The sequence below is a fragment of the Vibrio sp. ECSMB14106 genome (assembly GCF_000972265.1).
GTDB classification, from domain to species: Bacteria; Pseudomonadota; Gammaproteobacteria; order Enterobacterales; family Vibrionaceae; genus Vibrio; species Vibrio kanaloae.
In genome coordinates, this window is sequence record NZ_LAUM01000035.1 from 1 (window position 1) to 57,399 (window position 57,399).

Genomic DNA, 57,399 nt, shown 5'->3' on the forward strand with positions numbered 1-57,399 from the left:
AATTCCGCCACGACCGCAGCAAAGCTTTCCTCTCAACTAAGCAAAGAGCCTAGCGAAGAGTATAGTTATATCGATATTGGTGATTCAATATAACGTTGTGTGTTCTTCTTTCATAAAGAAAGAATGGTGGCTACTGCGGGATTTGAACCTGCGACCCCATCATTATGAGTGATGTGCTCTAACCAACTGAGCTAAGTAGCCATCTGAGAGCGAAGTAATATAATATAATCTCGCTTCCAATGCCATTATCTTTTTAAAGATAATTACACTTTAAATTGTGGCTGGGCTACCTGGATTCGAACCAGGGAATGCTGGCATCAAAAGCCAGTGCCTTACCGCTTGGCGATAGCCCAACAGGATATCACTTAAGATATCTCAATATGGTGCGGTCGGAGAGACTTGAACTCTCACACCTCTCGGCGCCAGAACCTAAATCTGGTGCGTCTACCAATTCCGCCACGACCGCTTTACTTTCCTAAAAACTCTTGTCGTTAATAAACATGTGTTTAATAACAAACAGAGTGCTTAGGAAATGGTGGCTACTGCGGGATTTGAACCTGCGACCCCATCATTATGAGTGATGTGCTCTAACCAACTGAGCTAAGTAGCCATTTCCAATTTTTTGTTCATTTTGATACGTTACCGCTTCGCTGTGAACGGGGCGCATTATGCGGAGTTGAGTGAAACCCGTCAACTTTTTTTTTGAATAAATCACGAATAAACATCTGTTCGGTTTCTTTTTAGTCAAAGAGGCGTATTTGTCGGCAAAAAACAGGTCAAAAAGCCGATATATATAGGAAGTTAGGTTTCAGATACAGGGCTATTTCGTCAGAGGAAAAACAAAAAAGGCCAGTGAACTCACTGGCCTTTATCTGATGTAAAATCAGTAATTATACGTTGAAACGGAAGTGAACAACGTCACCATCTTTAACTATGTATTCTTTGCCTTCAAGACGCCATTTACCTGCATCTTTTGCACCGCTCTCACCGTTAAATTCGATAAAGTGATCAAAACCAACAACTTCAGCTCTGATGAAGCCTTTTTCGAAGTCAGTGTGGATTTTACCAGCAGCCTGTGGCGCCGTTGCGCCAATAGGAATCGTCCAAGCTCGAACTTCTTTTACACCAGCAGTAAAGTAAGTTTGAAGAGTTAGTAGTTCGTAACCAGAGCGGATCACTCGGTTAAGGCCTGGTTCTTCGATTCCCATATCTGCCAGGAATTCTTCGCGATCTTCGTCGTCAAGTTCAGAAAGTTCAGATTCGATAGCTGCACAAACAGCAACAACTACGTTGTTTTCGTTTTCTGCGTATTCACGAACCGCGTCTAGGTAAGGATTGTTTTCGAAACCATCTTCCGCAACGTTTGCGATGTACATAGTTGGCTTAAGCGTTAGGAAGTTTAGGTAGCCGATAGCCGCCGCTTCTTCTTTTCCTAGTTCAACTGTACGTGCCATTCCACCTTCAGTAAGAACTGGTAGTAGTTTTTCTAGTACAGTGATCTCGAATTTAGCGTCCTTGTCACCGCCTTTTGCTTTCTTAGCGTTACGTTGAATTGCACGCTCACAGCTGTCTAAGTCAGCCAGCGCAAGTTCAAGGTTGATCACTTCAATATCTTCGATAGGAGATACTTTGCCAGAAACGTGAACGATGTTTTCGTTTTCAAAGCAGCGAACAACGTGACCGATAGCGTCAGTTTCGCGGATGTTTGCAAGGAATTTGTTACCAAGGCCTTCACCTTTAGACGCGCCAGCAACTAAGCCAGCGATATCTACGAATTCCATTGTTGTTGGAAGGATCTTCTGTGGATTAACAATCTTTGCTAATGCATCTAAGCGCAGATCTGGGACCGGAACGATACCTGTGTTTGGTTCGATCGTACAAAATGGAAAGTTTGCTGCTTCGATGCCTGCTTTAGTCAGTGCGTTAAACAGAGTTGACTTACCAACGTTTGGTAGACCAACGATGCCACATTTAAAACCCATGATATAAACCTTATTCTGCTTTGAACGTATGTAAGCGATTTTGTGCTTTTGGTAGGCCATCTTTTAATAAGATGTCTAGGCTGCGAACCGATTCGTCAACGACGGCCTCGATACACTCTTGCTCTTTTTGTGGAGCTTTGCCTAATACATAACCTGCAACTTTATCTTTGTGTCCAGGATGGCCAATGCCTAATCTAAGACGATAGAATTCTTTATTGTTACCCTGTTTGCTGATGATGTCTTTCAGACCGTTGTGTCCGCCGTGACCACCACCTTTTTTAAACTTTCCAATGCCAGGAGGGAGATCTAACTCATCATGAGCCACCATGATCTCTTCTGGTTTAATTTGGTAGAACTTTGCCAGAGCCGCAACTGCTTTGCCTGATAAGTTCATAAAAGTCGTTGGGATCAGCAAACGAAGATCTTCACCATGAACCATGATACGACCCGTAAGGCCAAAGAACTTTGATTCGTTCTTTAGTGTCACGTTGTGTACTCGTGCTAATTCTTCAACTACCCAAGCACCCGCATTGTGGCGAGTTTTGGCGTATTCTGGACCTGGATTAGCCAGTCCAACGAGAAGTTTTATTTGTTGGCTCAAGGTATGGATCTCTCTTGGGATTTCAAAAAGCGCCGTATGATATCACAGTTTATGAAAAAGGTGCGAGCTAGCTGACAGCAACACGATTATTCCTGATTGTGATAAATAGTCGTGCGATATAACTCAGACATAAAAAAAGCACTTCATTTAATGAAGTGCTTAATGTCTTTCTCTAACGTGTTTCTAAACCAAAGCTATTGTAAAAAACTATGAGGCTCTAATTAGTTGAACATCGCTGAGATTGATTCTTCGTTGCTGATGCGACGAATTGCTTCAGCAAGCATGCGAGAAAGGCTTAGCTCAGTAACTTTGCCTGTCGCTGCCATTTCTGGAGAAAGCTTAATTGAATCAGTAACAATAACTTGGTCTAGTACTGAGTTGCGGATGTTTTCTGCAGCAGTACCAGAGAATACCGCGTGAGTTGCGTAAGCGAATACACGCTTAGCACCGCGCTCTTTAAGCGCTTCAGCGGCTTTACATAAAGTACCACCAGTATCGATCATGTCATCAACGATCACACAGTCGCGACCTTCAACATCACCGATTAGGTTCATTACTTCAGAAACGTTAGCGCGTGGGCGACGCTTATCAACGATAGCGATGTCAACATCACCTAGCGCTTTAGCTGTAGCACGAGCACGCACAACACCACCAAGGTCTGGAGAAACCACAACTGGGTTTTCTAGGCCACGGTTCGCCATGTCTTCTAAAAGAACTGGAGTGCCGAAGATGTTATCAACTGGTACATCGAAGAAACCTTGAATTTGCTCTGCGTGTAGGTCAATAGTAAGAACGCGGTCAACGCCAACGTTAGAAAGGAAATCTGCAACAACTTTTGCAGTAATAGGTACACGAGCAGAACGTACACGACGATCTTGACGAGCATAACCGAAGTAAGGGATTACAGCAGTAATACGGCCAGCAGAAGCACGGCGCATTGCGTCAATCATTACCACCAACTCCATAAGGTTGTCATTGGTTGGTGCACAAGTTGATTGAATCAGGAATACATCGCTACCACGAACGTTTTCATTGATTTGTACAGCGACTTCGCCATCAGAAAAACGGTCTACAGTAGCATCTCCAAGAGAGATGTATAGACGATCAGCAATACGTTGGGCTAGTTCAGGTGTTGCGTTACCAGCAAATAGCTTCATATCAGGCACGGTGGAAACCTCGGGTTGCGTCCAGTTTTAAATAGATTGTGGGTGGGCTGATTGATACTCAGCCAAAGTCTCTTTTAAAGGCGAAATGTTTCGTCCTTTCGCCACGAAAGCGGAAACCATGTCAGGCAGTTTTTCTAATACCAACTCGGCTTCTTTTTTGCTGTTAAATTCAGCAAAAACACACGAGCCAGTACCAGTCAGTCTCGACGGCGCGTATTGTAGCAGCCATGAAAGTTGCTTATCAACCTCTGGGTACAGCATTCGCACAATTTTTTCGCAATCGTTTACGTATTCTTGCTCTAGAAGCGTTGATAGCACTCGCTTTGGGGTGTTTCGAGTTAATTCTGAATGTGTGAATATGTCTACAGTAGCTATGCTCACTTGAGGTTTAACAACGAGGTACCATTTTTCATCCGGGTGAGCGGGTTGCAGTTGTTCTCCAACTCCTTCAGCAAAGGCTGCGTGGCCTCTAACGAACACAGGAACATCAGCACCCAGCTTCAATCCGATCTCTGCAAGCTCATCATCAGACAGATTTAGCTGCCATAGATAATTAAGCGCGACCAACACGGTTGCGGCATTTGAAGAGCCTCCACCAATGCCCCCTCCCATAGGAAGCACCTTCTTTAGCACAATATCTGCACCGAAAGAGGTCGATGTATATTGTTGAAGGGCGGTAGCCGCTTTCCAAATCAGGTTGTCTTCGGTCGCAACGTCTGGGATGTCTGGTGTGATGGTAATCGAGCTCGTGTTCTCATTGGCGGTAACCGTCAGTTCATCGCCAAAATCGACGAATTGAAACAAGGTTTGAAGTTCGTGATAGCCATTGTCACGTCGACCAGTGATATAAAGAAATAAATTCAGTTTAGCCGGAGAAGGCCAGTGCGTTGGCGTTGTTATCATTTTTTCAGTGTCCACTTCGAAACTACAATGTTGATTTTGTTACCGTCTTGCTTGAACGATAATCGGGTAGGGAGGGGGATGGTCTCTACATTTGCGTTGTCTTCATCCGACAATTGTTTACTCGGCATTTCTGTATTTCGGTAATGATCAAAATTTAACGTCCATAGCTGGTTGCGGACTTGTTTCGACAGAGACTCAAGTGTGTTTGTGCTATTGAGTTGGTAGCTATCGGCTTGATCTGGAATGCCAAGGAGCCATTGGGGCAGGTGATCTATCGGGATCTGCAAACCTGTCAGTTGCTCAACTAATACAGACGCACTTGCGTGAGTAAATACTTGGTCGTTATAGGTCACGACTTTAGCCCCCGACGGATCTATGGTCAGGTTCAATACGGTTTGACCGAGGAACGTTGTGAGTCTTAATTGACTTTGATTTTGTGAATGTTTCCAAATGAAGTTTAAGCTTTGGCGCTGCTCTGGAGATATGTAGGCGAGCTTGCCCGAGGCTTGGTAGCTTTTTATCTGTAGAAGTCGGTTTTGGTGGGTTTGCCATTCAACGCTGGTCGGCTGTTCGGGCATAGACGAGCAACCCACCATAATTATGGTCATAAAAAGAAGAGACGTGATTTTACGAAGCTTGCTCATATTTGCTCACAACTTGTTCAAATTTATCTAAAAAACGCTTCAACTATAGCATTGAATTCACGAACTCAGGAAAACAAATCCCGCTTGCTCTTTAAATAGAGCCATGCATCAAGTAAAATTCGGCTCTTGTTTCCATTCCCTGATCGAGAACTTCTGATACATGTCTTTGCTTGCCGTAGGTATCAATCACAACACTGCGTCGGTTGAATTGCGCGAAAAAGTCGCTTTTGGTCCAGATAAATTATCTGAGGCACTTAAGCAACTCAACGCAAATGCACACGTAAATGGAAGTGTCATACTTTCTACCTGTAATCGAACTGAAGTGTATTGTGACGTTAAAGGCGTAGCAAAAAACAAGTTGATCGATTGGTTATCAGTGTTCCATCAAGTGAGCCCTGAAGAGTTAAAGCCAAGCCTGTATATCCATGAAGAGCAAGCTGCAATAAAACATTTAATGCGTGTGGCCTGTGGTTTGGACTCTTTGGTGTTAGGTGAACCGCAGATCTTAGGTCAGGTGAAACAAGCTTATACAGATTCAAGAGAGAACCAATCTGTTGATGCTTCAATGGAAAAGCTATTCCAGAAATCCTTCTCTGTTGCGAAACGAGTTCGAACGGAAACTGAAATTGGCGGTAGTGCAGTTTCAGTTGCTTACGCCGCCTGTACGTTAGCCAAACAGATTTTTGAATCAATTGCCGCATCAACGGTGTTATTGGTCGGTGCAGGGGAAACTATTGAACTGGTGGCGAAGCACCTGTCGGCGAATGGTTGTACCAAGATGATTGTGGCTAACCGAACTCGTGAGCGTGCTTTAGGTCTTGCAAAAGAGTTTGGCGCTGAAGTGATCAGCCTCAATGAGATTCCAGACCATCTGCATCGAGCGGATATTGTGATTAGCTCAACAGCAAGCCCATTGCCTATTATAGGTAAGGGAATGGTTGAAACTGCTTTGAAAACAAGAAAGCACCAACCAATGTTGTTGGTTGATATCGCCGTGCCTCGCGACGTTGAATCTCAGGTAGGCGAACTGAATGATGCGTATCTATATTCAGTGGATGATCTGCAGTCGATTGTTGATGGTAATATTGAGCAACGTAAAGTTGAAGCGATTCAAGCTGAAGCGATTGTCAGCGAAGAAAGTGCTGCATTTATGAGTTGGATGCGTTCATTGCAAGCAGTAGACAGTATTCGAGATTACCGTAAATCGGCCAACGAAATACGAGAAGAATTATTAAGTAAGAGTTTGCAATCACTTGCTGCTGGCGGTGACCCCGAGAAAGTTTTACTTGAGCTCAGTAATAAGCTCACAAACAAATTGATCCATGCTCCAACGCGAGCACTCCAAAGTGCAGCAGAGCAAGGAGAACCTGCAAAATTAACGGTCATTAGACAGAGTTTGGGCCTAGAAAACCCTCAATAATATTAGACCCCCAATAAGATAAGACATTATGAAAGCCTCGATTCTAGTAAAGCTTGAAACACTTGTTGAACGCTATGAAGAAGTTCAACATCTACTTGGTGATCCAGATGTAATCGGGAATCAAGACAAATTCCGTGCACTTTCAAGAGAGTATTCTCAACTTGAAGAAGTGACGGCTTGTTTCCAGTCATACCAGCAAGCTCAAGAAGATTTAGAAGCTGCTGAAGAGATGGCAAATGAAGATGACGCAGAAATGCGCGAAATGGCGCAAGAAGAAATCAAAGAGGCGAAAGCGAACATTGAACGTCTGACTGATGAGCTGCAAATTCTTCTTATTCCAAAAGACCCAAATGATGAGCGTAACTGTTTCCTAGAAATCCGCGCAGGTGCGGGGGGGGATGAAGCGGGTATCTTTGCGGGTAACCTTTTCCGTATGTACTCTAAATTTGCCGAGAAAAAAGGTTGGCGTGTCGAGGTGATGAGCAGCAATGTTTCAGAGCAGGGCGGCTTTAAAGAAATGATCGCCAAAATAAGTGGCGACAGTGTTTACGGTACCATGAAATTTGAGTCGGGTGGTCACCGTGTGCAGCGTGTTCCTGAAACGGAATCCCAAGGCCGTGTTCATACTTCTGCATGTACGGTCGCAGTGATGCCTGAGATCCCAGAAGCTGATCTTCCAGAAATCAAGGCTGGCGATCTTAAAATTGATACTTTCCGTGCTTCTGGTGCGGGTGGTCAACACGTTAACACCACGGATTCAGCAATCCGTATTACTCACTTACCAACCGGTACCGTAGTAGAGTGTCAAGACGAGCGCTCTCAGCATAAGAACAAGGCGAAAGCGATGGCTGTGCTTGCGGCTCGTATTGTTCAGGCAGAAGAAGAGCGCCGCGCGGCAGCAGTTTCAGACACACGTCGTAACCTGCTAGGTTCTGGTGACCGTAGTGATCGTATTCGTACGTACAACTACCCACAAGGTCGTGTTTCTGATCACCGCATCAATTTGACAATTTACCGTCTGAACGAAGTGCTTGAAGGCGATATGCAAAGCTTGCTTGATCCTGTTCTTCAAGAGCACCAAGCCGACCAACTTGCTGCACTTTCAGAGCACAACTAATCTGTATGCAGTCAGCATATACGGTTGAAAGCGCTTTAAAATCAGCAATCGTACAGCTTCAAAAGGGTGATAACACATCGCCCTCTATTGATGCTGCGGTACTGCTTTGTCACGTCTTAGACAAACCAAGGTCATACTTGCTTACTTGGCCTGAGAAGCTTCTTACCTCAGAACAAGAGTCCGAATTCAATGCACTTTTAAGGCGACGTTTAACCGGTGAGCCTGTGGCTTATATTGTTGGTGAACGTGAGTTTTGGTCATTGCCATTAAAAGTTTCTCCTTCTACCTTAATCCCACGCCCAGATACTGAGCGTTTGGTTGAAGTCGTTTTGGATAAAGCCTCTGGCAAACAAGGGGCGATTCTGGATCTAGGAACTGGCACTGGGGCAATTGCATTGGCGTTAGCGTCTGAAATGCCAAATAGACCAGTGACGGGTATTGATCTGCGTCCTGAAGCTCAAGAGCTTGCGACAGAAAATGCGAAGCGCTTAAACATCACCAACGCTACGTTTTTACATGGCAGTTGGTTTGAGCCTTTAAGTGAATTAGCTTCTGATGGCAACGATACCAAGTTCTCTTTAATTGTCTCTAACCCACCTTATATTGAGAAAGATGACCCTCATTTATCTCAAGGAGATGTACGTTTTGAGCCAATGACTGCGTTAGTCGCTGAAGAGAAAGGGCTCGCGGATATTCGATACATCTCTGAAAACGCACGCCGCTTTTTAGAAAACGAAGGCTGGCTAGCGTTTGAACATGGTTACGACCAAGGCTTGGCGGTACGTGAGATTATGCAGGCGCTCGGTTATCTCGATGTTGCCACAGAGAAAGATTACGGTGGTAATGACCGAGTGACATTAGGTCGTTACTGTTCATAGTTCGTTGCTGTAATTGGTTACTGACATTAGCTGATGGATAATCGATTACGAACTTGCCAAATTAATACCTTTAACTCGATCATGCATTTAATGCAGAAATACCGGGCATTAACAGGTATTGTGTGGCTCGTGTTAACCAAAGCTCATATAAAAATATAAAGGAATACCATGTACGAAGGTTTAAAACATTTTCACCTATTAACAATTGCGATAAGCGCACTGCTGCTTTCGATTCGTTTCGCTCTTATGATGGCTAACTCTCCAAAGCTTAAGCATCCTTTCTTGCAGCGTTTTCCTCATATCAACGACTCGTTACTGCTGTTATCGGGTATTGGCTTGATTTTTATTACGGGTTTTATTCCATTTACGCCTGCAGCACCATGGTTAACCGAAAAACTCACCTGTGTTATGGCTTACATCGCATTAGGCTTCTTTGCACTTAAGTTGGGTAAGAACAAGCTATTGAGAGTGTTCTCGTTTTTTGGCGCTCTTGGCTGGTTAGCAATGGCAGGCAAAATCGCAATGACGAAGACACCAACATTTTTCGGTTAATTATCTCCTTATTTTCGGTTAACTACCTATGTACGAATTTTTTGATGAAGACTTTGACCAGCTAGAGTTAGCTGAAGGTGCATTGATCTTAAATAAAGCGATTAACCCAGAAACTCAAGACAGTTGGGCTGAGCAAGAGCTTTCAAGATTACTAAAAGATGCTGAATTCGCGTTGGTGAATGAAACCGATGAGCAGCAGAAGTTTGAGTCCTTTATTCGACTATTCTTTTTTGAATGGGGCTTTGCTGGCGATAAAGAGGCGTATTTCTCTTCGGAGAACGCATTTATAGACAAAGTACTTGAGAGGAAGAAGGGGATTCCAGTGAGTCTTGGCGCGATCTTCCTTTTTCTAGGTCGCAAGCTAGGCTTCCCTGTAGAGGGGGTTTCTTTTCCAACTCAGTTTTTGCTTAAAGTGAGTTGGTATGGCCAAGCTGCTCTCTATATCAATCCTTACAACGGCGAATATGTTGGTGTAAAAACCTTACGAGCCTGGTTGATTGGCCATGATGGGCCACTCGCTAAGTTGAAAGCAGAGCATTTAGAGGTCGCTGATCACCCAACGATTATCGGTAAATGGCTAGCGTTACTTAAGAGTGCATTACTACGAGAAGAGCGTTATACGCTGGCATTGAAATGTACAGATCTTGCTTTGACGTTTGTTCCGGATGACCCGTATGAAATCCGCGATCGCGGGTTTATTTATCAGCAGTTAGACTGTCATCAAGTGGCCGCAACAGATTATCAATATTTTATCGACCAATGCCCAGATGACCCTGCATCTGAATTACTGAAATCTCAAGTGAATGTCATGAACGAAAAGACCGTGGTTGTTCACTAATTAATAATTATTTAGAGAGAATATGATGGAACAGAAAACAGTCCATATTGGCGATATGCCAATTGCTAATGATAAGCCATTTACGCTATTTGCAGGCATGAATGTTCTTGAGTCTCGTGATCTCGCTATGCAGATTTGTGAGCACTACGTAAAAGTAACAGAGAAGCTGGGCATCCCTTATGTATTTAAGGCGTCTTTTGATAAAGCGAACCGCAGCTCAGTGCATTCATACCGTGGTCCAGGTATGGAAGAAGGTCTTAAAATCTTCCAAGAACTGAAAGATACCTTTGGCGTGAAGATCATTACTGATATCCACACCGAAGCACAGGCTCAGCCAGTCGCTGATGTGGTTGATGTAATCCAGCTTCCTGCATTCCTAGCTCGTCAAACTGACCTTGTTGAAGCGATGGCGAAAACAGGCTCTGTGATTAACGTAAAGAAACCTCAGTTCATGAGCCCAGATCAAGTGGGTAATATCGTTGATAAGTTTGCTGAGTGCGGTAACGACAACATCATTCTTTGCGAACGTGGTTCTTGCATGGGATATGACAACTTAGTTGTTGATATGCTTGGCTTCGGTGTAATGAAGAAGTCTTCGAACGGTAGCCCAATCATCTTTGACGTGACTCACGCGCTTCAAATGCGTGACCCATCAGGTGCTGCATCTGGCGGTCGTCGCGAGCAAACGGTTGAGCTTGCGAAAGCGGGTCTTGCTACAGGTATTGCAGGTCTGTTTATTGAAGCGCACCCGAACCCAGATCAAGCTCGTTGTGACGGTCCGTCAGCGCTACCTCTCGATAAACTAGAGCCGTTCTTGAAGCAGATGAAAGCGCTTGATGATCTTATCAAAGGATTCGACCACATTGACATTAAATAACTCAGCATAGTTATTTAACATTAAGATAAACAGCAAACGCCCAGTTCTTTGAACTGGGCGTTTTTTATCAGCTAGGGTAACCCGTTATTTACTACGATTGGTATTAACAATGTAGGTGATTACTTGTTGTATTATTCTATTAGTGTGAGGCTTATTCTATTTATAGTAAATTGCTGATATTTATCACACTTTTTAAGTAAACGATTGCCTGTGATGCAGGGGAAGTTTGAGTGTAATCTCATAATTTTGTTACACTTAACTATTAATCTATGCGTGACCAATTCGACATAAATATGAAATCGTCGTGTTACATCGAGAATGTTAATTTAAGATTAGTTATGTTGAAGTCTTATTGTACGAACTCCAGGAAAGGGGTCGCAATAGATTATAAAAAGCAGTGGATTCCCCTAAAAAGTTCAAAGGTATGACAATGAAGCAACGCCTTATTCTAAAGACAGCACTAAGTGCTGCAATCTTAGCTACTCTAGCTGGGTGTTCGTCTCAATCTACTCTAGATTGGAACCAAGATGAAACTTACAAGCTAACGATTCTTCACACTAACGACAATCATGGTCGCTTCTGGCAGAACAAATACGGCGAATACGGCATGTCTGCGCGTAAAACGCTGGTTGATCAACTTCGTGCTGAAGTTGAAGCCGAAGGTGGTAGCGTGTTGCTTCTTTCTGGCGGTGACATTAATACTGGTGTACCAGAGTCCGATCTTCAAGATGCAGAACCTGATTTCAAAGGCATGAACAAGATTGGTTACGATGCAATGGCATTGGGTAACCACGAGTTCGATAATTCACTAGACGTACTACAAAAGCAGATCGACTGGGCTAACTTTCCAATGCTTTCTGCAAACATCTACGATAAAGCGACTGGTGAACGTAAGTTTCAAGCTTATGAGATGTTTGAAAAGCAAGGCATTAAGATTGCAGTTATCGGCCTAACAACTGAAGACACAGCGAAAATTGGGAATCCAGAGTTTATCGCTGGTATCGACTTCCGTGACCCTAAAGAAGAAGCGAAAAAGTTAATCGCTGAATTGAAAGAAACAGAAAGTCCGGATCTGATTTTTGCTGTCACTCATATGGGTCACTACGAAAATGGTCAACGTGGTGTTAACGCACCTGGGGACGTAGCATTGGCTCGTTACCTCAACGAAGGTGATCTCGACATGATCGTAGGTGGTCATTCTCAAGAGCCTGTTTGTATGGAAGGCCCTAACGTTGCGAAGAAAAACTTCACACCGGGTGATGAGTGTAGACCCGACGTACAAAACGGTACTTACATCGTTCAAGCTCACGAGTGGGGTAAGTACGTTGGTCGTGCTGATTACGAATTCCGTAATGGTGAGCTAGAAATGGTGAGCTACGATCTGGTTCCTGTTAACCTTAAGAAGAAAGTTAAGATTGATGGTAAGAAGCAACGAGTTCTTATTCAAGATGAAATCGCCCAAGATCCAGAGCTCCTTGAATTCCTACGTCCTTTCCAAGAGGAAGGTCAAGCTCAGCTAGAAGTTAAGATCGCCGAGACAAATGGCAAGCTTGAAGGTGATCGTAACGTCGTTCGTTTCCAACAGACTAACTTAGGTCGTTTGATTGCTACTTCACACATGGAGCGTGCAAAAGCAGACTTCGCTGTGATGAACTCTGGTGGTGTGCGTGATTCAATTGAAGCGGGCGATGTAACTTACAAAGACGTGCTAAAAGTACAACCATTTGCAAACATTCTGACTTACACAGATATGACGGGTAAAGAAGTACTTGATTACCTAAACGTAGTGGCGACTAAACCAATCGATTCTGGTGCTTACGCTCAGTTTTCTGGCATCTCTATGACAGTAGAAAATGGTGCAGTATCGAATGTATTCATCGGTGGTAAACAGCTTCGCTTGGACGAGACATATCGTTTCACAATACCAAGCTTTAATGCTGCTGGTGGTGATGGCTATCCTAAATTGTCTGACCACCCAGGTTACGTAAACACTGGTTTTGTTGATGCTGAAGTACTGAAAGAGTACCTAGAAGCAAACAGCCCGGTTGACGTGAACAAGTACGCGCCTTCTGGTCAAATGGTTTACAAGTAATTGACCCCAATAAATTTAGTCATTAGATGCTGAATTAGATTGACTCCAGCACCATGATAAATTTAACTAAAGCGACGCCTCGGCGTCGCTTGTTGTTTATATACTGCTTGTTTTTTCTCTATCGTTTGGATTTGTTATGACTCCTGCTATCAATCTTGCTAAAAAAAAGAAAATCGCTCATAGCGTGCATCAATATGATCATGATGCGAATAATACTAATTATGGATTAGAAGCCGTTGAAGCACTTGGTCAGGATCCGAAACGCGTATTCAAAACATTGCTATTTTGTTTGAACGGTGTTGCTAAAGATTTGGCTGTGGCGGTTATTCCTGTCGACCAGAAGCTAAACCTAAAGCTTGCAGCGAAAGCGGCGAAAGGCAAAAAGGCAGAGATGGCGAATCCTGATATTGCACAGAAAACCACAGGCTATGTGGTTGGTGGAATCAGCCCACTTGGCCAGAAAAAAGCATTGCCTACCTTTGTTCATTGCAGTGCTACAGATTTTGAAACGATATGTGTGAGTGCTGGGAAGCGAGGGCTAGAAATTGAACTCGATCCAAAAGACTTAGCACTACTGACTCGCGGCCAGTTTGCTGATTTGTGTATGTAGCAGACTGGCGATAACGCAAGCAATTAATATGTAGAGGTAAGTACCAATCTTCGTATCGAGCTTTGACTTAGCCAACAACAAAAACGCCCACCAAGATAACCTAGTGGGCGTTTTTATATTAGAGAGCAGCTCTACTTCTTCAGGCCTAAAGTACCACCAACACGCTTTGGTGCAGGTTTATTAGGTTTGTTGGAGTCTTGATTACCGCTTCTACGATCGTTGTTATTGCGGTCTGTACGATTGCGATCTGAATTAGAGCGCTCTGAACGAGAGTTCGATTTCCAGTTCTCGGTATTGCCGCCGCTTTCACCATTCGACGAACTACGACCACGCTTTGAATTGGGGGCATGACGGAATTCATCCGCATTGTTACCGCGGTACGTGCGAGTACGGTTCTCGTTTTGATTACGGCGCGCTGTTGAAGTTTGGTTCTCTTCGCGACTGTCAAAAAGTTTCGCGTCAGTCGCTTTACGAATGCGTTGACCTTTCGCGTTCATTTTTGACGCATCTTCAGTACTTACTGAGCCTTCACACATCGCCAAGATTTCAGTGACCTCTTCGTCGCTCAGGTAACGCCATTTGCCATTAGGAATGCCATCTAAAGAGATATTCATAATGCGAACACGACGCAGCTTGAAAACTTCGTAGCCTAGAGCTTCGCACATACGACGAATCTGGCGGTTAAGGCCTTGCGTTAACGTAATCCGGAACGAGAACTTGGTCTCTTTCTCTACCTTACATGGTAAAGTAACAGTATCTAAAATTGGCACGCCCGACGCCATTTTCTTCAAGAATTCAGTTGTAATCGGCTTATCTACGCGCACCACGTATTCTTTCTCGTGGTTGTTACCTGCACGTAGGATTTTGTTTACGATGTCGCCGTCGTTGGTTAGGAAGATAAGGCCATCTGAGGGCTTATCTAGGCGACCAATCGGGAAAATACGCTTGTGGTGGCCGATAAAGTCGACGATGTTGCCAGGAATATCACGCTCAGTGGTACAGGTGATACCTGTTGGTTTATTAAGAGCTATGTAGATAGGCTTCTCTTTCGAGCGGACAGGTTTATTGTCGATCTCAACATCATCACCGTGCATGACTTTGGTACCCATTTCAGGGATCTTACCATTGATAGTAACTCGGCCAGCATCAATGAGTTTGTCGGCTTCGCGGCGTGAGCAAAAACCAGTTTCACTGATGTACTTATTAAGGCGTTTAGCTTGGGATTCTTGTGACATGATATTCTCTTAGCGTTTCACAACGGAAATTTAGATAAACAAAAAGCAACTACAGGATAGTTGCTTTTACGTTTGAATTCGTTAATTGACGACAATTTTAGCACCTAGAGTGTACTTCGGCACTAAATATCTATTGCGCGTCAGATTAGAGCATTAAAGAACGTGTAGCTGGTGTTCTCGACACAATATGATTAACTCGATCGTTTCTGATGTCGCTCTCTATTTTCGAGTTTCTTGTCATTACTTTTTCTCAGCATGACGTAAACGGCACCTGTGCCACCATGAAATTGCTGTGTTGAATGAACACACTGAACATCATTAATTTGCGAGAGCCAATTTGCCACATAGCTTTTCATCATGGCAGGTGGGTTAGAGCGCTCACCCTTACCGTGAACAATAATCACGGTGCGCACATCCATTCTTAGACATTGACGTAAAAATGAAAGCACTTCATTACGAGCATCTTTCAGTGTTTTCCTGTGCAGATCGAGCTTAGCTTGAATTGGATATTTACCTAAGCGCAGTTTCTTGAATACGCCTTCCTGCACGCCATCTTTTTTATAGGCGATAACATCATCTGGCTTTAACATCGGAGAATAGTCGAGCGAGAGATAATCTTTCTCGTCATCAGACAGCCACATAGCAGCTTCACGCTTGGCAAGATGAGATTCTGTGACTCGGTGTACTTTCTGGTGTTCGGCGGTGTCATTGTCGATACGTTTAACATCGCCCATCATTTCTTGGAATAGATCTAAGTCGTCATCATGAGACATAGCGGGTATCTCAAGTTGGATAAGGGTAGGGTAAGTATACCTAAGTTAGTATGGTGTTTAAAAATGAAAAAACCGGAGAAGACAAGAAGCCTACTCCGGTGCAAAGCGTTTTAACGTTTACCTATCAAGAATGATACTTAAAAGTAAATGAGTTAGGCTGAGCAATTCTAATGAGGAGATTTGTCAGTCATAACTTTGTAGATGAAGAAACCTCCATAGAACATCATGAGACCCAAAGCCCCGAAGATTACTATCATTGAAGATAGCCCCACCGCATTACCAAATAGGAGTTCTAGCCAAAAGTCCATGTGTATACCTCAAAGTTATATGACACTACTTAGTGTATTAAGTGGCATTATTGATTCACTGATCTGGATCAATCCTGTTTCATAAGTTAAATATTTGTTGGTGAGTGTGTGTTTTTCGTCACGTTAGGCGTTAGGTTGTACGTCTTTTGTCCGAATGATTCAACTTTGTAAAAAAGAGTGAAAAAAGCCCTTGCGGATAAATTCAGAATCCGTATTATACGCTGCATCGACAGGCAATAAGCCCGTTAGATATCTCGGTGAATAGCGCAGCTTGGTAGCGCATCTGGTTTGGGACCAGAGGGTCGGGGGTTCGAATCCCTCTTCACCGACCACATTAAAGAAAGCCTGCTCATTGAGCAGGCTTTCGTCGTTTTAGGGTATTGAAAATAGGATTTGAACCTAAGTAGGGGGTCGCCTGATGTTCAAAATAAGCTCTTTGTTGATCACATTAAAGAAAGCCGTAGCCCCTTTTATAATAGATAGGGTTACGGCTTTTTTGCATTTTGAAATAGTTAAAGCGCTTATATGGTTTAGATCATGAGGGGGGCTGGGATGCCAGTCTTATCCTCATGGCGAGAAGGTAATGAGGGTGAACCTCGCTAGCTTTTCGCATTAACCTCAAATTGACACTGGGCCTGTTGGCTTTGTGATTGTTGAGTGACATTGAACCCTTTCTCTTCTAATAACTGCAAAAGGTTACCTTCGCCAATCAGGTGTAAAGTACCGACGACCAGCACGTAGTGTCCCTTTGAGTTGAGCTTCCAATCATTGGCAGATAGTTTTTTTGCCCAATCAACGTTGCGATCAGTTAAAAATGCTTTCTCAAGTTCAGATGGCATCTCAGACAGTTTCGCAAAGTCCTCGAGTTTGGTTATATCACCCGCTTTCCAGCCCTCAATAAGGCAACGAACCACACGGTCTGTTTGGTCAAACTCTTCAATGCTAGTCACTAGCCACTCTTTACCAGAATCTTTTTGTCCTGCAATGAGGTCTATTTGAAATTGTAGCGGCTCTAAGCTGATCACTGGAACGTCTTGTATTGTTGCTTTATAGGCGAGTGTTGCGTCTACACCGCCAGCCGAGCCGTAACCAAGGTTTTTTAACTGCTGCATTTGTATCGACAGAGATGCCGCCCAAGGTGGGGAGCTCAGTAGTTGTTGTGTCGGCATACCCAAAGACTTGGAAATGCTCGTTAACAACTGTTTTTGTTCTTCGTTTAATACATCACCCGAGGTCACTGTGGTCGTGGGATACACCACACCCTCTGTCTTTCTTATATCTGTCTCGACAATTAATCCGTCGCTCTCTTTTAACGTGTCAGTGACCTGTGAAGGAAGAGGGTACATGCTCTCATCCCCAACGTGCACGGAACCTAAGATAGTGAGGGTCAGATCATCTTTTTTAGCTTGCCAATAAAGAGGTTCGGCGACAGCTTGCTTTGCTGAAAAGACAAGTGTGAGTAACGTAAGGTACAAAAATGTGCGCAAAGAAAGCTCCTTTAGAAAGACATAAACTCGTTAAAAAAGATTTTGACGGCGTTTTTTAACGGTTTTTTTTGAGAACGACGTCACGTTGTTTGTACGAAAAGTATAACAACACGAACCAACTCTTAAACCTTTCTCTCCATCAGCGATACGATTTTATGAAATTCTCTAAAAATATTGTGATTTAATTCTCATTTATTACGTCAAAATAAAAGTGACGGAAGTGTCGTCAACGCTAAGATTATGATTTTAATGAAAATAATATTTGCTGTATTTCTGAGGTTTGAAGCTGATCACTGAATTAGTCTGATTTAATTCACAGCAAAAAATAAGGTCATATAGTTTACCTAACTTTCAGAAGCGCTCCACTTTGCTTCTTACTCAATTTTCTAAATTTATGGGTGAATACGATGTTGAAGAGAAACTTACTATCTGTAGCGGTACTGGCTGGTTTGGCGGGTTTGGCGGGTTGTGCTGTAACACAAGCACCAGAACAACTGGTGGTTAATGCACTGGCTGATAACCTTGATGTGCAATATGAAATTCTAACCAATCACGGTGCGAATGAGGGTATGGCTTGTCAGGATCTCGGCGCAGAGTGGGCATCATGTAACAAAGTGAACATGACGCTAACTAATGATGGTGAAGCTATTGATTCGAAAGATTGGGCCATCTACTTCCACAGTATTCGTCTTATCTTAGATGTTGATAATGAGCAGTTTAAAATCACTCGTGTAACGGGTGACCTACACAAACTAGAACCGACAGATAAGTTCGATGGTTTTGCCGCTGGTGAAGAAGTGCTTCTTCCACTAACAAGTGAATACTGGCAACTGTTTGAAACCGACTTTATGCCGGGTGCATTTGTAACGGCGCCAAACGCTGAACCTAAGGTGATTGCTTCATTGAATACGGAAGATGTCGCGTCGTTCGTAACTGGTTTGGAAGGAAACAACCTTAAGCGTACACCTGATGACAACAATGTCATGGCAACCGCGGTTACTCGCTTTGAAAAGAATGCAGATCTGGCAACGCAAGACGTTTCAACAACTCTACTACCAACACCAATGTCAGTAGAAGCGGGTGAAGGTTCAGTGAGCATCGCTGGTGGCATTGCCCTACCTAAAGACGCATTCGATGCTGAGCAATTCGCAGCAATTGAAGAACGTGCAGATGTGGTAAACGTAGATGTGAGTGGCGACCTACCTGTGAGTGTCGCTGTTGTTCCTACTCTGTTTACGGGTGATTTAGCGAAATCTGGCGCTTATGAACTAAGCATCTCGGAAGAGGGGATTGCGATTAAAGCGTTTGATAAAACAGGTGCTTTCTACGCAGTTCAGTCTATTTTTGGCCTAATAGACAGTCAGAACGCTGAATCATTACCACAACTGTCGATCCAAGATGCGCCACGCTTTGATTACCGTGGTGTGATGGTGGATGTTGCTCGAAACTTCCACTCAAAAGATGCCATCCTAGCAACGCTAGATCAAATGGCAGCCTACAAGATGAACAAACTGCACCTTCACTTAACGGATGATGAAGGCTGGCGTTTAGAAATCCCAGGTTTACCAGAGCTAACAGATGTAGGGTCTAATCGTTGTTTTGATTTGGAAGAGCAAAGCTGTTTACTGCCTCAGCTAGGTTCGGGTCCAACAACAGACAACTTTGGCTCTGGTTTCTTTAGTAAAGCGGATTACGTCGAGATCTTAAGCTACGCAAAAGCGCGCAGCATCGAAGTAATTCCAGAAATTGATATGCCGGCACACGCTCGTTCTGCTGTGGTATCAATGGAAGCTCGTTACACTCGCCTAACGGCGGAAGGCAAAGAAGCTGAAGCAAGTGAATATCGCTTGATGGATCCACAAGATACTTCAAACGTGACGACGATTCAGTTCTACGATAAACACAGCTTCATTAACCCATGTATGGAATCATCGACTCGCTTTGTTGATAAAGTGATTACTGAAATTGCAGCAATGCACAATGAGGCGGGTATGCCGCTAACGACTTGGCACTTTGGTGGTGATGAAGCGAAAAACATCAAGCTAGGCGCAGGCTTCCAAGATATTAATGCAGAAGACAAAGTGGCATGGAAAGGTAACATTGAGCTAGACAAGCAAGACAAACCATTCCAACAGTCTCCACAATGTCAGTCTTTGATTGCTGATGGTTCAGTGAGTGATTTCGGTCACCTGCCTGGCTACTTTGCAAAAGAAGTATCAAAAATTGTTGCAGACAAAGGCATTCCTCACTTCCAAGCTTGGCAAGATGGCTTGAAGTATGTGGAAGAGGGGGAATCTGGCTTCGCTACTGAAACGACTCGCGTTAACTTCTGGGACGTTCTTTACTGGGGCGGCACTTCATCAGTTTACGACTGGTCTGCGAAAGGTTATGACGTGATTGTCTCTAACCCAGATTACGTATACATGGATATGCCATACGAAGTAGATGCAGCAGAGCGCGGTTACTATTGGGCAACGCGTGCAACGGATACTCGTAAGATGTTCGGTTTCGCACCGGAAAACATGCCACAAAATGCGGAAACGTCATTAGACCGTGACGGCAATGGCTTCAGTGGTAAAGGCGAGATTGAAGCGAAACCTTTCTACGGTTTGTCAGCGCAGCTTTGGTCTGAAACAGTACGTACTGACGAGCAGTATGAATACATGGTATTCCCACGCGTTCTTGCTGCAGCTGAGCGTGCATGGCACCGAGCGGATTGGGAAAACGACTACAAAGTGGGCGTTGAGTATTCTCAAGATACTGACTTAGTGAATAAGCAGGCTCTAAACAGTGACTTTAATCGTTTCGCGAATATTGTTGGCCAACGTGAGCTGGCTAAGCTTGAAAAAGCGGGTATTGATTACCGACTGCCAGTTCCGGGTGCAAAAGTGGTTGATGGCAAGCTAGCGATGAACGTTCAATTTCCAGGTGTAGAACTGCAATACTCTGCTGATGGTGAAAACTGGCTGACTTATGATGAGCAACAACGTCCTTCGGTTTCTGGTGAAACGTACATCCGCTCTATCTCTGAAAGTGGCGAGAAAGTAAGTCGAGTAACTTCGGTAAAATAATCGACAAGCAATATTAATAGAAGGGCTACCCGTAATTTGAGTAAACAGTAGAAAAGGTATCTATTCGGGGAGGAGTGAGTTATAGCCCTGTATTCGTAATGTTTCTGTATAAATGAAAAGCGTACACACTCTATAATGGGGTGTACGCTTTTCTGTTCCCGAAGCTTCAAGGCATGAACTCAGAAATGGCGTTGCCTGAAATCAATCGGCCAGCTTGCCAGGTATTACAGAGTAAGATTAGAGCTCTGTCATGAATGTGCCAACCGGTTTTATTGGTAGATACTTGGCATAAAATGCTGCGTATGCTGCTTCCGGGTTTAGGTCACTGAATACGTCTGGATACAAGATTTTTGCATAGAACTGAATTAAGGCTCCATCAATGATGGTACGGGAAGCACCGTGGTAAGCTGCGTACATACGATTATTCTTTACTGCAGAAATTGAAGACCAACCGATACGGTTTTTAAATCCTGCTAATCGCTCTTTTGCCAATGCAGACTCTACGCCTTCCCCCATGAGCATTGCGTCATCTGCACTGCCAGATTCATAGCCCGTCATTACAATCACATCTGGGTTTGCAGCAATGATTTGTTCTGGGTTTAATTTGCCCCACCATTCTACAAATGGAGACGAGATGTTGTCACCCCCTGCCATTGTTGCGATAGCGCCCCACATGTTTTTACCAAACGTATAACCAACTTCATCAACACCAGAAGCGCCGAATTCGGTGTAAATTTTTGGCTTATCTAGGTTTGCTTTGGCTAATCGCTCGCCGATCATCTCAATATTTTGTTTATATTCATTGGCAATGATCTCGGCACGCTCTTGCTGACCAGTGATCTCACCAATTAGCTTAGTAGTCTGAACATGACGTTCAACGGTTTGCGCATTGTAATCTACGACAACAACGGCAATACCGGCATTCTTCATACGTTCAACGTCTGATGTCAGAGCTTTGAATTGCCAATCCGCAAGCATCACAACGTCTGGATTCAGACTGATTACCTTCTCCATAGAAAAAGCGTTAGTATCTACGCGACCAATTTCTGGAATATCATCAAGCGATGGTCGATGGGTCACATACGCTTTCCAGCTCGCTGAGCGTGCCTGCCAAATGTACTTTGACATACCTACCACGTTGTCATAGGCCGCTTCTGTGCCGATGGCCATGTAGTCTTCAGGGTAGAACCCCACAACAACTCGCTGAGCTGGCGAATCAAACGTCACCTCACGTCCAAGCACATCGGTTACGGTTGTCACTTCGGCAAATGACAGTGTGCTAATACATGTAGCAGCAAGTGTCAGTATATATTTCAGCATCAACAAGGTTCCTTTTAGATTCAATGTGTGAGACGGCTCCAGATCCGCCTGTGGAGGAGTATATTAATTGTTTTGTTAATGATAATGCAACTAACTATCATTAATGATATTATCGCGCCCCTACCGCGAGTCCTTAGCCCGCCGTGTATCAACAATAAACAAAAACAAACTAGGTAATATGGCGTGCAATCCGAAGTATTAGAACAGCTCATCCAGCAACAGAGAAAAAGTGAAAAACGTCGATTTTTGGTTATCGGTGCTTTCTGTGTACTTATTCTGGCCACCTTTATTCTGGACATTATGACAGGTCCGTCTTTGCTCGATGCGACGAAAGTACTTCACTCTCTGTTCGAGTTCATCGGTTTGCCATACCAAGTCGAGCCGTCTACACAAATTATTGTGACCGAACTAAGACTGCCAATTGCAATAATGGCTATTGTTGTTGGTGGTGCTCTTGGTATGGGAGGAGCAGAGATGCAAACTTTGCTCAATAACACGATGGCGAGCCCTTATACGTTAGGTATGGCGGCCGCGGCTGGTTTTGGCGCAGCAATCACTCTGTATATGGGCTCATTCGGGTTAAGCAGCTACTACGCTGTTCCGCTGGGCGCATTTTTATGTTGTATGTTGTCTGCATGCTTTCTATTCTCGTTAGCGTCTACTCGTCATATTAGTTCCGGGCAACTAATTCTGGCTGGTATCGCCCTTTTGTTCTTGTTTCAATCGCTATTATCTCTGGTTCAGTTTGTTTCTTCGCCCGAACTTAGCCAACAGATTCTGTTCTGGTTGTTCGGTAGCCTGACAAAAGCAACTTGGAACACCGTCGCGGTTACGGCTGCTGTTGTTCTTATTGGCGGCGTGTTGTTGCTGAAGGATGCATGGAAGTTGACTGCACTTCGTTTAGGTGAAGAGCGTGCCAAAAGTGTGGGCGTAAATATCACTCGCTTACGCTTCAAAACTTTATTTATTGTCGCGCTTATCACGGCCACGGTGACTAGCTTTGTAGGAATCATCGGCTTTGTTGGCATTGTTGCACCAAATATGGCGAAATCTATGGTGGGCGAAGATCAGCGATTCTATTTACCACTTTCTTTCTTGATTGGAGCTTTCCTGCTTTCTAGCGCATCTGTGCTGTCAAAAACTATTGTTCCGGGCGCACTGTTTCCTATCGGTATCGTAACGGCAATCATTGGTGTGCCGTTCTTCTTCTGGCTGATCTTGGCGAAGAGAGGTTAATCATGTTAGTCGCGAACAAAGTAAACATTAACATTGACACATTAACGCTTGCTAATAACTTTAGCTTCACGCTGGAGCCTGGTCAGGTTACTGCTGTTTTAGGGCCAAATGGCGCTGGTAAAAGCACCTTACTTAAGGCCATTTTTGGTGATGTGAATATGACAAGTGGCTCGGTTTCTCATTACGATGACGAACTCGATACTAAGTTTCTATCATCATGGCGCGCCAAGTTGGGTTACATGCCTCAAGATATTGGTTTACAAGTGAGCTTGAGTGTCATCGAAGTCGTGCTAATGGGGAGATTAGATAGCTTAAGTTTACGCATCGATGACAAGCTTCTTGGTGAAGGGTTACAGATACTCAATAGTATCGGCATGGCGGATTTGGCAAACCGTAATGTGAGTTCTCTCAGCGGCGGTCAACGCCAAATGATCCTTTTCGCTCAAGCGATTATGCGAAATCCTGAGATTATGCTGCTGGATGAACCTGTTAGTGCTTTAGACCTACATCATCAACATGTATTACTCAATCACCTTGTTACCCAAACTCGCGCGAAAAATTATGTGAGTATAATGGTATTGCATGATCTCAACCTTGCTGCTCAATATGCCGATAACCTATTAGTGATAAAGCAGGGTGAATTAGTTAGTGTTGGCTCACCAAAAGACGTCTTGACGACAGAGTTAGTCAAAGATATTTATCAAGTTGAAGCGAAAGTCCATCACGACGAAGACGGCGTCCCATTCATAAGAACCATGAAAGCCAGTTAGTGAAGCTCAGCACTCTGAAATTGATTAAATTTCACTAGATAGACGTCTCTCAAAAGTTATCTAGTCATACTTATGAATATGCGGTGTGTGCAATATACAGCAACGTATTAGCGTCCTAGCCCATTCGTTAACCCCGCATCACCATACAGCTGATGACTCTTTATTTTTTATAACGTAACCTTGGTTAACTTACTCTCTGTTTCCAGCGTAGTGACGGTATTCAAACACCTGACCTTTTTCATTAAACGCATAAACAGAATACTCGTCTTTCTTATCGCCATACTCCATGCCTGGCGAACCTATTGGCATACCTGGAACCGCTAAGCCAATCGCATTGCGTGGTGGGTTTTCTAAAAAGGCTTTCACGTCCTCTGCTGGAATGTGCCCTTCAAATACGTAACCGTCGATCTCTGCCGTATGGCAAGAAGCCAACTCTGGCGTTACTCCTAACTTCTGTTTTATTGGATTCATATCATCGTGGAGTTTCTCTGTCACATCGAACCTAGCATCTCGCATATGTTCAGTCCATTCTGTACAGCAGCCGCAGTAGGGAGATTTATGGTTTAGAACATCAGTCGCGAGAGCCTGTCCTGAAATTGCAGCGAGTGCTGTAAGAGTCATAATTTTACGAATCATGGTTAACCTCATGAATATGGTTTTTGTTGATATTAGAATGTGTGGGTTTAAACAATCTCAGCCTGTTGGCATTGCTTACTACAGTAATTGACGACATCGCCATCGCAGCGCCTGCAACGACAGGGCTAAGCAGAAATCCGAAAAATGGGTAGAGCACACCGGCTGCGATAGGAATACCAAGTGAGTTATAGATGAAGGCACCAAACAGGTTTTGCTTCATGTTTCTCACGGTCGCTTGGGACAACTCGATCGCATTGCTTACTGATAATGGCGATGAGTTGAGTAGCGTCATTTGCGCACTTTCAATCGCGACATCACTGCCACTGCCCATTGCGATTCCTATATCTGCTTGAGCAAGAGCGGGTGCATCGTTAATGCCGTCTCCGACCATGGCAACACTCTTATATTGCTGTTGCAGCTGAACAATATGTTGAGCTTTCTGCTCTGGAAGCACTTCCGAGATAACCTCATCAATACCGACGTCTTTACCTATTGCTTGAGCCACAGAGTCGTTGTCACCCGTTAATAGCACAGTGTGAATTCCGGCGGATTTTAGTTGAGCAATGGCTTGTTTGCTATCTATTTTTAATGCGTCTGAAATGCCAAATATGCCTTCCAGTTTTTGATCGATTACAACGAAGATGGGTGTCCATGCTTGTGTACGACAAAGCTCGATAAAATCCGCGCCAATTTCTGTATTGATACTTAACTGGGTTAGGTACTTAAGCGAGCCAACTTGCACGTTCTTGCCGTTAATTGTTGCTTGAACCCCAAGCCCTCGTTGGTTTTCAAATTCACTGTGTGGGAGTGCTGATACTTCCAAGTTCTCGGCATACTGGCAAACGGCTTTGGCAAGAGGGTGTTCTGAACCGACTTCAACCGAATAGGCGTAAGCCAGTAACTCTTGCTCCGTTAGATTAGGGTAAAAGGCCTGTTGAACGCTTGGTTTGCCTTGGGTCAATGTGCCTGTTTTATCAAACACAACAGCATCGATTTTGCTGGCTGATTGCAACACATCAGCGTCTTTAATAAGAACGCCAAACTCAGCGGCTTTACCTACGCCGACAGTAATCGAAAGCGGTGTGGCTAGGCCTAAGGCACATGGACAGGCGATAATCAGTACTGTGGTTGATACCACTAACATGTAACTGGCGCTTGGTTGTGGACCTACAAAAAACCAAATTAAGGCGGCAACAGCTGCTATTGCGACCACAACCGGAACGAAAACGGCAGAGATAGAGTCTGCAAGCTTGGCGATTGCTGGTTTACTGCTTTGTGCTTGGCGAACCATTTGAATGATTCGAGCCAACATGGTGCTTGAGCCTATGCCGGTCGCTTCAATGATCAGGCTGCCATCACCATTAATGGTGCCCGAAGAAACGCCATCATTAATTGATTTAACGTTGGGTAGTGGTTCACCGGTCAGCATCGACTCATCGATATAAGATTCACCTGAAACTACGACACCATCAACCGGCACTTTCTCTCCGGGTTTTACTCTTACTTGCATGCCGACCTGAATGGCTTCTACGGCGATGGTTTGTTCTTTGCCATCGACAATAACTACCGCTTTTTGTGGCTGTAAGTTAATCAGTGCCTGCAAAGATTTCGTAGTACGAGCTTTGGCTTTGGCTTCGATGTAGTGCCCTAACGAGATAAGGCCGACAATCATCGCGCTCGCCTCAAAGTAGACATGGCGCGATGGTTCTGGGAACCATGATGGAATCAGCACAACCAGCATTGAATAGAACCATGCCGCGCCCGTACCTAGAGCAACCAAGGTATCCATGGTCGCGCGTTTATGCATCAGTGACTGCCAAGCATTAGTGAAGAAGCTACGACCTGAAGTAGCAAGCAGTATCAAACAAACGACACCAACCAAGCCCCAAGCCAGTTGATCGTTAAATGTGGCAATGGTCATGCTGCCACCGAACACGCCCCATGCCATCAGCGGAGCACCGATCACCAATGTACTTACTGAATTTCTAAGGAAGGCTTGTTGAGTACGAAGTTGTTGCTCTTGTTGCTTTTGTTGTTGTGTTGTCGCATCATCTACAAACTCGGCGCCATAACCTGCGGCTTTAACGGATTCTATTAGATCGTTTTCGATGATGTCTCTTGTTTGAGAGGTGAAAACCAAGGCTGTCTGTTCAGCGAGGTTGATTTGCGCTTGGTCGACAAACTCATTCTTTTTCAGCGCTTTCTCTACCGAAGAGACACAACTCGCACACGTCATACCTTCAAGAATAAGGTGATAGGTATATTGGCTAGCTGTGGTTTTATCTTCAGTATCTTCAATCTTTTTATCTGCTTGTTCGTTTTCTGAATCTGAATTAGATAAAAGGTTATCGGCTTCAGAGTAGGGAGCTGCCTGATAACCCACACTTTCGATCAGCTCAATAAGCTCTGATTCTTCAAGTAGAGTAACCAACGATAATTCATCTTTGGTGACTTCTATATTTGAGGCTTGCTCGGTTTGTTGAAGCGCTTGAGTCAGTTTGTTCACGCACTTACCGCAGCTAAGACCAGATAGCGAAAGGTGCAGTTTATTGCCTATGCTATAACCAAGCGTCGCAAGTTGTTCGTTGAGTTGAACGTAACTAGAAGGAGTCGAAATATCGATGTAGGTCGGCGATATATCATTGATCGTCGTATTGTCGAGAACGCCAAACAGTGTACGAACTTTCTTCGCACAACCCATGCAATTTAGGCCGTTGAGCGCGGCTGTGTAATGCTTCATATCGATACTCCAATTCTCATCTACGTCTAACATAAACCTTCCCGTAAGGGTAAGGTCAAACATAAATTAAAGAATTTAATATTTGTTAGAATATTGAGTGGTGGAATGGATGAGGTTTATCGCGAGCGTGGCGAGAATTTACCTTTTAGATCATATGACATGTGCTTATGCTATTGGTTTTCTCCTTCTACGATAGCTTTCGTACAAGATCAGCACATTAATCATTCACTACTGATTGTAGATTTAAGCGGTGGTGATAAAATAGCGCCCAAAATTTAGTGATATTTGTATGTTACAGGCTTTGTAATGGCGATCACTAAAAGAATCACCTACATAATCAAGGTATTTAAATGACGGTTAAAACTCGTTTTGCTCCTAGCCCAACTGGCTATCTTCACGTTGGTGGTGCACGTACTGCACTTTACTCTTGGCTATTCGCTAAGAACCAAGGTGGTGAATTCGTTCTACGTATCGAAGACACGGACCTTGAGCGTAACTCTCAAGAAGCGGTTGATGCAATTCTAGAAGGCATGCAATGGATGGGTATGGAATGGGATGAAGGCCCTTACTACCAATCTAAGCGTTTTGACCGTTACAACGAAATGGTTGATAAGCTGCTTGCTGAAGACAAAGCATTCAAATGTTATGCATCTAAAGAGACACTAGACGAAATTCGTGCAGAGCAAGAAGAAAACAAAGAAATGGCTCGTTACGATGCGAACCACCCTAAAATTGTTGCAGCAAACGAAGCAGCAAAAGAAGGTGATGCATGCGTTATCCGTTTCCGTAACCCTAAAGAAGGCAGCGTAGTATTTGATGACCAAATCCGTGGTCGCATTGAAATCGCGAACAGCCAACTTGATGACCTAATCATTCGTCGTACAGACGGTGCTCCTACTTACAACTTCGTAGTGGTAGTGGATGACTGGGACATGGGTATTACTCACGTTGTTCGTGGTGAAGACCACATCAACAACACACCTCGTCAAATCAACATCTATGAAGCACTAGGCGCGCCAGTTCCAACGTTCGCTCACTGTGCAATGATTCTTGGTGATGACGGTGCGAAACTTTCTAAGCGTCACGGTGCTGTTTCTGTAATGCAATACCGCGACGAAGGTTACCTACCCAATGCACTGAACAACTACTTAGTTCGTTTAGGTTGGTCTCACGGTGACCAAGAGATCTTCTCTCAAGAAGAGATGATTGAATTCTTTAGCCTAAAAGCAATCAGCAAGTCTGCATCTGCATTCAACACTGACAAGCTACTTTGGTTGAACAACCACTACATCAAGACTTCTGAACCTGAGTACGTTGCTAAATACCTGCAATGGCACCTAGATGCACAGAAGATCGATACAACAAGCGGCCCAGCTATCACTGAAGTGATCAAGCTAGTTGGCGAGCGTTGTAACACGCTTATCGAACTTGCTGAGCAATCTCGTTACTTCTACGAAGATTTCTCTGAGTTTGAAGCTGGCGCAGCGAAGAAGCACCTACGTGGTGTAGCTAAAGGTCCACTAGAGCTTGCTCTTGCTAAGGTTGAAGCTCTTGAAGAGTTCACGACAGCAAACATCAAAGACGGTGTGATTGCAGCAGTATGTGAAGAGCTAGAGATCGGCATGGGTAAAATCGGTATGCCACTTCGCGTAGCAGTAACAGGCGGCGGTCAGTCTCCTTCTGTTGATGCAGTGATGGAGCTTGTTGGTAAAGAGCGCGTAATCGCTCGCATCAAGATGGCTCTTGAGTTCATCGCTGAGCGTGAAGCTAACGCTTAATTGAGCGATTGCTAGAATCAAAAAAGGGTCAGTAACTTGGTTACTGACCCTTTTTATTTGTCTCGAGTTTTAGCTAATAAATAAGCTTAAATCTTTTTGAAGATGATTGAGGTGTTGATTCCGCCAAAAGCGAAGTTGTTGCTCATCAGGTATTCAACATCTAATTCACGACCTGAGCCTGTGATGTAATCAAGTTTGCCGCAGCGTTCGTCGATATTTTCAAGATTCAATGTTGGGTTGAACCAACCTGAATGCATCATCTCTAGGCTTAACCAAGCTTCAATCGCACCACACGCACCAAGCGTATGACCAAAGTAGCTTTTCAATGAACTGATTGGCACTTCGCCGAAAATGTTCGCGGTAGCGTTACTTTCCGCAATATCGCCTTTTTCAGTCGCCGTTCCGTGCGCAGAAACATAGCCAATTTTCTCAGCTGGAAGTTGCGCATCTTTCAGTACTTTTTCCATACAGATTTGCATGGTTTCCATTTGAGGTTGGGTCACATGAGCAGCATCGCAGTTGCTGGCAAAACCAATGATCTCAGCGTAGATCTTCGCACCACGAGCCACGGCATGTTCATACTCTTCAAGAACAAGCGTACCTGCGCCTTCACCGATGACAAGGCCATCGCGCCCACTGTCGTAAGGGCTAGGAGATTTTTTTGGTGTGTCGTTTTTTAAACTGGTAGCAAAAAGGGTATCGAAAACGGCAGACTCAGTTGGGCATAGCTCTTCACCACCACCGGCAACCATCACGGTTTGGTAGCCGTGCTTAATCGCTTCATAGGCATAACCAATCGCTTGGCTTCCTGAAGTACACGCACTGCTGGTGGGAATCACGCGGCCGCGCAAACCGAAGAACAGACCCACATTGACCGCAGCGGTGTGTGGCATCATTTGAACGTAAGTGGTTGCGGTAATCGCACGTGTCGACTTCTCGTTCAGCATCACGCCAAACGCACCAACGGCATCAGTACTGCCGGTTGAAGAACCGTAAGCAATACCGGTTTCACCATTGGTTAAAATATCGTGGCCGATCAGCCCTGCTTGCTCCAATGCATTCTCAGTAGCAACCGTTGCTAGGCGTGATACACGCCCCATGCCACGAACCTGTTTACGCTTATAGTGTTTTGGTAATTGGAAATCATCAATAGGTGCAGCAAGCTTGGTGTTGAGGCCATCGTACTGCTCAAAGCTTGGCATATATTGAGTGGCATTTTCACAGGCTTTTAGTTTTGGTTCGATGTGCTGCCAATCATTACCAAAGGCAGTAACACCAGACATGCCAGTTACAACAACGCGGCGGGTCATACTAAGCCTCCATTGACTGAAATCACTTGGCGAGTAACGTAGCCTGCAATATCAGACATTAGGTAACTCACTAGTCCTGCGACTTCTTCTGGCTCACCCATACGGCGCAGTGGTACTTGAGGAAGCGCATGATCTTTCACGTGCTCGTCAACCATGCCGGTATCAATTAATCCTGGAGCGACACAGTTTACCGTGATCTTGCGTTTCGCTAGCTCTAGAGCCAGAGATTTAGTCGCACCAATCACGCCGGCTTTTGCTGCCGCATAGTTGGTTTGACCGCGGTTACCCATGATGCCCGATACAGAAGCCAGAGTAACGATGCGACCGCCTTTGCGTTTCTGAACCATTGGCATCACACAGGGGTGAAGCACGTTGTAGAAGCTATCAAGGTTGGTATGGATAACACCATCCCATTCTTCTTCAGTCATAGCTGGGAAGGCAGTGTCACGAGTAATCCCCGCATTGTTCACCACACCATAGTAAGCGCCGTGCTCAGCAATATCTGACTCAAGCGTTTCGCGACACTCGCTGCGGTTGCTGATATCAAATTGGATCAGACGCCCCGTGCCACCCATTTCGGTTATCGACTTTAGCGTCTCTTCAGCACCTTGCTTGTCACCCATGTAATGAACGGCGATTTCAAATCCGTCTTTTGCAAGTTGAATTGCGATCGCTTTACCAATGCCTTTACTGGCACCAGTGACTAAAACCTGACGGGTCATGATGGGCTCCTAGTTTTCATTTCTTGTAATTTTTGTTCGGTCGGAACGTAGACGTTGAGTTGGCATTGAGCCACTAATTTGCCTTGGTCTTCAACTCTGGCAGTAAACACGGCCATGCCATTGTCTTCCATTAGTTGCTCGGCGTAGATATCAAGGGTCTGACCTTGAGTAAACTCATCACACAGTGACTTGTAACGGCGAGAACCCAGTAAGAAACCGATTGGGGGAGTGGTGCCGGTTTTCAGTGCATGGTATCCAGACCATGCCGCCACAGACTGCGCCATAAATTCGATACCCACAAAAGCCGGTACGGTTTGAGATTCAGCATTAAAGAACAGATTATGAGCTCCAATATCGACCTGACAGTGAATCGACAACGCCTCTACGCTGATAGCACGATCGATTAATATCATCGGATCATCGTGTGGAAGAAGTTGCTCTACAGAAGGGATATCAGTCATTTACTACACCAAAGATCAGGCTAATGTTGTTGCCACCAAAAGCGAACGAGTTGCTTAAGATGTTCTTTACTTTAAGTTTCTGGGTACAGTTTACCAAATCAATCTCAATATCTTCAGCTTTATCCTGACATTTTTGTAAGGGAAGCGGTAAGTCATATTTTAAAATATGCCATGCAATTGCCGCCTCAATCGCACTTGCAGCTCCTAGAGTATGCCCGGTAAGCGGCTTGGTTGAGCTAACGGGAACCTTGTTTGCAAAAATACGATGGATGGCTTTGCTTTCCATTGAATCATTGAGTGGCGTTGCGGTGCCATGGGCATTGATATAACCGATGTCCTCTGCTTGTAACTGTGCAGAATCTAACGCTTTTCTCATCGCTTGCTCGGCGCCGTTGCCTTCTGGATGAGGAGCTGAAATATGGTGTGCGTCAGAGCTGTCACCGCAGCCTAATAAGGCAATGCTCGACATGTCTTGTGCTGCATTAACACCGGCTAACTTTGTTTTGCTGAGCAACATAAATGCCGCCGCTTCGCCGATATTGATACCATCACGAGAGGCGCTAAACGGCTTACAATGTTTGGTCGAAAGTGCTTCAAGACCATGAAAACCATTGAGCGTCAGCTTACATAAGGTGTCCACACCACCGACTAATACAGCATCAGCCATTCCAGAATCTAACAAACGTTGAGCGGTAAGAAAAACACGGCCGCTTGATGAGCATGCGGTCGAGATCGCGTAGCTTGGCCCGGTTAATGAGCAGTATTGGCTAACGAACTCGGAAGTGTTCCCTAGCTCTTGTTTTGAGTAGTGGTAATGATCGGGAAAAGAACCATGGCCGAGTTTGTGCTTAAAAGCAGCCTCACCGTCCGAAATTCCCGAAGTACTGGTGCCGATAACCACTGCAATTCTATCTGCGCCAAATTGTGATTTTGCTTGCTCGATAGAATCTTTAATTTGATTAAGAGCCGACAGTGCCAGTTGATTGTTGCGAGTGGCGTATTGTGTAAGATCTGAAGGAATCGGTGGCAGTTCATCCGCGATTTGACCAACGACAGTATGTTTACCATCGTTCAGCATATCGCTGACTTCAATCATGTTTGATTCGCGCGTATCTTTGAGGCAGCCATGAATGTCAGCAACGCTTGAGCCTAATGCGGAGTGGAAACCACAGTCTTGGATATAAATAGGCATAGTATTCAGCTCTTACTTGGGTTATCGACAATCGTTGAGTTCAACGTTTGTATGGTGATGGTGTAGCCTTGAATCAAATGCTTGAAAACAATGTCTCCAGAGAGCTTCGGTTCATTGGCTTTTGCTTGATACTCGATACGAATAATGGCTTGTTGGTCGTCGTCAAACACGGTTCTTGTATTGTCAGTATCGACTAGATGCCAACCTATGGTTTGCAAAGACTGAGTCCAGGCTTCAGTCGGCCATAAGGTCAGCATCAAATTAAATAGCACCTGCTCAGGTTGTGGCAAAGTTGCGCCAAGCCCAGACAAAACCTGCGTATCAATCACTTGATTTTGATATTGCAGCGATAGGATGCGAGTACCCCAAGAAGAAAACCCCGCCAAAACCACTTTATCCGCTGTTACTTCGACTTGAACGGGAAGTTGCTGCGTATCGGTTTCCCACGTGGCGCTAATCAACTGACTGGCCGTGAGGGAGTACCCCAGTTCAGCTGGCAATGGCAGTGCTAGCTCGGTGTCATTGTTGATAGACACACTGGCACCACTCGGTTGCTGAGAAACCATCGAGCAGGCAGTGAGTAAAATACCCATTAGTGTGGCGAAGGTTACCTTTAACGTCTTATTCATCTAAAAGCCTCTCGAGAGGTTGGTCGTTCTACGTTTTTACTACTGTTGATCGCGAGCGGAGAAAGTAACCACGCGACAAAGATCCCTGTCAGAACCGTTACCCCAAAGCTATGAATAGCATGAGTCTGACTCAACGATAATAAGCCGAATGACAGCAGTGTCGTGAGACCAGACAAGGTGATCGCTAATAAGGTGCTCAGCGACTTCTTCTGCTCAGCAAAGAACAGGGTGTAGTCGATGCCAATCCCTAAAATCAGAATCAAGCCCAGCAGATTAAACAGGTTCAACGTGGAACCTAAAATACCCGTAACCGCTAAGCCTGCCACGCCTGCAATCAATGACGGCAACAGCATTAACAGGCTTTGCTTCACACCGTAACGCCAGCCTAAAACCATCCCAATAGCGGCTAACGCTATCAATAATAGCTCGGTAATTTTGACTCTGTATTCCGCAAAGAGAGCAGAGATTTCATCGGCTTTATTGAGGTATTTAACACCTTGTTGCTGAGCAAAGCTTGAATCGAGCCATTGAGAGAACAGTTCTGAATTTGTGACGTCTTTGATCAAAATGACTGACGCCGCTTGCCCGTCGATCGGCTTTAACCAAAGTGGTCGAACGGGTTCTGACACCGGTGACTCCAAAAATCCAGATACCGTGATGGGTTCGAATTTTGGTAATTGTGGAAAAGTAGACCAACCTAGCGTCTTTTGTAATATATGGCTTTGTTGGCCATAGAGTTGTTCAACTAGCTGATAGTTGTCATGTTGTTCTTGTTCGCTTAGCAACTGTTGATTGATGCTGCGATACCCAGAGATAGCTTGGCTATCGACTAGAGAATTTAAGCTTGTGGTGATTTCTGCCAGTTTTTTGAGTAGCTTTTGGTCGCTCTTGGCAGTCACCAAAAGCATATTTTGACCACTGCCTAATCCTGAGATTTCAGTAATGGTTTGCTCTTGCTGTTTGAGTTGCTCTGGCATCGCCTGAAGTTGGCGAATATCGTCGTCGTAACGAATTTGACTGAGTGATATCAGGCTCAAGACAGTTACAGTTAGCGGTAAGCCAATTCTAAATTTTTGGTTGCTCCAGAGGCTTAACCAAGTATGCCAAAGTTTCGACAGAGGAAGAGGGCGTTCTTGGCTTGGTTTTGTCGCTAAAACGGGATACCAACACACCACACTGGCGTAAGCTGCGATCAGTCCAATCGACGAAAATAGAGCAAGTTGCTGCAATCCCGGGAAAGGCGCGACCAGCAAACCTAAGTAGCCAATCAAGCTAGTGATCAGACCCAAGGTGATCGCAATGAGAATGTGCTTCAAGCCTTTGTCACTTTGCCATTTACTACCAGCTGCTAAGCGGTCAGTCAGGTAGTGAAAGGAGTAATCGATCGATACGCCAATCAAGCTAGCGCCAAACACCAAACTAAACAGATGAACCTTGCCGAAGATAGCGACGGTGCTTGCCAGCGCAACCAATAATCCAGTACTGATTGAGAGCAAAGATAAGGCAAGAGGTAGGGCACTACGAAACGTCAGCCACACCAATAAAATAACACCGGCCAAAGAGCCCAAACCAATGGTACTGATTTCTGATTTCGCGCTTTCGGTGCCGTAATTTGCGTAGAACACCATACCGGTATGCTGCACTTTGACACCAAACTGCTTTTCGATCTCGCGCTCAATTGAATCAAGATCGGGAAGTTGCTCTTGAATCGTCAAGCTATAAGGTGAACCCGCCAGAGTCGCCGTGACCAAAATATGAGTTTGGTCATTAGATTGAGCGGTGAGGTATCCCTCTTTCAGAACAAAGTTACTTGATTGAACGCCAACAGCACTGATGTAGTCGCGAAATAGTAGAAACGGATCCATCGACAGTTCGGCTGCAGTGACGCCTGAGAACGGATTGTACAGAGACTGAATCACATATTGAGCTCGTGAATCCGGCGAGTGCGTCAGCGTCTCTTTTTGTTGCTGGGTCAGAAGTTGAGCTCGGTGACGAAAATAGAAATCGCTCCACTGGCTTTGAGTGCTAGCGTTGATTTTCCCTTGAACTTGCTTAAACAGAGTTGGCTGGCTTGAGAGGATTCTTTGGTTGAGTTTTTTTTCAAAAACGTCAGTCGCTGTCATGGCTTGGTCGATGTCGGGGGCGCTGATGATAAACACCACTTGCTCGCTCATCGAGCTGGATATCTGCTGAAAGGCTTGCTCTACCATTGGGTCTTGCTGGTTTTCTGGTAGTAACTTTAGAATATTGCTTTCAATCGGTACCGACGAAGAAAAAGCGAATTGTTTGAACAACAATCCGCTAAATAGCATGACGACAACAAGCCAAACAAGGGCAAGGCTAGAGTTGGAATTGTTGCGCTTCAGCATCTGATAATACTTCCGGTAGATGGCTTAACTGACTAAATTCGATCACCGTGCTGTCTCCACGAATCTCTCTCAGTTCAATGCGTTCAATATCATTTTGACCTTGCAGAGTAATGGCTTCAAATACCGTGTTCATCGGGGCACTTTTCGGCTTTAGAGTGAGTCTCCATCGTGTGTCTTGTGAACTTGCGTTTGCACTTTCATCAGTGTTTGTAGTGGTTGCAGGCTCAAAGTCGAGTGAGAATTGTTCTTGGAGTTTTTGCGTATCCCCGTGGAACACCGATAAGAATATATGGCTGAAATAAAACGCCATTGGGTTTTCTTTGTCGGTAATGATCTTAGCGGGTTGATCGGCAAACCTTTGGCTCAGTTTGTTATCGGTTAGCACCAAGCGAACAGGAAAGGGGGTAGTTTGTGTCCAAAGCAAACCATTCGACTTGTCTAACAGGAAAGTACCTTGTGATGTTAGAGGCTGGGCGAACATTTCCATGTTGCGCGTTTGGGTGAACTCACCACGCACTATGTTGTTTGCGCTTAATACTGTCTGCAGGTCTGTAATAGAACCAACCATAGCTGTACTTTCATTAGCAATAACAAAACTACTCGCCATCATTGAGGCAAGCCCTAGTAGTGCGATGCTGATGTGTTTGCGACTGCGTTTAAACAGACTCATATTTCACCTGCTGCTGTGTGTTAGATACTTGAGGTTGGTCGCTTGGCTGCTGCTCAGTTGATTGGGGTAAGCAGCCAAATTGATGCCAGTGTTCTACCTTGTCAGTAAACACTTTCGGCGAAGCGAAGCACATCTCTTGCTCTTCAATGGTTACCGCAACCTGCATGGTGTGGGCGCGTGTCATACGAGCGCCTGTGTTGGCATCGTGAATTTCGTAGTCAATACGCAGGCGGTTTTCCCATTCAGTTAACTTAGCCGATACTTTTATCTGATGATTAAACGGTATCGCTTTGATGTACTTTACGCGCGTGTCGATGATCGGCCACATGTATCCTGAGTCCTTCATCTCATGGTAGTTGTACTCAATCTTATCCATCATGATACGCCTTACTTCTTCAAAAAATCGGAAGTAGTTACCGTGATAGATCACGCCCATTGGGTCGGCATCTTGGAATGAGGTGACTAAAGTCACCTCAGATTGTAATGGATGAAGGATTTCAGACATAAATCGCTCTCAACAATATTGCGTAAAGGGTTGGCTACTTTATGAAGTTAACTACGTTATGAGGTTAGCTACTCTATGAGTAAAGTGACCAGTGCTGACTTTGGATACGAGCAATGAAGTGGCGTAGATCGCCTTCAAGTGGTCGATCTTCTACGATAAATTCAAACTCTTTAAGCACTTCGTCGCGAATGTACTTTAGGTTTTCACTCATGTGGTGCTCATCAAGCTCATTGTGGCGCTTACGAAGTTCAAGTGCTTGTGTACCCGCCAGAAGTGATGCGGCCGCTACTTGTTCAGTCAGTTCAAGAACGCGTAGGCAGTCACGAGCCGCAATGGTACCCATGCTGACTTTATCTTGGTTGTGACACTCTGTTGAACGAGAGAACACGCTTGCCGGCATGGTGTGTTTCAATGCTTCTGCTGTCCAAGCTGAAACGCCAATCTGTACCGCTTTGAAACCGTGGTTGATTGGTTTACGTTCGCCTTCAGCACCCGTTAGGTTAAATGGTAAGCCGTTGTTGAACTTGTAATCCATCAACTGCGCCATTTGGCGGTCAAGTAGGTCTGCAAGGTTGGCTACCGCTGTTTTTAGTGTATCCATTGCCATTGCGATATGGCCACCGTAGAAGTGTCCACCGTGCAGTACGCGCTCATTGTCGCCATCGATAATTGGGTTATCGTTAGCGCTGTTCAGCTCGTTCTCAATCATTTGGCGTAGCCAAGGTAGAGAGTCTTGAACCACACCAATAACATGTGGAGCACAACGCAGTGAATAACGATCTTGTAGGCGATCACTGTTGCGTGGCGGGCGATCGGCTTGCAGGTCATCGCGCAGCCATGCAGCAACTTGTTGTTGACCAGGGTGAGGTTTCACTGCGAACAAGGCTTTATCGAAGTGGAAATCGTTGCCTTGCATACCCACAGACACCATTGCCGTGATCTTAGTCGATAGTTGAGCTAGGTATTCTGCGCGCTTGTAGGCGATACAAGCCAGAGCCGTCATTACTGACGTGCCATTCATCAATGCTAAGCCTTCTTTTGGCTTAAGCTTGATAGGGTTAATCCCTAGCTCTTTGTAAACGTCACTAGTAGGGCGAACTTCACCTTTGTAGATAACATCGCGCTCACCAATCAGTGCTGCCGCTAAGTAAGACAGCGGCGTTAAATCACCACTGGCACCAACCGATCCTTCTTGAGGAATACGTGGTGAGATATCTTGGTTGATCAGAGTAACGATCTGGTTGAGCAAATCATGAGTCACACCAGAGACACCTTGCGACAGAGAACAAAGGCGCGTTGCTAATACTGCACGAGATTGTTCGTGAGACAATATTTCGCCTAAACCACAGCCATGAAAGCGCGTTAGATGCAGTGGCAATTCATCAACAAGGTTTGGTGGAATTGCTACGGTACATGAGTCACCGTAGCCCGTTGTCACGCCATAAATCACGCCTTCTTCTTTCAGTAGGCGCTCTAAGAAAGCGACCCCACGGTCGATCTTAGATGTGAAGGCTTCACTTGAGTTCATCGAGGCTTTTGCGCCTTGTGAGATAGCGACAACATCCTCAATCGTGAGGCGTTCGGCACCAAAGGTGATGTTATTTGGATTCTTTTTCGTCATGGTGCTTGCTCAATGTCCAAAAATTAAAAAAGTTGTACCACTGAAGCGGTGCTTTCAGTGTGTAGTGCTCAAGTCGGTCTGCGTATTTCTGCACGACTTGCTGTAAAGATTGTTCGCGAGTCTTTCTTGGTAGTTCTATCTTGTCGCTAAAATGCTCGAAATAGACATTAAAATGCGGCTTAGGTTGTGAGTCGTCACGTAGCCCAAATAATAGAAATACTGGCGCTTTGAGAACCGAGGCTAACATAAATGGCCCTTGAGGGAAGGGGGCTTCCTTACCCAAGAACTCAGCCCATACTGAACGGCTCTCTTTGCTGGTGGAAGTTCTATCGCCAACAATCACAATCCACTCGCCTTGCTCCAACTTCTGTTGTAATAAGATGGCGGTATCAGGGCCCATCGATGTTACCTGAATCAGGTTTAAATCAGATTGTGGGTTTACCGCTTTCATCACCGAATTGAAACGTTCAGCGTGCTCTGTGAACACCAGCGCATTGATTTTGATGTTCGAGTGTCTGCGGCCTAAAGCGCGGCATAATTCTATATTGCCAAGGTGAGAGCCTAGAATCAGCACACCTTGTTGGTTTTCCACCATGCTTTCGAATTGGTCTTGGCCATGAATCGTCAGGTTATCTACCGAGAAATCGCCTTTCCATGCCGCTAACTTATCTAGCATCGTATGACCAAACGAAAGAAGATGGTTATAACTGGTTAATTCAGCGGGTAACTCAATATTCTGTTGCTCAGCGTATGCCTTAAGTTGAAATAGGTACTGTTCTGAGGCGTTTCGTGCACGTTTGCCCGTTAGGTGGTAGTAACGCATCACACCGCGTAAAATAAGATTAAACACGCCTCGGCCTAACAAGGTATAAACAGCCAATAACAGTTTGATGCCCAGTACAGTGCCGCGTTCTTGAGTGCGAGACCAATGGGGTTGTTCTGACTCGTTCTTGTGTGGTTCAGCCAAGGAATCTTGGTTTTGCCCACTTTTAACAGAGTCGGATTTGAAATGACGAGCGATCAGTTTTGGTGCTCTTGGCAGCATGCCGAAGAACAGTCTCGTGTGCATCCAACTGATTTTTACGTTATCCCACAGCGCATCGAAATGAGATATGCCGTTTTCAGGATAGTTGACTCGCGTTTCAACGAAGTCGATGTCACAGCCTTCCCAATACAAGCGAACCAGAATCTCGATATCGAAGTCCATTCTCGAACCGACATCGTATTTATTCAGTACGGTTTGCGTCTTATCGACTGGATACGCTCTGAAGCCACACATGCTATCTTTAATCGACAGAGACAGTGTTTCTATCCATACCCAAATATGTGTCGCGTAGCGCCCGTAAAGCCTTGCTTTGGGTACGCTGTCGTCGTAGATAGGCTGACCTGATATCAGGCGTTGTGGCTTAGCTTGTGACGCTTGGATTAACGCGGGTAGGGCGTCTAAGTCATGCTGTCCGTCAGCATCAATCTGAATAGCGTGGCTAAAGCCGAGCTCTTGTGCTCGTTTGACGCCAGCTTTTACAGCGCCGCCTTTGCCTTGGTTCTGTTCAAGCGTTACCAAAGTTACGCTTGGGCTATCGGTAAGGGGAGCTAGCAACTGTTTAGTAGCGCTCTCACTGCCATCGTCAACGATGATGATCGGCAATTCAAAATGATGGAGTGAAGAAACCACAGCAGGCATGGTTGCGCCATGGTTAAAGCACGGAATCAGGAAGCAAGCGTTATAGCTACTTTCTTTTTTTTGGTGCTGAGAAGTAGCCTCGACGGGAGCGCTATTCACTTTTCTCTCCCAGCTTCATTTTACCTGAAGAGTGGGTATGTTCACCCTTGTTCGAGGTGTAACTGAAGCTGAGCTTGTCTTTGTCAGCATCCCATTTGAGTGATAGCTGGATTGTTGCATCAGGCAGGATAGGCTCTTGGAATTTGATGACTTCCATGCCTTTAAAGCAACCAGGGACATTCAGCTCTTGGACTGCATAGTAAAGCGCCCAATCAATCTGTGTAACACCAGGAAGAATAGGGAAGCTCTTGAAGTGCCCCTTAAAATCGGTGATGTCTTCAGTAATATGGAGTATCAGGGTCGATTCATTCTCTGCAGTGTCAACAGCAATGATGTTTGGTTTTCTTTTATCCATAGGGCGTGCTTAGAATCCTTGGGCAAATATTGGTTCTTTGACAAAAATATAAAAGATAATCTCAGTGTAAAATACGATCAGCGGTTTCTATGATTTTATTAGCTGTTCTATGTGAGATGTTAATCGCTTACCTTGGCTGTTGAGGGGGATCTCATAGACAACACGGTATTTTCTTGGGATAGCGATCGGTTCTAACCACTTTCTGAGTTCTGAACGCAGCATCAACCAGAACTTACCTCTGCTCATGGTTACGAGTGTTGCTTGGCCTTGATCTGATAATACCAAAACCGACGCTAATATTAAGCGATCAGGCTCTTCAAACGGAATCACCACACATTCACTTATCCAAGGCAGTTGTTCTAGTCGCTTTTCGACTTCAACTAGTGATACTCGTTTTTCTTCTATCTTGATGACTCGATCGGTTCGGCCTTTCAATATGAATTGATTATCCGAGACCATTTCGCACTCATCGGCGGTTTGATACCAGTTGTTTTTGTCGATGTACGGCGACAATAACTTAATGCAATTCTCACTGTTGAGACTGGCCTCAAGGCAGTCAAAAAGTTGCCAAGGCGTTTGAGCGCTCTCTTGCTGGCGAAATGCGATACCTCCTGTTTCTGTGCTGCCAAACACCTCGATAGGTAAATGACCGAGCAAGCTACGTGATTGGTGAGCGGATTCGGTTGGCAATGGGCCACCAGAAGAGAAAATACCAGCAAGTTGCGCGGTTTTGCTCTCGTGCTTTAATCGCTTGAGTAGCGCAGGGCTACTGATCAGCACGCTCTGTTTGTTAGCGTGAGATAGGATTTGTTCAGGGTACTCAAGATTGTGTCGAGCAAATGGAACACCAGAACAAAGTGGCCATAAAATGCGGAACAACAAACCATAGATATGCTGGTGCGAGACGGTACTGTGAACTCGATGACCTTTGATCAACTCTCCCCAGTTCTTATCTAGCTGAGCAGTCTCAATATCTAGGTGTTCTAGTGTTTTATTGATTGCCTTGGGTGTGCCGCTTGAACCTGACGTAAACAGGGTCAAATGGATTTCTGCCAAATCTATGGTCGTAAGGTTATCGATTAGAGGTTGTTTTGCCTTGGTGTTTGAGTCCAATAAGTTTTGGATATTGCGAACGTTACCCACCTCAACTTCACCAATCGAGTTATCGACCAGTAGGCAATCAAAATGTTCACTCAGTTCGGCAAGTGCACAAGGTTGATAGTTACCGGGCAATATGATGTGTTTGTGGCTGACGGCACATGCCAAAAAGGCCACCGAAAATTGGTAACTATCTTGGGCGCAAATCGCGACTCGTTTAACAGGGGATGAAGGTAAAAGGTTTACGAGTTGAGATAAGTCGTCGTTAAATTTTTGCCACGTAATCTCGCTATTGTCGTCAAAGCAGACAATAGATTCAGGGGCTCTTTTTTGACTGAGAAGATCAGACAACGAGATGTAAGATACGGTTTGGGTCATAACAATTTAACTCTGACGAATACGCTGTCTTACCACCCATTCTCCTGCAAAAAGTAACCCTGCGAACATATAGCTGAGTAAGCCGTTGTATAGGGTCCATATTTCAAGAGGTTGGAAGCAGGTATAAAGGGCAATAGAGCCATTGATAACAAAGAATAAGCACCAAATCTTAGTGACTTTTCGTGTGTAATCAATCCCACTTTGCGGAAGTTCAGGCTCTTGAATTCGAGCAAGGCGTTCAATAATTGTTTGAGGTTGCCATAGGCTTGAAGCAAATACAGCCAACATGCAAACATTAACGATAACGGGATAATAGGTTAACCAACCATGCTGTTTAAAGGTTAAACCTAAGGCCAACAGAACAATTCCAGCACTTCCGCTGATCCAAGCTAAGTGTTTTAGCTCTTTGATTTTAGCCTGACCAGCAGAGAAAATGCGGACAGCAAAAATAGCGGCTAAGACGATACCAACGGTTTGTAGGCCAAACTTGTTGAGTCCAAAGTAAACCGCTATTGGATAAGTGAAAAGTATGATTGCCGACAGTAAAGTCAGCAGAGAACGCATTACGCGTCCTTCAATAGTTCAATCACAGACTCAACAACGTCATTAACGGTGCGTACTGCTTTGAACTCTTCAGGCTTGATCTTCTTACCGGTTACATTTTGTAGGTGAACGACCAAATCAACCGCATCAATGCTGTCTAGGTCGAGATTTAGATAAAGATGAGCTTCAGGCGTGATATCTTCAGCATCAAGCTCGAACAGCTCAATAAGCGCATCTTTAACCTGGTTGTATACTTCTTGTTGGTTAGCTTGTGTCATAAAGATCTGTCTAGTTGTTCGTTTGAGATGAGATGTAATTTGCTAAGTTTTCTACCGATGCAAAATGCTGGCGAGTGTTTGAGTCGTCGGCATCAATAACAATGTTGTACTTCTTCTTGATAGCAAGGCCAAGTTCAAGTGCATCGATAGAGTCTAGTCCCAATCCATCACCAAATAGTGGAGCTTCTGTTTCAATCTCATCAATGCTCATGTCTTCAAGGTTCAATGCGTCGATGATCAGTTGTTTCAGTTCGTTGTGTAATGTTTCCACTTTGGCCTACTTAGTACTTTATCTGAATGCTGCTTTAAGGGATGCGATTCTACATTATGCGAGGTATTTTCCAAATACTGATATCGCCAGTTGTCTTATTGATGAGCTAAATGTTGTCTTCGGAAGGGAAAATAGTCTCTGCAAGGTGGTGATTAAGGCGTCTTGCTGCCGAAGTTAAGTTATTTGCATTCTCAATAAAGGGTGCGACTTCTATTTTACCTTTCACCGAAATATGAAAAAAGGGTTTCGTAGCAGGAACTTGATACCATTTTTTCTCTTTCGTTAAGAATGTCGGAGAAACTGTAATATGAATAATGCGTAAATCGGTTTGTGTTCGAGTCGCTATTTGTGCCGCACCACGTTGTAAGGATGGTTCAATTCCCGGCGTTGTGCGAGTTCCTTCTGGAAAAACCAGCAGTACATTGCCACGTGAAAAGCGTTCTTCACAACGTTCTAAAAGATCGTCAGGTGCTTGATTGGGTATGTAACCCGCCGCTTTAACAATCCTCTTCATAAACGGGTTTTCCCATATTGCCGCTTTGACGAGGCAATCACATTGAGGAAGTTGAGAGGCGATCAGCACGTAGTCGATTAAGCTCGGATGGTTGGCAACAATGATGCAATTACGGTCTTCACGTAGAAGTTCGGCACCATCAATTCGATAATCAATCGCGCCCGTGAACTTCATAATCCGGCAAAAAGCATGAAATGAAAAACGAATCAGTCGTTGAGTATTAAGCTCTCTTTGGATGGTGTTTGATGTGGTGAGCGCGATCGAAGGCAAGATCAAGAAGCTAAGCACTAACCCTCCTATACCGAAGGTGGTGAAGCAAAGCCCTGTCGCGAATACTCGCCAATATTGGTCGATCTTACTCATTCTTGAGCTCCAGGTTTCGCGTTGTTTACCCATGACCAAGCTTGGTGTTTTCCGGCAATAGTCCAACGTTGTGCATTTTGTAGAATGCTCTGCAGTGTTTGCAGGCTTTGCGGTAAATCAGCCGCTGCTCTATCACTGGTTACTGTCCTTGAAACAGAGTAGTCACTGCCTGCGGTTAGCACTAAACCCAGAGCATAATCGGTATAGTGCTGAGTTTCGTATTCTTGATAAAGCTCAGGCAGAGGCTGATCGAAGTCGATGACTAACACACGATGCGATGGGTATTGGTGAAGGTAAAGGTAAGCTTCAATTAGCGCGTTATGGAAAGTATCTTGCCCAGCAGCGATTGAGGTCAGTGGAATTGGTGCTTTCGCGGCAATGGTGGTTAGCCCGGCTGCGGTATTGTGTACCGACTGCGAGAACGCCATTGGAGAAGCATCGTCACCTTCCAGTACTGACTGAATTAATGTGGCAGTTCGGTGTAGCTCACCATGTCGGCTGGCAAAAACCAGATAATCAGTCGCGGTGTCTTTTAACAAGGTTAATGCGGTTTGGACGGCAAGTTTGCTTTGTACACTCATGCGACGGCGCATCATCGGGGGAATAGCTTTAAACTCAGTTGAGCCATTTTTCGGCCAATCTAAGTTAGAGCTCCACGCTTTCCATTCAACAATAGAGTTGAGGCCAGCCGAATTTGCAGACCATTTCTCGATATTAAATGACATTAATTGTGCTTGATTTGACATAGAGTATTGATTTGCTTTGGGTCTAACTAAATACTATGCGTGCTTATAAATAAACACAGATAAGGAATTTAAATGAAATTACTAAAAATAGCCGTTTCAATGTTATTCATACTCGTTCTTGCAGGGTGTGGACGTGTCCAGCCTGTAATGAATGTTGAGGATACTCCAGTTGCACTGAATCTTCAAAGTAAACAGGTGAAATCAGCTATTTATGAGTCCGCTGAGAATCGAGGCTGGTTGGTTTCAGAAATAAAGCCAGGATTGATTCGTGCCGAGCTGTATGTTCGTTCACACCATGCTGTGGTTGAAATTCCTTATAGTGACAAGTTTTACTCTATTCTTTACGTTGAATCAGAGAATTTAAAATACGACGATGGTGAAATACACCGTAATTACAACCGCTGGGTTAATAACTTAAACGTTGATATTAAACGCAAGCTTGCACAAATGGCTGCAGAGTAATCCCTCCTATTATTTGAAAGTTAGGTTTTTCGTGTCGGAATATAAATTAGATCCATTCAACGCATTAGAAGCAAAAACAGAAGCGCAAAAATTATCTTTTGCTCCTATTGTTTTTCATACAGCTCGTACACTTCGTGATTTAGGTATTTTAAAGGCCCTAGATGAGGTGGGTAATGATGGTTTACCAGCTGAGAAGCTTTCGGAAATCACCGGTGTATCCGAGTACGGCGTGAAAGTTCTACTCGATATGGCGCTAAGTGCTCATATTGTTACTTGGGACAAACCTAACTATAAAATAGCCAACCTTGGTTTTTACCTTCTGCACGACGGCATGACTAATGCCAACTTGGATTTCACTGCCGATGTTTGTTATGCCGCGATGATGCATTTAACGGAAGCGATTGAAGAAGGAACACCTGCGGGCTTGCAAGAGCTGGGTGATTGGGAAACCATTTACCAAGGTTTATCTCAATTGCCAGAAAAAGCAAAAGAGAGCTGGTTCAAGTTTGATCATTTCTATTCAGACCGTTCGTTCCCAGTGTTGCTTGAGAAAGTCTTCAGTAAGAAACCTAAGTCGCTGGTGGATATTGGTGGTAACACGGGAAAGTGGGCGATGCAGTGTTGTAATCACGACTCGGACGTTGAGGTGACGATTGTTGATTTGCCACAGCAGCTAGAAATGGCAATGGCAAATGCAACGCAGCACGGTCATCAAGGCCGAGTAACGCCATTCCCGGCCAACATGTTGGATAAACAGCAAGCTCTGCCAACGGGCGCCGATGTGTGGTGGATGAGTCAGTTCCTTGATTGCTTCTCGCCAATGGAGATTCTGAGCATATTAAAGCGTGTTCGCTCTCATATGTCAGAAGGCGCGACAGTCTATATCCTTGAACTGTTTTGGGATGCGCAGAAATACGATGCGGCTTCTTATAGCTTAAACGCGACGTCTCTCTACTTTACCTGCTTGGCAAATGGCAACAGCCGTTTTTACCGCAGTGAAGATTTCTTAGAGATCGTTGAAGAAGCGGGCTTTGAAGTGGTAACTCGTACCGACGATATCGGTCTTGGTCACACGCTTCTTGAATTGAAAGCTGGCGCACAATAAAAATAACAAACATGGCTTAAATAATGAAAAAACTATCAACTCAAGTGGTGATCATCGGAGCTGGGCCGTCAGGGTCTATTGCTGCGTCTTTGCTTCATAAAAAAGGCATCGATGTTCGAGTGATTGAAAAGAGCGTATTCCCTCGCTTTTCTATTGGTGAAAGCCTATTACCAGCTTGTATGGAAGTGATTGAACAGGCTGGGATGACTGATGTGGTAATCAACGCCAACTTCCAATACAAAGATGGCGCTGCCTTTCGCAAAAATGGCGTGTACACCGCATTCAATTTTGAAAACAAGTTTTCTTCTGGGCCGGGAACTACGTTTCAGGTTCAGCGAGGCGCTTTTGATAAGGTGCTAGCAGATACTGCCGAGGCACAGGGTGTTGCTATCGATTACCAGCATGAGTTGATGGGCATTGACTTCACCGAAGATTGCACCGTTTTAGATGTACAAGTGCTTGATGGAGAGCGCTATCAGCTAGAGGCGCAATACGTTTTAGATGGCAGTGGTTTTGGCCGAGTGTTACCGAAAATGCTTAACTTGGAAGAGCCGTCATCACTTCCTCCACGCAAAGCTATTTTCACGCACATTAACGATCATATTGCAGAGGCTGATACCGACCTTGAATATGACCGTAATAAAATCCTGATTTCCGTGCACTCAACCAACCCTGATGTTTGGTATTGGTTGATCCCATTTAGCAACGGTGTCTCTTCGTTTGGTGTGGTAGGCGAGCCAAAGTTCTTTGAATCCTACCCACAAGACAAGATTGCCGCGATTAAGCAATTGGCAATGGAAGAGCCGGGTTTAGCTGAGATATTGGCACACGCAGAGTATCCGAACCCTGCGGGTGAAATCGGTGGCTATTCTGCCAACGTAAAGCACCTTGCAACTGACAAATATGCACTGCTCGGTAATGCTGGTGAGTTTCTTGATCCTGTATTCTCGTCGGGCGTGACGATTGCGATGAAGTCGGCTCAACTTGCGGTTGAGTGTGTGGAAAAGCAGCTTAATGGTGAAAAAGTTGATTGGGAACGCGATTATGCCGATCCATTGATGGTTGGCGTAAATACCTTTAGAACGTATGTTGAAGGTTGGTATTCAGGTACTTTGCAGGATGTGATTTTCTATCAAGACCCTAACCCGAAGATTAAGCAAATGGTGTGCTCAATTTTGGCGGGCTACGCATGGGATCAAACCAATCCTTATGTGAAAGACTCACAACGCCGATTGACGACTCTGGCAGAGATCTGCCGAAGCTAGGTGGTCTATTTAGCGTGCGATGACGCCCTAAAGTACCAAGGTAACTAGCCTAAAAATAAACACAGCCGCAAATGCGGCTGTGTTTGTATCTGAACAATATGAGTAGTCAGCGTATTCGAGTGAAGGCTATTTTAGATCGATACTGTTCAATCGTCCCATAAAAATAAGCAAATCAATCACATCTTTGTGAGCATCAAGCAGTGCACGTTTGGTTTGGCTATAAGCGGCAAGTCGACCGTGTTTTCTGATTGAGCACACCTTAGTTTTGTATTTGTAATCGCCATTCTCAGAGAATACACGCCATTTAGCGATATAACATTCGTCACGGTGTTCAGGGTCACTCTGAGTCGGGTTTGGCTTGAATACAATTTTGGGCTCTAAACTATGGGGTAGGCGCGTCATCAAGTAGGGCTCTTTGAGGACTTTGGGCCAAAACTTACCCCAAAGCTTTCTGCCTAGCTCATCTCTCAATTTTATAGTTTTCTTCAGTGCCTTATTTTCACCCATACGAACAAAGCCGACAGAGCGATGCAGCACCGTATCTTCGGGAGTATGAATATGGATTTTAAAAGCGGTTTGACCTTTCGAAATAAAGCGGTAACCGGTCGCACCAATTAGATTATTCTGACTCATAGCTTACTAAATGATGATTATGTTATTAATAAGGTTACGACAAATACGTCTAAACCGAAACCAATCATCAGAAAAAAATAAAGCCTTAGTACTTTTGCTAAGGCTTTATGAAAAACGATGAAGCGAACATGTCGCTAACTACATGATCTTTTGCATCACATCACCAATCTGAATGCTTCCTGCAAGGCTTGGCTGATCAATAGTGAGTTCCGCTTCATTTTCGTAGACGCGAGAAACTGTCAGAGTGATATCACTTTGAGATACTTTATTACGTGGTAAGCCTCGTTGGTCGATAAACGAACCTGTATGCCACAGTTGTAGTTTGTCACCTCGTTGTACGCCATGCAGTCGACCTAAATCGATGGTCACTGTGTTACCAAATACAGCGGCAACTTCTGGAAGGGTGATCTTGCATGATACTTCAGACTCCAAGTCCAACATAATGTTGCGGCTGACACGAAGCATCATAGTGCCGTAGGTGGATGCCCAGAAACGCGCACTACGGGTATCGACTTCACTGGTCTTAGCGAATGGCCACTTTGCTACTTCACGATAGCTACGGTTATATACTTGATGGCCTGTTTTGCCATCGAATACCTGCATTTCTAATGCAAACTGGCGATTGATAACGTCATCTTTCAATAACTTAGATTCGACGGTTGCGGTTAAGTCGGTAATATCGCCACCAATAATGTATTGTGCGCCAGTGTCTTGAGCGATCATCTTAATGACTTCAGGCCGACGTTTATCGATGTCGTAGTCGGTCGTGCCGACAGAAACAAAGCTACGAGACTCTTGCGCGAGTTGACGGTCAACGACATGGCCGAAATCATCTCCGAGGTTATAGATTCTGCCCATCACGGCCTGTTGAGGGGAAGTCACATCAATATTACCGACCAAGAATGTCTTCTTATATTGGCTCTCATGGCAAGCATTTGCCGAAGGGTAGATGTCGATCTTTGCAGTGATCATTAAATTGCCACCGCGTGTTTTCTCTTTTTCAACCAAGATGTAGCGTACTTCGTGATTGGTAAACTGGAACTCTTTTTTCTTTGCGTCTAAGTAGGGAGTGAGGTTGGAAATGCTGCCTATATCGGCTCCTGAGAACTGCACGGCTTTATAGACCGCGTCTTCCAGAGCGTGAATCCTTGCGGTCTCTTCTGACGATACGATGGCTGCAGTACCGGTAACTTCATACCAAGAGGCATGAGCATTGAAGTTTATTGTGACTAATAAACTTATTGAAAATAAGTAAGAAATTATTTTTTTCATCTATTCGTTACCAGTTGGGTATAAATATTGCTTAACAAATAACTATAAGCTTGAAGCTGACTTAAGTGTGTTTTTCTTAATCTGAACCATTACTGAAAAGCAAAGACTGTTCCAACATTGTAATCCATTGAAAAAATAATGGTGAGAAGATATTGGCACAGTAAGCACTATAAACATCTGGAGATAAGAGAATGAAAAAATGGCTCGTAGTAATGAGTGTCATGTTGATGACATCATGCGCTTATTCGCCTATATATAACGGTAAGTCTGAGTATTCAGGAAGTCAGTTTATGTTGATGGCTAGCCCTCGTCATACCATGGATTTCTTCGTGGAAAGTATGACTGAAGATTTGATCATTTCGAATACGAGTATTTCAGCAAGAACACCGATTGCCATTACGTCGTTTGTTGACCTACAACATATGGACACAACAAACTGGTTAGGTAACTCAGTTTCAGAAGGCTTTATCCATCAATTTCAGCGTCGTGGTTTCAAAGTCGTTGATTTCAAAACCACAGGCTCAATTCAGGTGACTCAGCAGGGCGACTTCTCTTTAAGTCGTGACTGGAAAGACCTAGCTCAAGAGCAAGATGTCCAGTACGTTTTGACGGGCACTATGCTCCGCCAAGAAGGCGGTGTGCTTGTGAATGCTCGTGTGGTTGGCATGCAAACTCGTATCGTTGTTGCTTCTGCTCAAGGTTTCTTACCAGCGGATCGTATTGGTCGTGACCTAGATACTCTGAATAGTATTCGAACTCAAGATGGTGTCATCATTCGTTCTGATCCAACGATGACTCAGCCTTATACTGTTATTCTTCGCCCTTAGGAGTTCGTGATGAAGAAGTTAATATTTGTTGTCGTCGCTTTATTGCTTGTTGGTTGTCAACCATTGCAAAACATGAGGCCAAATGATTTTCTAGTTGCTGTTGGTTACGCTAGTATCAGTGAGCAAAAAGGACGTAATGACGAAGAAAAACGTATCCGAGCGATGAGAGCTTCTAAAATTGATGCCTACCGTGAGCTTGCTGAACAAGTCTATGGTATGCGGGTGAGTGGTAGAGCTGAGCTTGAAGATCAACGTCTTGGCACCGAGAGAACTTCTGGTGCTGTTGATGGTGTAATCCGTGGCGCAGAAGTGGTCCGCAGTTACCCAGTCGGTGATAGTTATGTTACTGAGCTTCAGCTAGATATCCGAAAGATGGAACAGTTACGTAATTACGGTGAAGTTCAAGCTGTGCCTCAGAAAAGACAACAAACGTTGTTCTAACTTAAGAATCATCTAGTTATAAGATTATCCAGTTATATTGGCTGTCACTCGCTTTCCAGATGGCGTAACGGCAACCAGTAACAGGTATGAAAACAGAGCGGCAAGTATGAAAATACTTGCCGCTTTTTTGTTTATAGGTTTATTGGGCACATTTACAGGTTCTATGAAAGCTTGACGGGTCGAGCGAGAAGAATAGGCTGAGATACAGATACAGATACAGATACAGATACAGATACAGATACAGATACAGATACAAGCAAGAAGGGGGTTGTTACGAAGAGGGTTAGCCTAACTAAGCTTTTATGTTGGTTCCCAGGGTAGAGATGGTGTGAGTTTGGCCACCAGCGTTGTACGTCATGCCAACCTTTCCGTGGCTTTGTTGCATCATATTGCTGAGTTTTTTAAAGCTAAGCTGTGCTCGGTTCAGGGCTTCGCCATTAACCAGGTTTGCTTGATGGCAGTCGTGCACGATGGATTTGATTGTCGCGACTATTTGAGCAAGTTCAGGATTCTCGGTCAATTCTGAGACATTAGTATGGGCAGAGATTCGTTGATCGGTTGATCTTAGTTGTTCGACAAGGACAACTTTTTCTTGAGCTATTCGTTCAATATCATTTGATTTTCTGCTGGTGATAGCGGTTTTTTCTGAACTTAAAAGATCAGATAAGGCTTTGGCATTTTGAAGTTGGAAATTAACTAAGTCTGCGAGTGCCGCCATAATTTAAACCTGCTGAACTTCTTTGGTAAAAAGGGAAATCTTTAAGTAAAGATGACTTCGTACTGAGTCATCTATCAAAGGTCTTTTAATTCGTTCTCAAACTTGATCATATTATCAGCCAACTTCTCTGGATCGACCGTATATGAACCGTTTGTAATCGCTTCTTTAATCGCTGCTACTTTTGCTGTATCAAAGCTAGGCTGTGTGGCCATGTCTTGGTGCAGTTGACCAATTGCTTTGCTTTGTTGGCTCAGAGAAACCGCGTCTTTGCTTGCTGGAGATTTAGCTGCAACATCAGAATGAGATGTTTGAGGGCTAGAATCAGAGCGCGCTGCTGATCGGTTAGTGGTCGTTAGGGTATGCCCTGAACGTATATTATCAATACCTGCCATCGTTAAGCCTTTTTCTTCAAAAATGGGAACCTGTACAGTCAATATCGACCAAGGGTTCGAATACTTTAGCAAATTTTTAGCTCAATAGTCGAAAAGGGACGTCACACCACAGCCGTTATATTTGGCGTTAAGTGTTGAGAGTAAAACTAGCTAACGATACCGTCACTTTAGAAGTAAAGAGTTAAAAATAAACCGTGACTTCAGACATGCTGGTGGCAATACCTTCAATTATACGCTGTGATTTATCATTTTTCACTCTTACTTGATCGCCCATCGAACCATCGGTCAATGCTGTACCTTTAGTGGTAATGGTCATGCCACCTTTTACTGCCTGTATGATAACCTTCTCGTTTCGGCAGACGACACAGACATCGCTTCTTTCGACAACATCGCCTGGGCGTAAGTTCTTTTTCACTTTCGCCCCGATGACTTGCTCTGGAAGTGTAAAGCCTTGACGACGAAATTTGTTTAGGGAGATCATGTCTGTGGTGACATCGTATTGGCCGACGATTTCACCTCTTGCGATTAAACGAGTAGTGGTGACGAGTGGTACTGACATCGAAATACGTACCGGGACATAAACTCGCCACTCATCAGGGATACATTGCACTAAAACCGTAATACTGCTGCGGGTATTGGTAGTCGTCGAGGCGCTGGTTTCAAGTGGGATAGGGCAGTCTGTTGCTTTGATTCTTGAATCAACATTTGCTGAATTTACAAAGAGTTCGCCACCTTGTGGTTGCTCAACGGTATCAAGGATGTGTTGCTCTGCCGCAGACTGAATCATTTCAATTTGTTCTGGAGTCGCAGCTTGTATAAAAAAACTAAACAATATTGATAAAATGCCGATAAACTTAACGACAGTTTTAAAAGTAGCTCTACACATTGCTATGGAAAAAGCAGGCAGATTTGTTTTACGATTCGTCATTCTGTTTCTCTAGTAGTTCGTAGCTTGCAGTAGACTAACACTTTTTTATCCAAAAAAGTTTGATATGGAGATGAGCTCATGACGGGTATTCTTGATTCAGTGAATCAGCGTACGCAACTCGTCGGTCAAAACCGATTAGAATTACTAACCTTTCGCCTAATGGGGCGTCAGCGTTACGGCATTAATGTCTTTAAAGTAAAAGAAGTGCTTCAATGCCCTAAGCTGACAAAGATGCCAAACTTAAACCCACTAGTTAAAGGTGTAGCGCACATTCGTGGTCAGACGATCTCTGTTATCGATTTGAGCTTAGCGACTGGTGGCCGTCCTACAACGGATGTTGAAAAGTGTTTTGTGGTTATCTCTGAGTTTAACCGAACCATTCAGGGATTCTTGGTCAGCTCAGTAGAGCGCATTATTAACATGCATTGGGAATCTATTCTTCCGCCGCCGGATGGGGCGGGTAGAGCAAACTACTTGACCGCGGTAACCAATATTGATAATGAATTGGTAGAAATTCTTGATGTTGAAAAGATCCTTGCGGAAATTTCGCCTGTTGATGAAACAATGGACAGTAAAATTGCTGAAGATATTGCGAAAGTAGAGCAAGAGAAACCATTAGTTCGCCGTATCTTGATTGCTGATGATTCAACGGTGGCTCGTAAGCAGGTTCAGCGTGCTATTGAGTCGATTGGTTTTGAAGTTATCTCGGTGAAGGATGGTAAAGAAGCCTATGAGAAGCTAGTACAGATGTCATCAGAAGGCAGTATTTACGATCAAATCTCATTGGTTATTTCTGATATTGAAATGCCAGAGATGGATGGCTATACGCTAACCGCCGAGATTCGACGTCACGCTGAACTTAAAGATCTATACGTAATTTTACACTCTTCACTGAGTGGTGTATTTAACCAAGCTATGGTTGAGCGCGTGGGGGCTAACTCTTTCATCGCTAAATTCAATCCTGATGAGCTTGGTGCAGCAGTTAAAGCTGCGTTAACTAACTAAAAGAGACATTAATGACTGCTATAACAATAAGTGATCAAGAGTATCGCGATTTCAGCCGTTTCTTAGAATCTCAATGTGGCATTGTATTAGGTGACAGCAAACAATATTTGGTGCGCAGTCGTCTAAGCCCATTAGTAGCGAAGTTTAATTTGACTTCGTTATCTGATCTATTGAAGGACGTAGTAACAGGTCGAAACCGTGAACTGCGTGTGGCTGCAGTCGATGCCATGACGACAAACGAGACACTTTGGTTCCGTGATACTTACCCGTTTGCTGTGCTTGCGGATAAACTTCTACCGGAAATAGCGGCAAATAAACGTCCTATTAAGATTTGGTCAGCGGCCAGTTCTTCAGGCCAAGAAGCATACTCAATGGCTATGACGATTCTTGAAACTCAAGCTCGTAAGCCAGGTATGCTGCCGAACGTATCGATCACGGGAACGGATATATCAGCAAGTATGTTGGATATGTGTCGCACAGGCGCATATGACAATTTGGCGTTAGGTCGGGGCCTTTCTCCTGAGCGTCGCCGTACCTTCTTTGAAGATGCGGGCGATGGCCGTATGAAAGTGAAAGATAACGTAAAGCGCATGGTGAACTTCCGTCCTCAAAATTTAATGGAAAGCTATGCATTGTTAGGCAAGTTCGACATTATTTTTTGTCGTAACGTGTTGATTTACTTCTCGCCTGAAATGAAGTCAAAGGTACTTAACCAGATGGCAAACAGCCTGAACCCTGGTGGTTACCTGTTATTGGGGGCGTCTGAATCGTTAACAGGCTTAACGGATCGTTTTGAAATGGTTCGTTGTAATCCAGGCATCATCTACAAATTAAAGTAATGGTTGGCACCAGAATAAGGTGCGGCGTTACTGTTTAATTTCAAAACCCAGCCAAGTGCTGGGTTTTCTTTTTCCTGTTTAATCTATATCTTTAAGTCAGAGTGACATTCCAATTTACTCTATTTTTTGGCTTGTATATTGCAAGTTTACCCACGAGTAACCTGTGAAAGTATTGATAGACCACTTTGTTTTAAAAGTTGGTATATATATTGCTTTGGTTATTTCATAACAGTCAGTTCTTGAGTTGAGGTTTACATGGCTATTTCTTTTGACAATGCTTTAGGCATTCACCAGCACACAGTTGGTGTACGTGAGCGTAACGCTGAGGTGCTTTCCACCAATATCGCGCAAGCGAACACGCCTGGGTATAAGGCAAAGGGATTAGACTTTGAGAAATCACTGCAAGCGGCAAGTTCTGGGGCAAGCATTGGTCTTAGCCGCACAGATGGTCGGCACATTTCTGCCTCAACAACGGTGAACGGGGAAACGAAGTATCGAATTCCTACCCAACCTGATACAGGAGATGGCAATACGGTTGATTTGGATTTGGAAAGAAACCTTTTCATGCAAAACCAAATTAGGCATCAAGCCTCTCTCGACTTCCTAGGAAGTAAGTTCAAGAATTTAACGAAAGCGATTAAAGGGGAATAATTAGATGAGCTTATTTAATGTATTCAATGTGACTGGTTCTGCGATGAGTGCTGAATCTGTTCGTCTAAATACGACCTCGAGCAACCTGGCGAACGCAGATAGTGTAAGTAGTTCTGCTAAAGAAACTTACAAAGCTCGTCACGCCGTGTTCGGCGCTGAGTTAAATAAAGCACGCAACAGTGGTCACACTGTGCCTGTGAAAGTATTAGGTATTGTGGAAAGCGATAAGCCGCTGAGCGCGGAGTACAACCCGGATCACCCATTAGCGAATAACGAGGGCTATATTTACAAGCCTAACGTGAACGTTATGGAAGAAATGGCGAACATGATTTCGGCATCACGTGCGTACCAAACAAACGTACAGGTTGCTGACTCTAGTAAACAAATGCTGCTGCGTACGCTGCAGATGGGTCAATAAGGATAAGGAGGTAGCACATGGCTGGAATCAACAACAATGTTGGTCAAAGCGGCTTGTCCTATGTTGACCAGCTGAAGAGTCTTCAAGATGGCGCTAAGAAGCCCGATGAAACAACAGGTAAGCAGGATCTTAAACAAGAAGATTTCTTATCTTTGTTGACTAAGCAACTAGCACAACAAGACCCTTTTAAGCCGGTTAGCAATGACCAGATGATTGCGCAAATGGCTTCATTTGCGACCGTAGATGGCATTGGCAAAATGAATACACAGTTTGAAAGCTTGAATTCATCAATGACCTCTAACCAAGCACTGCAGGCATCCTCTTTGGTTGGCCGTGATGTATTGGTTCCTGGTGCGGCAGGTGTGAAACCCGGTGATGGCGGTATGGCGGCAATGGTTAAACTTCCTCAGGCAATGGACAATGTAATGGTCCGTGTTGAGAACGAAGTAGGCCAATTGGTTCGCACTTTTGATATCGGCTCTAAACCATCAGGTGATACACGTGTTGAATGGGACGGAAAAGACGAAGACGGTAACCCATTGCCGGCCGGTAAGTACAACGTGAAAGCGTCGGGTTTATTGGATGGCGAGAGTACAGAGTTCCAGGTGTCGAGTTATGCGAACGTGAACAGTGTGCTTCTTGGTAAGGGTGATGGCAACGTACTACTCAATCTGGCTGGTTTTACATCGCCAGTACGACTTGCTGAAGTACTAGAAGTTGGTAAAGCGTAGCTTTTTGCAAAGTGACTATGCTAGCTAGATAGATTAGGAGAATATTGGAATGTCATATGTAGCTTTAAGCGGTCTGTCCGCTGCACAATTAGACCTGAATACAACCAGTAACAACATTGCGAACTCAAACACATTTGGCTTTAAAGAGTCTCGTGCCGAGTTTGGTGATGTTTATTCAAACTCGTTGTTCACTAACGCAAAAACGGCGGCAGGCGGCGGTGCGCAAGCTAGCCAAGTGGCGCAACAGTTCCATGAAGGTTCAAGTATTTATACGAATAACCCAATGGATTTGCGTATCAGTGGTACAGGTTTCTTTGCCGTATCGAAAGACCGCATGGTACCAGAGATCAATGAACTAACGCGTAATGGTGCATTTCACCTAAACAAAGACAACTACATGGTTACAGCTAATGATGAGTTTCTTTTGGGTTATGATGTCGATCCTAATTCGGGTGAAGTTCTTTCTTACGCGCCAAAGCCTCTCGACATTCCTGCTGAGTTTGGTAAGCCAAAACAGACAGAAAACATTGAAGTAGGGGTTAACCTGCCTGCAAATGGTGATCTTAAAGATCCGGCTGCATTTAACTTCGAAGATGCGGACACCTATAACCGTGCGACATCTTCGACGGTATACGATTCTATGGGTCAGTCTTACAAGTTAACGACTTACTACCTCAAAGATCAGACTCAACCAAACACTTGGCAGACGTACTACACCATGTCAGATGAGAACGGCGAAAAGCCGGTAAACATTACAGGTGGTGATGCGACGAATGCACAAGGTCATGTTGGCCATACAATGAAGTTCAACAATGACGGTACGTTAGCAAGCCTGAACAATGGTCAGCCAATTAATTCTGATCCATTAGG

General features: G+C 44.5%; 57 protein-coding genes and 5 tRNA genes (1 of these 62 only partly in view). 24 read left to right on the top strand and 38 right to left on the bottom strand.

Features of this window, described 5'->3' with window-relative positions:
- Window positions 1–124 precede the first annotated feature (124 nt).
- The 9 genes from WR49_RS18245 to lolB form a co-directional block, all read right to left on the bottom strand.
- Window positions 125–201: transfer RNA gene (locus WR49_RS18245), tRNA-Met, on the bottom strand.
- A gap of 77 nt (window positions 202–278) precedes the next feature.
- Window positions 279–353, bottom strand: a tRNA-Gln gene (locus WR49_RS18250).
- Between the two features lie 28 nt (window positions 354–381).
- Window positions 382–466 (bottom strand) — tRNA-Leu (locus WR49_RS18255).
- Between the two features lie 67 nt (window positions 467–533).
- Window positions 534–610, bottom strand: a tRNA-Met gene (locus WR49_RS18260).
- 280 nt (window positions 611–890) lie between these two features.
- Window positions 891–1,982, bottom strand: a complete 1,092-nt coding sequence (ychF, locus tag WR49_RS18265) for a redox-regulated ATPase YchF (RefSeq protein ID WP_017056799.1) — start codon at window positions 1,980–1,982, stop codon at window positions 891–893.
- A gap of 10 nt (window positions 1,983–1,992) precedes the next feature.
- The gene (gene pth / locus WR49_RS18270; protein ID WP_017056800.1) at window positions 1,993–2,583 is read right to left on the bottom strand and encodes an aminoacyl-tRNA hydrolase; all 591 of its coding nucleotides are present in this window, start codon (window positions 2,581–2,583) and stop codon (window positions 1,993–1,995) included.
- Between the two features lie 221 nt (window positions 2,584–2,804).
- Window positions 2,805–3,749 carry a ribose-phosphate pyrophosphokinase gene (locus WR49_RS18275; protein WP_012603389.1) on the bottom strand — a complete coding sequence of 315 codons (945 nt, stop codon included), beginning with the start codon at window positions 3,747–3,749 and terminating at the stop codon, window positions 2,805–2,807.
- 27 nt (window positions 3,750–3,776) lie between these two features.
- Window positions 3,777–4,652 (bottom strand): 4-(cytidine 5'-diphospho)-2-C-methyl-D-erythritol kinase, encoded by an 876-nt coding sequence (gene ispE, locus WR49_RS18280; protein ID WP_046224962.1) that lies wholly within the window; start codon window positions 4,650–4,652, stop codon window positions 3,777–3,779.
- Entirely contained in the window at window positions 4,649–5,296 is a 648-nt protein-coding gene (lolB, locus tag WR49_RS18285) for a lipoprotein insertase outer membrane protein LolB (RefSeq protein ID WP_046224963.1), read from the bottom strand. Before lolB ends, ispE begins: the two co-directional genes overlap by 4 nt.
- Before the next feature lie 160 nt (window positions 5,297–5,456).
- Here lolB and hemA point away from each other — a divergent pair, with 160 nt between their 5' ends.
- The 8 genes from hemA to ybaK all read left to right on the top strand — a co-directional run bounded on the left by hemA (window position 5,457) and on the right by ybaK (window position 13,680).
- Window positions 5,457–6,716, top strand: a complete 1,260-nt coding sequence (hemA, locus tag WR49_RS18290) for a glutamyl-tRNA reductase (RefSeq protein WP_017056803.1) — start codon at window positions 5,457–5,459, stop codon at window positions 6,714–6,716.
- Between the two features lie 28 nt (window positions 6,717–6,744).
- Window positions 6,745–7,833, top strand: a complete 1,089-nt coding sequence (gene prfA / locus WR49_RS18295) for a peptide chain release factor 1 (RefSeq protein WP_017056804.1) — start codon at window positions 6,745–6,747, stop codon at window positions 7,831–7,833.
- 5 nt (window positions 7,834–7,838) lie between these two features.
- Window positions 7,839–8,711: a peptide chain release factor N(5)-glutamine methyltransferase gene (prmC, locus tag WR49_RS18300; RefSeq protein ID WP_046224964.1), complete on the top strand. Its 873-nt coding sequence runs from the start codon at window positions 7,839–7,841 to the stop codon at window positions 8,709–8,711.
- Window positions 8,712–8,879: 168 nt separating this feature from the next.
- Window positions 8,880–9,263 (top strand): SirB2 family protein, encoded by a 384-nt coding sequence (locus WR49_RS18305; RefSeq protein WP_009848726.1) that lies wholly within the window; start codon window positions 8,880–8,882, stop codon window positions 9,261–9,263.
- A 28-nt stretch (window positions 9,264–9,291) separates the two neighbouring features.
- Window positions 9,292–10,101: a SirB1 family protein gene (locus WR49_RS18310; protein ID WP_046224965.1), complete on the top strand. Its 810-nt coding sequence runs from the start codon at window positions 9,292–9,294 to the stop codon at window positions 10,099–10,101.
- A 22-nt stretch (window positions 10,102–10,123) separates the two neighbouring features.
- On the top strand, window positions 10,124–10,978 hold the full coding sequence (kdsA, locus tag WR49_RS18315) for a 3-deoxy-8-phosphooctulonate synthase (protein ID WP_171351091.1): 855 nt from the start codon (window positions 10,124–10,126) through the stop codon (window positions 10,976–10,978).
- A gap of 430 nt (window positions 10,979–11,408) precedes the next feature.
- Window positions 11,409–13,070 (top strand): bifunctional UDP-sugar hydrolase/5'-nucleotidase UshA, encoded by a 1,662-nt coding sequence (ushA, locus tag WR49_RS18320; protein ID WP_046224966.1) that lies wholly within the window; start codon window positions 11,409–11,411, stop codon window positions 13,068–13,070.
- Window positions 13,071–13,206: 136 nt separating this feature from the next.
- The gene (gene ybaK / locus WR49_RS18325; RefSeq protein WP_046224967.1) at window positions 13,207–13,680 is read left to right on the top strand and encodes a Cys-tRNA(Pro) deacylase; all 474 of its coding nucleotides are present in this window, start codon (window positions 13,207–13,209) and stop codon (window positions 13,678–13,680) included.
- Between the two features lie 131 nt (window positions 13,681–13,811).
- Here ybaK and rluF read toward each other — a convergent pair whose 3' ends face one another.
- From rluF to WR49_RS21200, 3 genes are all read right to left on the bottom strand, one after another.
- Window positions 13,812–14,915 (bottom strand): 23S rRNA pseudouridine(2604) synthase RluF, encoded by a 1,104-nt coding sequence (gene rluF, locus WR49_RS18330; protein ID WP_046224968.1) that lies wholly within the window; start codon window positions 14,913–14,915, stop codon window positions 13,812–13,814.
- Window positions 14,916–15,106: 191 nt separating this feature from the next.
- Complete coding sequence (smrA, locus tag WR49_RS18335; RefSeq protein WP_017056810.1) at window positions 15,107–15,688, bottom strand: DNA endonuclease SmrA; 582 nt, start codon at window positions 15,686–15,688, stop codon at window positions 15,107–15,109.
- 167 nt (window positions 15,689–15,855) lie between these two features.
- Window positions 15,856–15,996 carry a DUF3149 domain-containing protein gene (locus tag WR49_RS21200; protein ID WP_017056811.1) on the bottom strand — a complete coding sequence of 47 codons (141 nt, stop codon included), beginning with the start codon at window positions 15,994–15,996 and terminating at the stop codon, window positions 15,856–15,858.
- A 255-nt stretch (window positions 15,997–16,251) separates the two neighbouring features.
- On the opposite strand from WR49_RS21200, the gene WR49_RS18345 reads away from it, so the two are divergent.
- A tRNA-Pro gene (locus WR49_RS18345) sits at window positions 16,252–16,328 on the top strand.
- Window positions 16,329–16,595: 267 nt separating this feature from the next.
- Here the strand turns inward: WR49_RS18345 and WR49_RS18350 are convergent.
- Window positions 16,596–17,483: a TraB/GumN family protein gene (locus WR49_RS18350; RefSeq protein WP_046224969.1), complete on the bottom strand. Its 888-nt coding sequence runs from the start codon at window positions 17,481–17,483 to the stop codon at window positions 16,596–16,598.
- A 407-nt stretch (window positions 17,484–17,890) separates the two neighbouring features.
- Here WR49_RS18350 and WR49_RS18355 point away from each other — a divergent pair, with 407 nt between their 5' ends.
- Window positions 17,891–20,554: a beta-N-acetylhexosaminidase gene (locus WR49_RS18355; RefSeq protein WP_046224970.1), complete on the top strand. Its 2,664-nt coding sequence runs from the start codon at window positions 17,891–17,893 to the stop codon at window positions 20,552–20,554.
- A gap of 237 nt (window positions 20,555–20,791) precedes the next feature.
- Here the strand turns inward: WR49_RS18355 and WR49_RS18360 are convergent, their stop codons facing one another.
- Window positions 20,792–21,874 carry an ABC transporter substrate-binding protein gene (locus WR49_RS18360; RefSeq protein WP_046224971.1) on the bottom strand — a complete coding sequence of 361 codons (1,083 nt, stop codon included), beginning with the start codon at window positions 21,872–21,874 and terminating at the stop codon, window positions 20,792–20,794.
- Between the two features lie 183 nt (window positions 21,875–22,057).
- On the opposite strand from WR49_RS18360, the gene WR49_RS18365 reads away from it, so the two are divergent.
- Together WR49_RS18365 and WR49_RS18370 are read left to right on the top strand one after the other, a co-directional pair.
- On the top strand, window positions 22,058–23,110 hold the full coding sequence (locus tag WR49_RS18365) for a FecCD family ABC transporter permease (RefSeq protein WP_046224972.1): 1,053 nt from the start codon (window positions 22,058–22,060) through the stop codon (window positions 23,108–23,110).
- A 2-nt stretch (window positions 23,111–23,112) separates the two neighbouring features.
- Window positions 23,113–23,880, top strand: a complete 768-nt coding sequence (locus WR49_RS18370) for an ABC transporter ATP-binding protein (protein WP_046224973.1) — start codon at window positions 23,113–23,115, stop codon at window positions 23,878–23,880.
- Between the two features lie 189 nt (window positions 23,881–24,069).
- On the opposite strand, the gene WR49_RS18375 is transcribed toward WR49_RS18370, so the two are convergent.
- Both WR49_RS18375 and WR49_RS18380 read right to left on the bottom strand, forming a co-directional pair.
- Complete coding sequence (locus WR49_RS18375) at window positions 24,070–24,516, bottom strand: DUF411 domain-containing protein (protein ID WP_046224974.1); 447 nt, start codon at window positions 24,514–24,516, stop codon at window positions 24,070–24,072.
- Entirely contained in the window at window positions 24,506–27,319 is a 2,814-nt protein-coding gene (locus tag WR49_RS18380; RefSeq protein WP_082082798.1) for a heavy metal translocating P-type ATPase, read from the bottom strand. Before WR49_RS18380 ends, WR49_RS18375 begins: the two co-directional genes overlap by 11 nt.
- 287 nt (window positions 27,320–27,606) lie before the next feature.
- Here WR49_RS18380 and gltX point away from each other — a divergent pair, with 287 nt between their 5' ends.
- Complete coding sequence (gene gltX / locus WR49_RS18385; protein ID WP_046224976.1) at window positions 27,607–29,034, top strand: glutamate--tRNA ligase; 1,428 nt, start codon at window positions 27,607–27,609, stop codon at window positions 29,032–29,034.
- An 86-nt stretch (window positions 29,035–29,120) separates the two neighbouring features.
- On the opposite strand, the gene WR49_RS18390 is transcribed toward gltX, so the two are convergent.
- From WR49_RS18390 to WR49_RS18470, 17 genes are all read right to left on the bottom strand, one after another.
- Entirely contained in the window at window positions 29,121–30,344 is a 1,224-nt protein-coding gene (locus WR49_RS18390) for a beta-ketoacyl-ACP synthase (RefSeq protein WP_046224977.1), read from the bottom strand.
- Window positions 30,341–31,066: a 3-ketoacyl-ACP reductase FabG2 gene (locus tag WR49_RS18395; protein ID WP_046224978.1), complete on the bottom strand. Its 726-nt coding sequence runs from the start codon at window positions 31,064–31,066 to the stop codon at window positions 30,341–30,343. Before WR49_RS18395 ends, WR49_RS18390 begins: the two co-directional genes overlap by 4 nt.
- Window positions 31,063–31,527 carry a hotdog family protein gene (locus WR49_RS18400; protein WP_046224979.1) on the bottom strand — a complete coding sequence of 155 codons (465 nt, stop codon included), beginning with the start codon at window positions 31,525–31,527 and terminating at the stop codon, window positions 31,063–31,065. Before WR49_RS18400 ends, WR49_RS18395 begins: the two co-directional genes overlap by 4 nt.
- The gene (locus tag WR49_RS18405) at window positions 31,520–32,719 is read right to left on the bottom strand and encodes a beta-ketoacyl-[acyl-carrier-protein] synthase family protein (RefSeq protein WP_046224980.1); all 1,200 of its coding nucleotides are present in this window, start codon (window positions 32,717–32,719) and stop codon (window positions 31,520–31,522) included. The genes WR49_RS18400 and WR49_RS18405 overlap by 8 nt, the downstream gene beginning before the upstream one ends.
- A gap of 5 nt (window positions 32,720–32,724) precedes the next feature.
- On the bottom strand, window positions 32,725–33,348 hold the full coding sequence (locus tag WR49_RS18410) for a DUF3261 domain-containing protein (RefSeq protein ID WP_046224981.1): 624 nt from the start codon (window positions 33,346–33,348) through the stop codon (window positions 32,725–32,727).
- Complete coding sequence (locus WR49_RS18415; protein WP_046224982.1) at window positions 33,345–35,717, bottom strand: MMPL family transporter; 2,373 nt, start codon at window positions 35,715–35,717, stop codon at window positions 33,345–33,347. Before WR49_RS18415 ends, WR49_RS18410 begins: the two co-directional genes overlap by 4 nt.
- The gene (locus tag WR49_RS18420) at window positions 35,689–36,387 is read right to left on the bottom strand and encodes a LolA family protein (protein WP_046224983.1); all 699 of its coding nucleotides are present in this window, start codon (window positions 36,385–36,387) and stop codon (window positions 35,689–35,691) included. The genes WR49_RS18415 and WR49_RS18420 overlap by 29 nt, the downstream gene beginning before the upstream one ends.
- The gene (locus WR49_RS18425) at window positions 36,374–36,892 is read right to left on the bottom strand and encodes an acyl-CoA thioesterase (protein WP_046224984.1); all 519 of its coding nucleotides are present in this window, start codon (window positions 36,890–36,892) and stop codon (window positions 36,374–36,376) included. Before WR49_RS18425 ends, WR49_RS18420 begins: the two co-directional genes overlap by 14 nt.
- 73 nt (window positions 36,893–36,965) lie before the next feature.
- The gene (locus WR49_RS18430) at window positions 36,966–38,513 is read right to left on the bottom strand and encodes an HAL/PAL/TAL family ammonia-lyase (protein ID WP_046224985.1); all 1,548 of its coding nucleotides are present in this window, start codon (window positions 38,511–38,513) and stop codon (window positions 36,966–36,968) included.
- Window positions 38,491–40,296: a glycosyltransferase family 2 protein gene (locus tag WR49_RS18435; protein WP_046224986.1), complete on the bottom strand. Its 1,806-nt coding sequence runs from the start codon at window positions 40,294–40,296 to the stop codon at window positions 38,491–38,493. The genes WR49_RS18430 and WR49_RS18435 overlap by 23 nt, the downstream gene beginning before the upstream one ends.
- Window positions 40,289–40,651, bottom strand: coding sequence for an ApeI family dehydratase (locus tag WR49_RS18440; RefSeq protein WP_046224987.1), 363 nt, complete (start codon window positions 40,649–40,651; stop codon window positions 40,289–40,291). The genes WR49_RS18435 and WR49_RS18440 overlap by 8 nt, the downstream gene beginning before the upstream one ends.
- 87 nt (window positions 40,652–40,738) lie before the next feature.
- The gene (locus WR49_RS18445; protein ID WP_046224988.1) at window positions 40,739–42,127 is read right to left on the bottom strand and encodes an AMP-binding protein; all 1,389 of its coding nucleotides are present in this window, start codon (window positions 42,125–42,127) and stop codon (window positions 40,739–40,741) included.
- A gap of 6 nt (window positions 42,128–42,133) precedes the next feature.
- The gene (locus tag WR49_RS18450; protein ID WP_046224989.1) at window positions 42,134–42,691 is read right to left on the bottom strand and encodes a septation protein IspZ; all 558 of its coding nucleotides are present in this window, start codon (window positions 42,689–42,691) and stop codon (window positions 42,134–42,136) included.
- Window positions 42,691–42,948 carry an acyl carrier protein gene (locus WR49_RS18455; protein WP_046224990.1) on the bottom strand — a complete coding sequence of 86 codons (258 nt, stop codon included), beginning with the start codon at window positions 42,946–42,948 and terminating at the stop codon, window positions 42,691–42,693. Before WR49_RS18455 ends, WR49_RS18450 begins: the two co-directional genes overlap by 1 nt.
- 10 nt (window positions 42,949–42,958) lie before the next feature.
- Window positions 42,959–43,219, bottom strand: coding sequence for a phosphopantetheine-binding protein (locus tag WR49_RS18460; RefSeq protein ID WP_004736154.1), 261 nt, complete (start codon window positions 43,217–43,219; stop codon window positions 42,959–42,961).
- Window positions 43,220–43,325: 106 nt separating this feature from the next.
- Window positions 43,326–44,096 (bottom strand): lysophospholipid acyltransferase family protein, encoded by a 771-nt coding sequence (locus WR49_RS18465; RefSeq protein ID WP_046224991.1) that lies wholly within the window; start codon window positions 44,094–44,096, stop codon window positions 43,326–43,328.
- Window positions 44,093–44,842: a beta-ketoacyl synthase chain length factor gene (locus WR49_RS18470; protein ID WP_171373021.1), complete on the bottom strand. Its 750-nt coding sequence runs from the start codon at window positions 44,840–44,842 to the stop codon at window positions 44,093–44,095. Before WR49_RS18470 ends, WR49_RS18465 begins: the two co-directional genes overlap by 4 nt.
- Window positions 44,843–44,914: 72 nt before the next feature.
- Between WR49_RS18470 and WR49_RS18475 the strand changes: the two genes are divergently transcribed.
- Genes WR49_RS18475 through WR49_RS18485 form a run of 3 tightly spaced genes read left to right on the top strand, consistent with a single transcriptional unit; the run spans window position 44,915 to window position 47,674 of the window.
- Complete coding sequence (locus WR49_RS18475; RefSeq protein ID WP_017056839.1) at window positions 44,915–45,304, top strand: hypothetical protein; 390 nt, start codon at window positions 44,915–44,917, stop codon at window positions 45,302–45,304.
- A 31-nt stretch (window positions 45,305–45,335) separates the two neighbouring features.
- Window positions 45,336–46,409, top strand: coding sequence for a methyltransferase (locus tag WR49_RS18480; protein WP_046224992.1), 1,074 nt, complete (start codon window positions 45,336–45,338; stop codon window positions 46,407–46,409).
- A gap of 23 nt (window positions 46,410–46,432) precedes the next feature.
- Window positions 46,433–47,674, top strand: coding sequence for an NAD(P)/FAD-dependent oxidoreductase (locus WR49_RS18485; RefSeq protein WP_046224993.1), 1,242 nt, complete (start codon window positions 46,433–46,435; stop codon window positions 47,672–47,674).
- 126 nt (window positions 47,675–47,800) lie between these two features.
- Here WR49_RS18485 and WR49_RS18490 read toward each other — a convergent pair whose 3' ends face one another.
- Window positions 47,801–48,307, bottom strand: coding sequence for a hypothetical protein (locus WR49_RS18490; protein WP_017056842.1), 507 nt, complete (start codon window positions 48,305–48,307; stop codon window positions 47,801–47,803).
- A 138-nt stretch (window positions 48,308–48,445) separates the two neighbouring features.
- Window positions 48,446–49,579, bottom strand: coding sequence for a flagellar assembly protein FlgT (locus WR49_RS18495; RefSeq protein WP_046224994.1), 1,134 nt, complete (start codon window positions 49,577–49,579; stop codon window positions 48,446–48,448).
- Between the two features lie 191 nt (window positions 49,580–49,770).
- On the opposite strand from WR49_RS18495, the gene WR49_RS18500 reads away from it, so the two are divergent.
- Both WR49_RS18500 and flgP read left to right on the top strand, forming a co-directional pair.
- Window positions 49,771–50,406, top strand: a complete 636-nt coding sequence (locus WR49_RS18500; protein WP_029627050.1) for a FlgO family outer membrane protein — start codon at window positions 49,771–49,773, stop codon at window positions 50,404–50,406.
- A gap of 9 nt (window positions 50,407–50,415) precedes the next feature.
- A complete protein-coding gene (gene flgP / locus WR49_RS18505; protein ID WP_017056845.1) occupies window positions 50,416–50,847 on the top strand; it encodes a flagellar assembly lipoprotein FlgP in 432 nt (143 codons plus the stop codon).
- Window positions 50,848–51,139: 292 nt separating this feature from the next.
- Here flgP and WR49_RS18510 read toward each other — a convergent pair whose 3' ends face one another.
- From WR49_RS18510 to flgA, 3 genes are all read right to left on the bottom strand, one after another.
- Window positions 51,140–51,565, bottom strand: coding sequence for a flagella synthesis protein FlgN (locus tag WR49_RS18510; protein ID WP_046224995.1), 426 nt, complete (start codon window positions 51,563–51,565; stop codon window positions 51,140–51,142).
- 74 nt (window positions 51,566–51,639) lie between these two features.
- Window positions 51,640–51,957, bottom strand: coding sequence for a flagellar biosynthesis anti-sigma factor FlgM (gene flgM, locus WR49_RS18515; protein WP_046224996.1), 318 nt, complete (start codon window positions 51,955–51,957; stop codon window positions 51,640–51,642).
- 181 nt (window positions 51,958–52,138) lie between these two features.
- Entirely contained in the window at window positions 52,139–52,885 is a 747-nt protein-coding gene (gene flgA / locus WR49_RS18520; RefSeq protein WP_046224997.1) for a flagellar basal body P-ring formation chaperone FlgA, read from the bottom strand.
- Between the two features lie 78 nt (window positions 52,886–52,963).
- On the opposite strand from flgA, the gene WR49_RS18525 reads away from it, so the two are divergent.
- The 6 genes from WR49_RS18525 to flgE all read left to right on the top strand — a co-directional run.
- On the top strand, window positions 52,964–53,890 hold the full coding sequence (locus WR49_RS18525; RefSeq protein ID WP_046224998.1) for a chemotaxis protein CheV: 927 nt from the start codon (window positions 52,964–52,966) through the stop codon (window positions 53,888–53,890).
- Between the two features lie 11 nt (window positions 53,891–53,901).
- Window positions 53,902–54,729, top strand: a complete 828-nt coding sequence (locus tag WR49_RS18530) for a protein-glutamate O-methyltransferase (RefSeq protein WP_046224999.1) — start codon at window positions 53,902–53,904, stop codon at window positions 54,727–54,729.
- Window positions 54,730–54,984: 255 nt separating this feature from the next.
- Window positions 54,985–55,380, top strand: a complete 396-nt coding sequence (flgB, locus tag WR49_RS18535) for a flagellar basal body rod protein FlgB (protein ID WP_017056851.1) — start codon at window positions 54,985–54,987, stop codon at window positions 55,378–55,380.
- 4 nt (window positions 55,381–55,384) lie between these two features.
- A complete protein-coding gene (flgC, locus tag WR49_RS18540; RefSeq protein ID WP_017056852.1) occupies window positions 55,385–55,798 on the top strand; it encodes a flagellar basal body rod protein FlgC in 414 nt (137 codons plus the stop codon).
- A 17-nt stretch (window positions 55,799–55,815) separates the two neighbouring features.
- Window positions 55,816–56,529 carry a flagellar hook assembly protein FlgD gene (flgD, locus tag WR49_RS18545; protein WP_017056853.1) on the top strand — a complete coding sequence of 238 codons (714 nt, stop codon included), beginning with the start codon at window positions 55,816–55,818 and terminating at the stop codon, window positions 56,527–56,529.
- A gap of 49 nt (window positions 56,530–56,578) precedes the next feature.
- A protein-coding gene (gene flgE / locus WR49_RS18550) for a flagellar hook protein FlgE (protein WP_046225000.1) crosses the window boundary here: on the top strand, window positions 56,579–57,399 show its 5' portion. Its footprint extends 484 nt past the window's final position; the window shows 821 of its 1,305 coding nt (coding positions 1–821); it begins with the start codon at window positions 56,579–56,581; the stop codon falls past the right edge of the window.

Bases quoted from the DNA above. Each gene is read 5' to 3' on its own strand.
- WR49_RS18415 (WP_046224982.1), bottom strand. From the start codon at position 35,717: ATGCTGAAGCGCAACAATTCCAACTCTAGCCTTGCCCTTGTTTGGCTT.
- prfA (WP_017056804.1), top strand. From the start codon at position 6,745: ATGAAAGCCTCGATTCTAGTAAAGCTTGAAACACTTGTTGAACGCTAT.
- WR49_RS18395 (WP_046224978.1), bottom strand. From the start codon at position 31,066: ATGACCCGTCAGGTTTTAGTCACTGGTGCCAGTAAAGGCATTGGTAAA.
- prmC (WP_046224964.1), top strand. From the start codon at position 7,839: ATGCAGTCAGCATATACGGTTGAAAGCGCTTTAAAATCAGCAATCGTA.
- WR49_RS18430 (WP_046224985.1), bottom strand. From the start codon at position 38,513: ATGACGAAAAAGAATCCAAATAACATCACCTTTGGTGCCGAACGCCTC.
- WR49_RS18310 (WP_046224965.1), top strand. From the start codon at position 9,292: ATGTACGAATTTTTTGATGAAGACTTTGACCAGCTAGAGTTAGCTGAA.
- WR49_RS18370 (WP_046224973.1), top strand. From the start codon at position 23,113: ATGTTAGTCGCGAACAAAGTAAACATTAACATTGACACATTAACGCTT.
- ybaK (WP_046224967.1), top strand. From the start codon at position 13,207: ATGACTCCTGCTATCAATCTTGCTAAAAAAAAGAAAATCGCTCATAGC.
- WR49_RS18305 (WP_009848726.1), top strand. From the start codon at position 8,880: ATGTACGAAGGTTTAAAACATTTTCACCTATTAACAATTGCGATAAGC.
- WR49_RS18465 (WP_046224991.1), bottom strand. From the start codon at position 44,096: ATGAGTAAGATCGACCAATATTGGCGAGTATTCGCGACAGGGCTTTGC.
- flgC (WP_017056852.1), top strand. From the start codon at position 55,385: ATGAGCTTATTTAATGTATTCAATGTGACTGGTTCTGCGATGAGTGCT.
- WR49_RS18355 (WP_046224970.1), top strand. From the start codon at position 17,891: ATGTTGAAGAGAAACTTACTATCTGTAGCGGTACTGGCTGGTTTGGCG.
- WR49_RS18490 (WP_017056842.1), bottom strand. From the start codon at position 48,307: ATGAGTCAGAATAATCTAATTGGTGCGACCGGTTACCGCTTTATTTCG.
- flgM (WP_046224996.1), bottom strand. From the start codon at position 51,957: ATGGCAGGTATTGATAATATACGTTCAGGGCATACCCTAACGACCACT.
- WR49_RS18440 (WP_046224987.1), bottom strand. From the start codon at position 40,651: ATGGATAAAAGAAAACCAAACATCATTGCTGTTGACACTGCAGAGAAT.
- WR49_RS18475 (WP_017056839.1), top strand. From the start codon at position 44,915: ATGAAATTACTAAAAATAGCCGTTTCAATGTTATTCATACTCGTTCTT.
- ychF (WP_017056799.1), bottom strand. From the start codon at position 1,982: ATGGGTTTTAAATGTGGCATCGTTGGTCTACCAAACGTTGGTAAGTCA.
- WR49_RS18500 (WP_029627050.1), top strand. From the start codon at position 49,771: ATGAAAAAATGGCTCGTAGTAATGAGTGTCATGTTGATGACATCATGC.
- gltX (WP_046224976.1), top strand. From the start codon at position 27,607: ATGACGGTTAAAACTCGTTTTGCTCCTAGCCCAACTGGCTATCTTCAC.
- rluF (WP_046224968.1), bottom strand. From the start codon at position 14,915: ATGTCACAAGAATCCCAAGCTAAACGCCTTAATAAGTACATCAGTGAA.
- WR49_RS18525 (WP_046224998.1), top strand. From the start codon at position 52,964: ATGACGGGTATTCTTGATTCAGTGAATCAGCGTACGCAACTCGTCGGT.
- flgP (WP_017056845.1), top strand. From the start codon at position 50,416: ATGAAGAAGTTAATATTTGTTGTCGTCGCTTTATTGCTTGTTGGTTGT.
- WR49_RS18445 (WP_046224988.1), bottom strand. From the start codon at position 42,127: ATGACCCAAACCGTATCTTACATCTCGTTGTCTGATCTTCTCAGTCAA.
- flgB (WP_017056851.1), top strand. From the start codon at position 54,985: ATGGCTATTTCTTTTGACAATGCTTTAGGCATTCACCAGCACACAGTT.
- lolB (WP_046224963.1), bottom strand. From the start codon at position 5,296: ATGAGCAAGCTTCGTAAAATCACGTCTCTTCTTTTTATGACCATAATT.
- smrA (WP_017056810.1), bottom strand. From the start codon at position 15,688: ATGTCTCATGATGACGACTTAGATCTATTCCAAGAAATGATGGGCGAT.
- kdsA (WP_171351091.1), top strand. From the start codon at position 10,124: ATGATGGAACAGAAAACAGTCCATATTGGCGATATGCCAATTGCTAAT.
- WR49_RS18420 (WP_046224983.1), bottom strand. From the start codon at position 36,387: ATGAGTCTGTTTAAACGCAGTCGCAAACACATCAGCATCGCACTACTA.
- WR49_RS18390 (WP_046224977.1), bottom strand. From the start codon at position 30,344: ATGACCCGCCGCGTTGTTGTAACTGGCATGTCTGGTGTTACTGCCTTT.
- WR49_RS18400 (WP_046224979.1), bottom strand. From the start codon at position 31,527: ATGACTGATATCCCTTCTGTAGAGCAACTTCTTCCACACGATGATCCG.
- WR49_RS18405 (WP_046224980.1), bottom strand. From the start codon at position 32,719: ATGCCTATTTATATCCAAGACTGTGGTTTCCACTCCGCATTAGGCTCA.
- ispE (WP_046224962.1), bottom strand. From the start codon at position 4,652: ATGATAACAACGCCAACGCACTGGCCTTCTCCGGCTAAACTGAATTTA.
- ushA (WP_046224966.1), top strand. From the start codon at position 11,409: ATGAAGCAACGCCTTATTCTAAAGACAGCACTAAGTGCTGCAATCTTA.
- flgD (WP_017056853.1), top strand. From the start codon at position 55,816: ATGGCTGGAATCAACAACAATGTTGGTCAAAGCGGCTTGTCCTATGTT.
- WR49_RS18380 (WP_082082798.1), bottom strand. From the start codon at position 27,319: ATGTTTGACCTTACCCTTACGGGAAGGTTTATGTTAGACGTAGATGAG.
- WR49_RS18455 (WP_046224990.1), bottom strand. From the start codon at position 42,948: ATGACACAAGCTAACCAACAAGAAGTATACAACCAGGTTAAAGATGCG.
- WR49_RS21200 (WP_017056811.1), bottom strand. From the start codon at position 15,996: ATGGACTTTTGGCTAGAACTCCTATTTGGTAATGCGGTGGGGCTATCT.
- hemA (WP_017056803.1), top strand. From the start codon at position 5,457: ATGTCTTTGCTTGCCGTAGGTATCAATCACAACACTGCGTCGGTTGAA.
- WR49_RS18360 (WP_046224971.1), bottom strand. From the start codon at position 21,874: ATGCTGAAATATATACTGACACTTGCTGCTACATGTATTAGCACACTG.
- WR49_RS18410 (WP_046224981.1), bottom strand. From the start codon at position 33,348: ATGAATAAGACGTTAAAGGTAACCTTCGCCACACTAATGGGTATTTTA.
- WR49_RS18470 (WP_171373021.1), bottom strand. From the start codon at position 44,842: ATGTCAAATCAAGCACAATTAATGTCATTTAATATCGAGAAATGGTCT.
- flgA (WP_046224997.1), bottom strand. From the start codon at position 52,885: ATGACGAATCGTAAAACAAATCTGCCTGCTTTTTCCATAGCAATGTGT.
- WR49_RS18510 (WP_046224995.1), bottom strand. From the start codon at position 51,565: ATGGCGGCACTCGCAGACTTAGTTAATTTCCAACTTCAAAATGCCAAA.
- WR49_RS18450 (WP_046224989.1), bottom strand. From the start codon at position 42,691: ATGCGTTCTCTGCTGACTTTACTGTCGGCAATCATACTTTTCACTTAT.
- WR49_RS18485 (WP_046224993.1), top strand. From the start codon at position 46,433: ATGAAAAAACTATCAACTCAAGTGGTGATCATCGGAGCTGGGCCGTCA.
- WR49_RS18375 (WP_046224974.1), bottom strand. From the start codon at position 24,516: ATGATTCGTAAAATTATGACTCTTACAGCACTCGCTGCAATTTCAGGA.
- WR49_RS18495 (WP_046224994.1), bottom strand. From the start codon at position 49,579: ATGAAAAAAATAATTTCTTACTTATTTTCAATAAGTTTATTAGTCACA.
- WR49_RS18425 (WP_046224984.1), bottom strand. From the start codon at position 36,892: ATGTCTGAAATCCTTCATCCATTACAATCTGAGGTGACTTTAGTCACC.
- WR49_RS18530 (WP_046224999.1), top strand. From the start codon at position 53,902: ATGACTGCTATAACAATAAGTGATCAAGAGTATCGCGATTTCAGCCGT.